Genomic DNA, 57,671 nt, shown 5'->3' with positions numbered 1-57,671 from the left:
ATTGGAGTTAGGCTTCCGTCATGTTGAAAGTAGCGCACTTGTAAGATCTTCTTACAAAGCTCAAAAACACATTAACTAAACATGATTCACATTGCAATAAATGGCTTTGGCAGGATAGGACGTCGTGTTTTTAGATTGCTTCAAAGTCATGACAATATAAAAGTTGTTGCCATAAATGATTTAGCCGATACTAAAACACTAAGTCATTTACTAAAATACGATAGTGTTCATGGGCGTTTTAATGGCACAGTTTCTTCAGATGAAAATCATATTATAGTAAATAACGAAAAGGTAGCGCTCTTAAACGAAAACCATCCGAAAAACATTAATTGGGAACCTTTTAATGTTGATTTCGTTATTGAATCTACCGGAAAGTTTAAAACAATTCCAGAATTAGAACTTCATATTAAAAACGGAGCAAAGCAAGTTATTTTAAGTGTTCCACCTATTGAAGATGATATAAAAACCATTGTACTCGGTGTTAATGGAGATAGTATTGATGGCACCGAAACTATAATATCAAATGCATCGTGTACAACAAATAATGCCGCACCAATGATTGATATTATCAATAAACTCTGCGGTATTGATCAGGCATATATTACAACAGTTCACTCCTACACCACCGACCAAAGTTTGCATGACCAACCACATCGTGATTTAAGGAGATCACGTGCTGCTAGCCAATCTATTGTTCCTACAACTACTGGAGCAGCAAAAGCATTAACTAAAATATTTCCAGAACTAGCCAACGTTATTGGTGGTTGCGGTATTCGGGTTCCAGTTATTAATGGATCGCTAACCGATATTACTTTAAATGTAAAACGAACAGTTACTATTGAAGAAATTAATTCTGCCTTTAAGGAAGCCGCTAACACAAATTATAAAGGGGTTTTAGAATATACAGAAGATCCTATTGTATCTATTGATATTGTAGGTAATACACACTCTTGTATTTTTGATTCGCAAATGACTTCCGTTATTGGCAATATGGTAAAAATAATTGGTTGGTATGATAATGAAACGGGCTACTCTTCAAGAATAATTGACTTAATATGTAATTTATCAGCAAAAAAGTGTACTTTGTCGGAGTAAAAAATTATATTTGTTAGTAACCGTATATTTATGTTCAAAATAAAACCCTCATTAATCGCTCTATTAGTGCTGTTTAGTGTTTTAGGCTGGTCTCAACAAACTATAGAGAACGACCCTGAACTTATTCAAAATAATATAGATCACTATATAAAACAAGCACAGTTAGCATTAGAGGCCGATGATAACTATGAAGCTCTGAGAAACCTAGACGATGCCTTAGCTTTAGCCCAAAAGACGGAAAAACAAGAAAGCAAAGGGCTTATTTATTCTTTTAAAGGTCGTTTACAACTTATTATAGACCAACCTGATAAAGCGATAGCTTCGCTTAACAAATCTATAGAAATACAGCGCTTAACAAAAGACGACGCGAACTTGGCACGCTCTTTTAAAACTTTAGGTGAAGTTTTTATTAGTAAGAAAGATTACTACCAAGCACTTGATTATTTTATTTCAGCAAAAACTTTATTTCAACAAGTAGAATTAGAAAATAAACTAGCAGAAACCTTACTTTTAGAGGGTAAAACTTATATGCTTTTAAATAATTATAAAAAAGCACGAACAACCCTTGAGCAAGCATTAGCCTTATCCAGAAAAAACAACTTTTTAAGCACAGAAAGTGAAAGCTTAATAAATCAAGGTATAGTTTATAGTGAGTTAAGAGATTATAAACATGGCTTACAAGCTACCGCAGAAGGGCTAAAAATAGCAAAAGCTAATAACTTTGTAAACCTTAAAAACTTAGCATACAAAGTACTTAGTGATATTTCTTATTCCTTAAATGATTTTAAAAAATCTCGAGATTATTTAATAGCACACACAGAACTTTCGGATTCCATTCGTGGTTTAAAAATTGATTTAGAAAAAAACCAATTCAATCTACCTTTACTCAATAATATGAGTGCAGAGCTAGAACAGGTTAATAAAAAACTAGAAAAAAAAGAAGCTGAAAGTACTATAAACACGTTAATTTCAGTTTTAAGTGTTGCTTTAATTACTATTCTTTCACTTCTAACCTTATCACTGTATAAAAACAATAATATTCGTTTAAAAACGAATAACATGCTACACAAAAAAAACGGAGAACTTATTCTTGCTAAAGAAAAAGCCGAGTTAGCATCCAAAACTAAAGCAAACTTCTTATCTACTGTAACGCACGAGCTTAGAACTCCACTATACGCCGTAACTGGTTTAAGTAACATGTTATTAGAAGAAAACCCAAAACCAGAACAAATACAGCATTTAAAATCGCTTAAATTCTCAGGAGATTACTTATTAACCTTTATAAACGACATCCTTCAAATTAATAAAATTGAAGCTAACAAAGTCGATTTAGAACCAGAACCATTCAACTTAAATAAAAAAATAAACAATATTGTTTTAGCATTAACAAACTCTGCCGAAGACAATAATGTTAATCTTCATTTTGAATACGATAAAGATTTACCAGAAAACTTTATTGCCGATCAATTAAAAATATCACAAATCCTTATTAACCTTGTAGGTAACTCTATAAAATTCACCAAAGATGGAGATATTTGGATTCGTGTTTATAAAATAGACCAGATCGATAAAATTTATACCCTACGCTTTGAAGTAGAAGATAATGGTATTGGAATTACTCAAGAAAAACAAGACCATATGTTCGAGAGTTTCTCACAAGGCTCTATTCAAATTAATAGAAAATATGGAGGAACAGGTTTAGGCTTATCTATTGTTAAAGGTTTAATTGAAATTTTAAAAGGACAAATCTATTTAAAAAGTGAAATAGGAAAAGGCACAACCTTTTATTTTGAAATCCCTATTGAATTTAGCGCTATAAAAGAAGCCCAGGAAGTAAAAGCCGACTATTTTGAAGGCAACAAGGAGGAACTCGATTTAAAAAATGTGAGAATATTGGTTGTTGAGGATAACAAAATTAACCAAATGATTACCAAAAAAATCCTTACTAAAATGGAGCTTCAATGTGAAATTACCGATAACGGCGAAGATGCTGTAGAAAAGATAAAAGCGAATGATTATAACATTATTTTAATGGATATTCACATGCCAGGTATTAGCGGTATTGAGGCTACCAAAAGAATAAGAATGTTTGATAAAGACTTAACTATTTTTGCACTTACAGCGGTTACTATTGAAGATAAAATGCATGAATTTGACGAAGCTGGCTTTACAGATATTATACCAAAACCTTTTAAGCAAGATGAGTTTGAGAAAAAACTCTACAATGCTTTAGCTTCTAAAAAGAACATTTCAACAACTTCTTAAACGTCTAAATATTTTTTTATTACACAACTAAATTCCTTTTCATTATCAATAGAAATTGTAATAGGTAAATAAAACAATTTGTTTTTTAAAACCTCATAATCTTTAAGACGCATAAAATCTTTTTCTGTAGTAACTATTAATTCTTTTTTACTTAATTCTGCAATATCATCAGATGTGAAATTATGATGATCACTAAAGTTTAAATGCTCAAACTTTAAGTTTTTAAGTTCAAGAAAATCAATTAAAGGTTTAGGATTTGCAATTCCTGTAACTAACGTAAACACCTCTAATTCTTTAATCTCTAGAGTTTTTTCCGAAGAAATTAATCTATTAGAATATGCAATAGAGCTAAAAAATACCTGCTGGTTTTCATTAGAATTAATAAGCTTTAAGAACTTAGCCTTATCACTATCCAATAGATTATCGGGACATTTAGTTACCACAACAATGTTTGCACGTTTGGCTCCAGATCTTGGCTCACGCAAATTCCCCGTTGGCAAAACTACATCATGAAAATACGGATTAGCGTAGGTTGTCAATAAAATATTAAATCCAGCTTTCACCTTCCTATGCTGGTAAGCATCATCCAACAAAATAACTTCAGGAGCATGTGCTAAACTTCTCAATTGATCGATACCATTTTGTCTATCGGCATCGACAGCAACTAAAACATCATCTTTAAATTTATTATAAAACTGAAAAGGCTCGTCTCCTATTGTTTCCACGGAAGCGTTTATATCACCCAATTGGAAACCTTCCGTTTTACGTTTATAACCACGACTTAGTGTAGCAACTTTATAATTCTTTTTCAATAACCCAATTAAATATTCAATCATTGGTGTTTTTCCAGTGCCACCTGTACTTAAATTACCCACACAAATAACAGGAAAAGCGTACGATTTAGATTTTTTAATACCTAAATCGAATAATTTATTACGCAACCAAGTCGCTAAATAATAAAAAGGCATTATAGGAAACAATATGTATCTCAAAATTTTCATTACCACGAAAGTAATTATTTTATCTTTGATGTAAAATTTATTTCATTATGATCATTCAAGACGTCATAAATCACTTAGAGCAATTGGCTCCGTTAGCTTATGCCGAAGATTTTGACAACGTAGGCCTTTTGGTTGGCGATAAAAACTCAAAATTAACAGGTGTTTTAGTAACTTTAGACACCTTAGAAACTGTGGTAGACGAAGCTATCGCAGAAAAATGCAACCTCATTATAAGCTTCCATCCCATTATTTTTAAAGGATTAAAAAAAATAACAGGGAAAAACTATGTGGAACGTGTGGTTTTAAAAGCCATTAAAAACGACATTGCTATTTACAGCATGCATACCGCTTTAGATAATGCCCAACAAGGTGTAAACTATATGATATGCGAGCAGTTACAACTTAAAAACCAACGCATTTTAATACCGCAAAGCGAAACTATAAAAAAATTAAGCACTTACGCTCCCAAAAACGAAGCTGAAGAACTACGCAGTGCCTTATTTAAAGCAGGAGCTGGCAGTATTGGTAATTACAACAACTGTAGTTTTAATGCAGAAGGCTTCGGTACCTTTAATGGTAACGAAAACTCAAATCCCACTATTGGAGAAAAAGGAAAAACTCATATTGAGGAAGAAACAAAAATCACAGTAACTTTTGCCAAACATTTGGAATCTAAAATAATTGAGACTCTTTTTAAAACTCACACATACGAAGAAGTAGCCTACGAAATAACCACTTTGGAAAACAAAAATCAGAATATTGGCATGGGCATGATTGGCGAATTCACTGAAGCCATGGACGAAACTATTTTTTTAAATCATCTTAAATCAAAAATGAATACCGGATTTATTCGTCATTCCGCATTTTTAAACAAAAAAATTAAAAAAGTAGCCGTTTTAGGTGGTTCTGGAAGCTTTGCTATTAACAACGCTAAAGCTGCTGGTGCTGATGCCTTTGTAACCGCTGATTTAAAATATCACGACTTTTTTATGGCCGAAAACAGTATTCTTTTGTCCGATATAGGTCATTATGAAAGTGAGCAATTCACAAAAAACCTTTTAGTAGCGTATCTTACAAAAAAAATCACTAATTTTGCCATCATTTTATCAAAGACAAATACCAATCCTGTTAAGTATTTTTAAAGTATGGCTAAAAAGAAAGAAGTAACTGTTGAAGACCGCTTAAGAGCTTTATACGATTTACAACTCATAGATTCTCGTATAGACGAAATAAGAAATGTTCGTGGAGAACTTCCTTTAGAAGTTCGTGATTTAGAAGATGAAGTTGCCGGATTAAATATAAGATTAGAAAAGCTTGTTTCAAGCTTAGAAGCTATAGACAACGACATCACTGGAAAGAAAAATTTAATGGAAGAAGCAAAATCTTTGATTAAAAAGTACAGCGAACAACAAAAAAACGTTAGAAATAACCGTGAATTTAACTCTTTAACAAAAGAAGTTGAATTTCAAGAATTAGAAATTGAATTGGCAGAAAAGCACATTAAAGAATTTAAAGTGCAAATCGAGCAAAAAAAACAAGTCATTTCTGAAACTAAAGATCGTTTAAAAGAGCGTCAAAATCACTTGAAGCACAAGAAAAATGAGCTAGATGCCATTTTAAGCGAAACAGAAAAAGAAGAGCAAGCTTTGTTCCAAAAATCTGAAGATTACAAAACGCAAATCGAATCTCGTTTGGTTGCTGCTTATAACCGTATTCGCCAAAATGTGAAAAATGGTTTAGCTGTTGTGCCAATTGAAAGAGGTGCATCTGGAGGATCGTTTTTTACAATTCCACCACAAGTACAAGTAGAAATTGCTGCCCGTAAAAAGGTGATTACTGATGAGCACAGTGGACGTATCTTAGTAGATGCTGCACTTGCCGAAGAACAAAAAGCAAAAATGGAAAAAATGTTTTCTAAACTTTAATTCATTTCCAATACATAAAAAAAGTCTTTAGTTAATCTAGAGGCTTTTTTTTATGCCTATATTTTTGGCGATCCCTTTGGGTCGGGCTTTCCACTAAAGTTTTGGCTCGATGCGCGCCTCACCAAAAGCTACCGTTGCAATCCCTATCGCGGGCCACTTTGCCAAAAACAGTATAACACGCTATCTAAATCTATATTTAAAATTAATCTGGTAGACTAATTTTATACAACTCCCTTTAAGTTTTCATAACTTTATACGTCTAAAGCCCAAGAACAAAATATATTTTATGAAACATATTATTCCAATATTAGCAATTACATTATTTTTTAGTTGCCAAAATACAGCACAAAACAAACAACAGCAGCTAGACGTTCAAACCGCAGACCCTATAGAGGTGTCTATTAAAAACGGAAAAGCACACGCCTACTTTGCAAGTGGATGTTTTTGGTGTGTAGAAGCCATTTACGAAAGCGTAAAAGGTGTAGACGAGTCTATTTCTGGCTATTCTGGAGGTTACACTACAAAACCCACATACGCAGCAAGTAATACCGGCAAAACAGGTCATGCTGAAGCCGTAGAAATTATTTACGACCCAGAAGTTGTTAGTTTTGAAACTTTAGTTGATGTTTATTTTGCATCACAGAATGTAACTCAGGTTAATGGCCAAGGAAACGATCGCGGTTCTCAATACCGATCTATTATTTTCTACCAAAACGATAAACAGAAACAAGTTATTTTAAATAAGAAAGCAGCTCTTGCCGAAAAGCTGAATGTAAAAATTGCAGCCGAAGTTTATCCATTCCAAAAATTTTGGATAGCCGAAGATTATCATCAAAATTACGAACGTTTGCATCCAGATCATCCTTACATTAAAAATGTATCAGTACCAAGATTAAACAGATTTAAAGCTAAATTTCCGAAGGAATTATTGAAATCATCACATTAAATTATTTTCAGTAAAAACCCAAAACTATAAAATGAGAATACATAAGTATATTTTAGTATTAGCATGCAGCATTACGTTTCTTGCTTGTAACGATAAAAAAAAAGAAATTGTAACGTCTTCTCTTCAAGAAGAGACAGCACCTCAAGTAAAACCAGCTTCAAAAGCAGAAGTTATTTTAAACCAAGCTATAGAAGCCCATGGTGGCGATCTATACAATTCTGCCAATTATAGCTTTGCTTTTAGAGACAATACCTATCATTTTAAAAATGATAACCAAAATTACGAGTACACCAAAATTTCAAAAAAGGACAACAACATAACTATCGATGTTCTTAAAAATGGTAAACTTTATAGAACCGTTAATGGAGATACCGTAAGCCTAAACGAAAAACAAATTAAAGGAGCAACTGGTGGTATAAATTCTGTTATTTACTTTGCCACATTACCACATAAACTAAATGATGCCTCTGTAAATAAAACTTATATTGGTGACATAACTATTAAAGGAAAAAACTATGCTGTTTTAGGTATAACATTTAATCAAGAAGGTGGTGGAGAAGATTTTGACGATCAATACCGCTACTGGATAAATACCGAAACAAAAAAAATAGATTACTTAGCTTATAACTATTCCGTTAATAATGGAGGTGTTCGTTTTAGAGCAGCTTACAACAAACGGGTTTTAGACGGTATTACTTTTCAAGACTACACAAATTACGAAGCCGAAGTAGGTACGCCATTAGACCAGCTTCCAGAACTTTTTGAAGCTGGAAAACTAAAGGAATTATCTAAAATTAAAACAGAGGATATTATTAATTTATCAACTAAATAATATTTTAAAACCGAAAAACAGACAGACTTGTCTATTTTTTGGTTTTTTTATCTATATTTGCACTATGAAACATTCTGAAGTAAAAAATAGAATCATTGAAACGGCTTCGTTCTTATTTTATAAGAACGGCTATAATTCCACGGGAATCAATGAAATTATTTCAGAAGCAGGTATTGCAAAAGCAACGCTTTACAATCATTTTAAATCTAAAGAAGAGATTTGCTTAGCTTATCTTAAATTTAAAAACACAAGTTTTATACAAGATGTAGAAGATTTTACAACATCGAAACCAAAAGGTAAAGCTCAAGTTTTAGCTATTTTCGATTTTCTCGAACTCTTTTTCAAAGATAAAGATTTCAACGGTTGTTGGTGTATTAAAACCGTTTCTGAAATTCCGAAAGACAACGAAATTATAAGAACAGAAATTCAATCGCAAAAACATAGTTTTATTGATTTAATATCAAAACTTATTACAAACAATTTAGAAAATGTAAAAGAAGCGCAAGTTAAATCTCTTGCCAGACAAATATACTTACTCTACGAAGGTGCTGTTGGCGAAAGTCATTTACACCAAGAAGATTGGCCAATAAAAGAAACAAAACAACTGTGTTCGCAGATCATATCTTAAAAAAATTTAAACAAACAAAGACAGACTTGTCTGTTCAATTTTAAACTTTAAAAAATAAATAACATGAAAGAATTCGAAAACAAAGTAGCCTTAGTAATTGGTGGAACAAGTGGTATTGGTAACGCAACAACAAATAGCTTATTAGAAGGCGGTGCAACTGTGCATATTGTAGGTAGAAATATTGACAAAGTAGCAGATGCTCCTAACTTAATTAAACATGCCGTAAATATTTCTAAAACAGAAGAAGTGGATGCATTAGTATCTAAAATTTCAGAATTAGAAAATTTAGATTTTCTAGTAAATGCTTCTGGTATTTTTGGCCCAAAACCATTTTTAGACCATACTATGGAAGATTACAACTCTTATTTAGATTTAAATAGAGGGTTCTTTTTCATTACACAAAGTGCTGCTAAAAAAATGAAAGCAACTCAAGGTGGGTCTATTGTTAACGTAGGTTCAATGTGGGCAAAACAAGCAGTAAAAGCAACACCATCTACAGCATATTCTATGCAAAAAGCAGGTTTACACTCTTTAACGCAACATTTAGCAATGGAATTAGCAGAAGATAACATTCGTGTTAATGCCGTATCTCCAGCTTTAGTAAACACACCTGTTTATCATGGCGTTTTTGGAGATAAAGAAGCTGCTGCAGAAGCATTGGTTGGCTTTAATGGTTTTCACCCTATTGGACGTTTTGGAGAATCTCAAGATGTAGCAAATAGTATTGTATTCTTACTTTCAGACAAAGCATCATGGGTTACAGGCGCCATTTGGGATACCGATGGTGGTGTTATGGCTGGTAGAAACTAAAAACATATCATGATAAAGCCATGGTTCACAAAACACAAAGTGCTATGGCTTTTTATTTCATTTTAATTTAAATCCATTTGATTAATAACATTAAAATGGAATAAACTTTTACATAATACATTATGAAAAATATAATTTACGCACTATCCATCCTACTCCTTTTTGCGTCTTGTAAAGACAACACCTCAACACAAACCAAAACAGTAGAAACAAAAATAGAAACCTCTATTCAGGATGAAAATGTAGCTTACGAATCCATCGAAGTCAATGGAATAAATATAGCTTACCGAGAAGCTGGTAATCCAGAAAACCCAAGTATCGTTTTACTCCACGGTTTTCCTGCATCATCACATCAATACAGAAAAGTATTAAATCAGTTATCAAACGAATATCACCTCATCGCTCCAGATTATCCTGGTTTTGGCAATAGTGATTTTCCAGATTCAAAAACATTTGAATACACTTTTGATAACCTAGCTATAACCATAAATGCATTTCTTGAAAAAAAGAACGTTAATACCTATGCCATAATGATTCAAGATTATGGCGCTCCAGTTGGTTTTAGACTTGCTACAGCAAACCCTGAAAGAATTACAGCCATAATTAATCAAAACGGAAACGCTTACGAAGCAGGTTTAGGTGATGCTTGGAAAGGCATAAGAGCACTTTGGAAAGACAGAAACGAAACTACCGAAACAGCGTTATTACCAGCGTTTTCTTTAGAAGGTTTAAAATGGCAATACACACATGGCGTTAGAAATATAGAGACCGTAAACCCAGATAACTGGAATTTAGATTACTTAAGACTTTCTAGACCAGGCGCTCATGCTGTAAATTTAGATTTATTTTACGATTACCAAAACAATGTAAAATTGTATCCAAAATGGCAACAGTATTTAAGAGATAACCAACCGCCTTTATTAATTGTTTGGGGTAAAAACGATGCTTTTTTTCCTGAAAGTGGTGCTATAGCCTTTAAAAAAGACGTTACAAATATCGATTATAACATTTATGATACAGGGCATTTTGCTTTGGAAGAAGATGGCGATGCTATTATTAAAAAAATGAGGAGCTTTATGCGCAAGTATACAAAATAAATACGTCTAATCTCTCAATCAGCAATTTTTAACCTGAAAACAAAAACAATGAAACACTTAATAATTATTTCAATTTTAAGTCTAGCATTATTTGGATGTAATAGAATTAAAGAAGATAACAAAAACAACTTCTTTTTACCTCCCGCAACCACATACAACTATGCCGAGATTGATAGTGTAAAATTGTTTTACAGAGCTGCTGGTGATAAAAAGAATCCGGTTATAGTTTTACTTCATGGTTATCCATCGTCTTCACATTCCTATAGAAATTTAATTCCTATGCTATCAACGCACTACTATGTCATTGCGCCAGATAATTTAGGCTCGGGTTATAGCTCTCACCTAGACCCGAAAACAACTAAATATACCTTTGATTTATTAGCCAATTATACTCAGAAGCTTTTAGAAACACTCCATATTGAAAACTATGTGATGTATATGCAAGATTTTGGAGCTCCTGTAGGTTATAGAATGATGATGGAAAACCCTAACCGTATTGATGCTTTAATTGTACAAAATGCAAACGCCTACCTAGATGGTTTAACCGAAAAAAGACAAAACTTTTTTAGAACAGCCCAAACCGACACCTCCAAAACAAAATACGATTTCCTATACAGTCTAACCGGAAAAGATGCCGTGATTAACAAGCAGTATTTATTTGATTTAGATGAAAGAAATATGAATATACAAAGTCCAGATGCATGGACACACGATTTAGCTTTTCTAAATTCTAAAAAAGACAGAGACATACAAGTGCAACTATTTCAGGATTACAACACCAATTTATTGAGCTATCCAAAATGGCAAAACATGTTAAAGGAAAATCAACCTAAAACATTAATTGTATGGGGTAAAAAGGATTTAAAATTTAATGCGAATGGCGCTAAAGCGTATTTAAAGGATTTGCCAAACGCGGAACTTCATCTTTTGGATGCAGGCCATTTTGCTGCTGAAGAAAAAACAAGAGAAATAGCTGAGTTAATCTTGAAATTTTTATACAAACATGACATAAAATAAAATAAAATAAAAAGTTACTTTTTAAATCTTAGTCGCCTTCAAAGTAAAAATTAAAGGATATAATTTGTCATTTGTAACAAACATACCATTATCAGTTTTAGTCAAATTTGGTAACACATTATAAGGACTCTCATTGTGCTCGGTTAAATAATCGATGCGCAATCCAGCTTCGGTAAGTGCAGAAATCACTTCGCCTAAACCATGGTTCCAGCCATATTCCTTACTTGTTATTGTAGATTCTTGGTTAGCGTAAGTCCCTTCGTACTCTTCATAAATTACCTCATCTTGCATATAGCCATATGTTATTATTGGTTTTTCATTTAAATAATCGAACATCCAAACTATCGGGTGAAATTCTGCCATAAAAAATGTACCACCTTGTTTTAGGCATTCGGCTATCATTTTTCCCCAAGGTTTTAAATCGGGCAACCACCCAATAACACCGTAACTTGTAAACACAATATCAAATTCTTCTTTTATATACTGAGATGTTTCCAAGACATTGCAACATAGAAACTCAGCATCTAACTTTAATTCTTTATTTAAAGATTTAGCAAGCTTTATACCTTCATCACTTAAATCCACACCAGTACATTTAGCACCTAGCCTACTCCAACTTAATGTATCTTGACCAAAATGGCATTGCAAATGCAGTAACAACTTTCCTTTTACATCTCCCAAAGCTTCCAACTCATAGGGCATTAAAGAAGATTTCCCTTCCTTGAAAGCTTCCATATTGTACATATCACTTTCGGCATGTACTTTTACTTTTTGATTCCAAGTGGCTTTGTTTGTTTTAAAATATTTACTATTATTTGTCATCTTCAAAGTATCTTTACAAAAAACTAAATTATGAAAAACTTCATCTACATAACTCTAATAACGCTATTAATTACAGCTTGTAAAGACAATACAAAATCAATTCCTGAAGCGAAATCATTAACCATTGCCCAAAAAATAGCCAATGCGCACGGTTTTGAAAACTGGGAAAATATAAATGAAATTGCTTTTACTTTTAATGTAGACAAAGATAGCACACACTTTGAAAGACGCTGGATTTGGAAACCTAAAACCAACGATATAAAATCTATAACGAATATGGATACCATTAGCTACAACCGCTCTGCATTAGATTCTATTAGCTTAAAAGTAGACCCTGGCTTTATAAACGATAAATTTTGGTTGCTTATACCGTTTCAATTAGTTTGGGATTCTGGCACAACTATTTCAGAATCGGTTAAAACAGAAGCTCCAATAAGCAAAACGGCTTTAAACAAAATAACGCTAACTTATTCTAACGATGGTGGCTATACACCTGGCGATGCTTACGATATTTTTTATGATAATAATTTTTTAATTAAAGAATGGATTTACAGAAAAGCGAATCAAAAAGAACCATCGATGATGACTACTTTTGAAAATTATAAAGACATTAATGGGTTGAAATTTGCTGTAGATCACAAAAAACCAGATGGTAATTGGAATTTGAATTTCACCAATATTTCTATAAGGTAAAACCGAAGGCTTTTAAGCTAAATTCACCTTCATTGTAAACAAAAACGAGGTACCTATATCTACTTCGCTTTTCAGGGATATACTACCACCAAGCATTTCAATGTAAGCTTTAGCGATGGCTAAACCAATACCAGAACCGTGCAAAGCGTTTTCGTTTTCAACATCAACTTGATAAAAGGTTTCGAATATATTTTCAAAATTATCCTCGTGAATCCCAATTCCTGTATCTTTTAAATTAAAGACTATATAGCTCTCATCTTGTCGCTCACATGTTAATTCAATAGTGCCTTCATCGGTATATTTTATAGCGTTTTTTATTAGATATTTCAACACCGATGTTACCTTATCACTATCCGAACTTATATAAGTATCTTGAACCGCTATAGTATTGTTCAGAATAAACTCCAAACCTTTTTCATGTGCTTCGGGCAAAAAAGCATTGTAAACCGTATTTATATTATCGGCAATATTAAACATTCTAATATTTGTAAACATTAAACCCGATTCTATAATAGAAATATTAATAATGTCGGTCATAATATCTAGTAATTGCTCTCCGCTAGTTTCAATAACCTCAATATATTCTTGATAGTTTTCATCATCTTCATTGTATTCTTTTAAAAACTGAGCGCAACCTAAAATACCATACATAGGCGTTCTAATTTCATGACTCATATTAGCCAAAAAAGCCGACTTTAATTTATCGGATTTCTCAACTCTATTTTTGGCTTCCAACACATTATTATGTTTTTCATAAAGTTCAGCTTGCAATTCATTCCCTTTCAATAAAGCGGTGTGCAGTTGGTTTATTAAAAATGAAACTGAAAAAACTAATAGTAGATTAAAAAGTAAGTTATTAACTATTATAATACCTAAGACCTGAAATCCAGATTGCTCGAATAGAGGCAGGTTAAAAAGCTCGAAATACAAACCAAATAACAAAATAGCATAAAAAATGGCAATAATTAAAATCGTAAATAGCCCATGCTTTTTGCCATTAAAAAGTGTTATTAAAATAGATAAAGCAAAAATTAGTACACTGCCATTACCCTCAAACCCAAGTACCGCAAACATTACAATGGACAGGACAAGAAAATTAATTGAAAATAATATTTTTTTGGTGTAAAAACTAAGCCCACGATAAAACACCGTAAATATTAAAACCAGCATAGTGCTTGTGTTTAACACTACAATTATGTTTTCGTTTCTAGAGACTGCAACATAAGTACTAGGCACATAGGAAAGTGACCCCAATACAAAAGTTAATAATAAAATAGAAATAAAAAGTTTATCTCTAAAATATGGCAAGCCTTCCTTCTCCTTTCTATCAGAAAATCCACTATAATGGATGTATCTTTGAAGATATGACTCCCAAATTTCACCTAGCATAAACTTCTATGTTTTATACGTTAATTCAATAAAGTTAAACAATTCCTACATGAGAAATAAGAATTCGGCTAAATTTTTATTTGATATAATTGTTTTATTTTTGCTAGAAACAGAAAAACCTTAAACTTTGCCTGAATTTAAATTAGGTCTAGAATTTGCAAAAGAGCAAGACCAAACCGACATATTAAAATCTTACCGCACTAAATTCCACTTGCCTAAAAACAAAAACGGGGAAGCACTTATTTACATGACGGGTAATTCACTTGGTCTACAACCAAAATCTACCAAAGAGTATATTAATCAAGAATTAGAAGATTGGGCGAACCTAGGTGTTGAAGGCCATTTTGAAGCTAAAACACCTTGGTTACCATATCACGAGTTTTTAACTGAAAGCATGGCGCATGTTGTGGGTGCAAAACCTATTGAGGTTATTATAATGAATACACTTACTGCGAACCTACATTTCATGATGGTTTCATTTTACAAACCAACAAAAAAACGCTATAAAATTTTAATTGAAAGTGATGCCTTTCCATCTGATAAATACGCTGTAGAATCGCAATTACGCCATCATGGATATAACGATAAAGATGGTGTTGTACTTTGGAAACCTAGAAAAGGCAAAGAACTTTTAAATTATGACGATTTAGAAGACATTCTAAAAACCCAAGGCGATGAAATTGCCTTAATTATGATTGGAGGCATAAACTATTATACTGGTCAATTTTTCGATTTAAAACGTATTGCTACTCTTGGACATAAATATGGCTGTAATGTAGGATTCGATTGTGCTCATGGCGCAGGAAATGTTCAATTAAACCTACACGATTCTGGTGCCGATTTTGCTGTTTGGTGTACTTATAAATACTTAAATGCAGGTCCTGGAAGTTTGGGTGGCTGTTTTGTTCATGAGCGTCATGCTCACAATAAAGAACTTAATAGATTTACAGGTTGGTGGAGTCATAATAAAAAAACGCGCTTTAACATGCGTAGTGAATTCGATCAGCTTCCTGGTGCAGAAGGTTGGCAATTAAGTAATCCTCCTATTTTATCTATGGCCGCCATAAAAGCATCTTTAGATATGTTTCAAGAAGTAGGTATCGGTAAACTCGTTGAAAAATCTAAAAAGCTAACAGGTTATTTCGAGTTTTTGCTTAAAGATTTAGGTGAAGATGCCATTAAAATTATTACACCATCAAACCCAGACGAACGTGGTTGTCAGCTTTCCATTCAGGTTAAAAATGCCAATAAATCATTGCATAACAAACTAACTGAAGCTGGAGTTATTAGCGACTGGAGAGAACCCGATGTAATTCGTTGTGCACCCGTTCCTTTGTACAATTCTTTTGAAGATATTTATAGATTAGTTGAAAAATTAAAAACCATTTTAAATGAGTAAACAACAAAACGTTATAATTATAGGCGCCGGACTTTGCGGAAGTTTATTAGCTTTACGCTTAGGGCAACGCGGTTACCTTGTTTCGGTTTACGAAATGCGTCCCGATTTACGAAAAATAGACATAAGCGCTGGCCGATCTATAAATCTTGCATTTTCCGATCGTGGCAACAAAGCTATGAAGTTAGTTGGCTTGGAAGATAAAGTAAAAGCGCTTTCCATTCCTATGCATGGCCGAATGATTCATGATAAAGAAGGTAACACATTTCAATCTAATTACAGCGGAAGGAAACATGAATACATCAACTCCATTTCTCGTGGCGATTTAAATGCTTTACTTTTAAATGAAGCAGAGCAACACAAAAATGTAAATATGTATTTCAATAAAAAATGCAAATCGGTAGATTTTGAAAACACCTCTGCATTATTTAAAGATTACGAAACCAAACTAGAATTCACAGAAAACGCCGATATTATAATAGCTACCGACGGTGCAGGCTCTGCTTTAAGAAAAAGCTACTTTTTAGGTAAAAAGTTTCTATTTAGTTTTTCTCAAGATTATTTATCTCATGGATATAAAGAGTTAAGCATTTTACCAACCAATACAGGAGATTACAAAACTCATAAAAACGCTCTCCATATTTGGCCTCGAGGTGATTTTATGCTTATTGCTTTACCTAATTTAGACGGAAGTTTTACAGTCACTTTATTTTTAAGTTACAGCGAAGGCAAATACAATTTCGATAATTTAACCACGCCAGAGCTAGTAGAAACGTTTTTCAAACAAGAATTTCCAGATGCTTTAGAATTGATGCCAAATTTAACCAAAGATTTCTTTGAAAACCCAACAGCAGCTTTAGGTACCGTAAAATGTTCGCCTTGGCATTATAAAGGGAATACGCTTTTAATGGGCGATGCCGCTCACGCTATTGTTCCATTTTATGGACAAGGAATGAATGCTGCTTTTGAGGACGTTGCTGAATTTGATGCTATTTTAGACAAACATGAAGGCGATTGGCAAACGGTTTTTACACGTTATGAAAATCACCGTAAAAAAGATACAGATGCTATTGCCGATTTAGCGCTCGATAACTTTTTAGAAATGCGCGATCATGTGGCGCATCCTATATTTCAAGAAAAGCGTAAAATAGAAATGGCTTTAGAAAAGGAATTTCCAACCAAATATTCTTCAAAATATAGCTTGGTAACTTTTAATGAAAACATAGGCTACCAAGAAGCTATGTTAAAAGGGCGTGCTCAAGATAAAGCTATACTGACTCTGCTAACCAATAAAAACATAACCCCATCGGATGATTTAGGTTCTATTCTAAAAAAAGTACAGCAAGAAACTGAGAAAATATTAAAGTCGAATTTTTCGATATAGATTGAAAATCCTACTTTGTTTTGAAGAATTACAGCTTCATAAATCAACTAATATTTAACATTTGGAATATGCCCAATTCATTATAAATTGTAACTTTATAAAAAGTTATTTCATATTCAAAAACTAATAAAACATGAGTAAACTAGTTTCTCCTTTAAATTTTAAAGCTTGGATTGAAGAAAACAGACATTTACTAAAACCACCCGTTGGCAACAAAGTGGTTTGGAAAGATGCCGATTTTATTGTTATGGTAGTTGGTGGTCCAAACAGTCGAAAAGATTATCATTACAATGAAACTCCAGAGTTTTTCTATCAAGTTGAAGGCGATATTATTTTAAAAATTATTGATAAAGGCACGCCAAAAGATGTACATATTAAAGAAGGTGATATTTATTTATTACCTGCAAAAGTACCACATTCTCCGCAGCGTGGCGCTAATACGGTAGGCTTAGTTATCGAATACAAACGTCCCGAAGGCATGAAAGATGCTTTGGTATGGTTTTGCGAAAACTGTGTAACCAAACTTTACGAAGAAGATTTTACATTAGAAAATATTGAAACCGATATGCCTAAAATTTTCGATAATTATTACAGTGACAAACACAAACGCACCTGCCCAAATTGCAGTGAAGTTATGCAACCTCCCAAAAAGGTTAAAATTGAATAGCATTTTTTAAAACTTTAGATATTTCTATTTAAAGTCGTAATATATAAACAACATAAAACTTTTTTCGCTTTCGCTGAAACAAAACACATGAAACGTAAACTTAGAATTAACGGACATTCGCACTTACTTCCCTATCCGGAAGAAATACCAGATTACATGCAAGAAAAAGGCATTTTCTGGGTGGATAAAGACCGAAAATTCATGCTTCAAAAAGATTGGAAACGCCCCGTAACCGACTCTAGTTTTTTTCTAGATGAAAAGTTAGAATGGATGGAGCGTAACAAACTAGATCATGCTGTGGTTTTAAATCTATCGCAACTTTACGGCAATGGTTTACGTGTTGAAGAAATGAAAAAGGCGTTACGTTTTCAAAATGATTTTAATGCACGTATACAGCGCGAACACCCCAGTAAATTTACCTGTGGCTTTGTGGTGCATCCTGGTTTTATTCGTAGTGCCTGTTGGGAAATTGAACGTTGCGTAGAAACCCATGGCATGCAATTGCTTTGCTTACCAACGCACTACATGGATACCATTGGCACATGGCGTTGCATTTTTGATGAAGAAAACGAACCTATTTTTGAGTTGGCTAACAAATACAACTTAGCTGTAGAAATCCATCCTTACGATGGTGAAAAATTTATAAAATTAGAAAATATCTCATGGCGATTTCATTTAATTTGGATGCTTGCACAATGTGGTGATGCTTATCATTTTTTAACGCTTAATGGTTACCAAGATAAATTCCCGAATATGCGAACCTGCTTTGCTCATGGTGGACAATTAGCACAAATTAATTTAGGAAGACGGATTCAAGGTTTTGATGGCAGACCCGATTTATTCGAAGGCAAACACCACCCAAGAGAGGCTGTTGGCCATAAAAACATATTCTTCGATACTTTGGTACACGATACTGGAGGTTTAGAATTACTCATTAAAAATCACGGTTCTAAACAAGTTATTATGGGACTCGACGATCCGTATCCTCTGGGCGAAATGGAAAGTGATAAACAATCATCATACCCAGGGAAAATTTTAGATTTAGCTGTGAAACGCGACATTATCACAACTACAGAATACGACGATATTTGGGAAAACAACGTGGTGCAATGGCTATGTGGCGATGATGAAGTAGCAAAACAAAAATTGATTGAAAGGATTTTAGGTTAGATGCTCATCCAAGTTTTAATTTTACCCGAATAACTCCGTCCGGAAGTCACGCTTAATACGCCTTTATTATTCAATTTAAAAATAAACCGACTGTTGAAGTATTTCTGAACTTCTTCAACATAATTTGTATTAATTACAAACGCCCGATGTACTCTTAAAAAATAATCGGGTAACTGAGTTTCAAGTTGGGTTAACGATTTTTCGGTTAAAAAAACGCCTTTATTTGTTACTATGCTCACGTATTTATCATTGGCTTCAAAGTATATGATATCTTCTAATTTTATGAAAATCAGTTTGTCATCTTTTTTTACGGTTATTGAAGTCATTACCTTTTGCTTCTTTTGAGCCGATAATTCTCGAACAACTTTTAAAATATCTTGTGAAGCATCTTTTTTATTGAATAATTCCAACTTAGCAATGGTTTTCTCCAAACGTTCCAAACGTACAGGTTTTACCAAATAATCCACGCTATTAGTTTCAAAAGCTTTTAAAGCATACTCGTCGTGTGCTGTGCAAAATACAATTAATGGTATTTTATCTAATGCTTCGATTAATTCAAACCCATCGATTACAGGCATTTCAATATCCAAAAAAATGAGGTCTGGTTTTAAAACCTCAATCTGCTGTTTAGCCTCTCTCCCATTTATTGAGAATCCTACAACATCAATACGCTCAGGGAAGTTTAAAAGTAACTTCTCTAAACGTGTTCTTGCTAATGGCTCGTCGTCAATTATTAAGGTTGAATAGGGTTTATTCATCTTAATCTATATTTTTTATTGTGATTACTATTTCTTTTTTTGGTGTATTTTTCCAACTTAAATCTGCGTTTTCGTCATAACTTAAGCGTAACAAATCAAAAACCGTTTGCAAACCATGACCACTAACCAATCCATCTGGAAAATCAGGACCGTTATCATGAACAGATATAACAATATCTGAATTGTTTCTAACAATTTTCAATTCAATCTCTCCGTTATTTTCTATTTTAGAAATGCCGTGCTTTACAGCGTTTTCAATAATTGGTTGAATAAGAAACATCGGGATTTCTATAGCTTCCAAACTTTCGTCAACACTAATGTTGAAAGATAAACGGTCTCCAAAACGAATTTGTTCTACTTCCAGATAGTTTTTAACCATCTCTACCTCATCGCCAATGGTGCTATTCTTTTTTCCTTTTCGGTTGATGGTGTATTTAAATAAATCGGATAAAGACAATGCCATTTTTTCAGTTTTAACTGCATCACTTTGTGCTAAACTTGCAATAGAGTTTAAGGCATTGTATAAAAAATGCGGATTTATTTGAGATTGTAATAATCTGACTTCGGCTTGAGCATTGGCTGCTTTTAGGGTACTTAATTCTATGTCTTTTTGTTTCACTAGGTTTTCTGAAAAGTGGTCTAGATATAATATAGCGCCTCGTCCTAATGAAAAAAGAAAAGCCCATGTAACAGGAGAGCGAAATCCTACCAAATAATCATAAGATTTAATCCAGTTAATATAATGAATTTTATTCCATTCAATATCGGATAATATGATTGGAACTAAAAAGGCTAGAGCTAGAAAGACGAACAATGTGAAACTTGTTTTTAAAACCAGTTGAGTGGTAAAACTCATGTCTTTTTTAGCAATACACTTATCAAATAGCCATAAAAAGAATGCTATAAAGACTACGATTATAAACAAAACCAACAAGTAAAACCAAAATTTTTCTTGATTAAAAGGTTTACCTGTCGGAAAAAAATAACTATTAACAAAATTCAATTCTATAAGACATAGGTAGGCTATTAAAATAGGAACAAAATAGCTTAAAAATTTAAATCGATATTGTCTTTTATACAAAAGACTAAAAGCTAGAAAAAAGAATACCACAGCAAAAATAGCACGCGTCCAATTGGCCAATAGCTTAGTATTTTCTTTATCTACAAGATTATCAGCAGACCACCTTGGATAAGTTTTAAACATATAATTCCTATAGTCTTCTAACAAAGTTGGTGAATAGAATTTTTGGAGTAAAAACTTATCGTACTTAGTAAAATCTAGATGCCATGAAGAAGCTTTGTTACTATTCAGCATCGCCCCTACAACTTCTGCTTCATGGTTAGTTCTTTCCTTAAATAGACTAGAACATGATAACATTCTAACTAAATAAAACCGTATCATTTCCATTCTTTCTTTTACTGTTTGGCTTTCATGAAACTTAAAAGTAAACTGTCGACTATTGGTAACCTTATATCTTTTATTGGATCTAGGACCTCTTGTTCGGCTATTTACCAATTTCGCTCCATAATAATTAATACTAGCCGTTTTCAAGAACCTTTCATCATATAATGTATAAGCTTCTTTTTTTGATTCTACTTCTGTAATCCAAAGAGTTAAAGCGCGTCCCTTCAATTTGGAAAACTTGATTCCGTTTACTTCCTTGGGATCATCACTTTGAGGAATTCTTAATGAACTAGCACCTGTGTAGTTTCTAAAATAATCAATTTCCTTATCGGGTAACACCTCTCTTAGTTCATCAAAAACTGATTCTAAAGCTGTACTGTCTGGAGAACGAGAATTTACTAATTCTATTAATATAGGACCTGAATGGCTGTGAAAATTTTGAGTTTCGCCTTCAAAAAGACGTTCTTTAACGTATTCCCATTTATCATCTTTTGGTAAATCTAAATAATTGTTACTAAGGTTTTGACTCCTGCTAGAACCTGAGATTACAATAACAGGAATACTTATAAGAATAAGAGCAAGTAAAATGAGTCTTTTCATGATTGTAAATTTAACTATTTATAAAGCTCAAAGAAACTTGTTAAGATTTAATATTGAAACTGATTTCTGACGAACTGCATATATAGTTTCTAAATTACATTGAAATAAAAAAACGGATCTATAAAAAAGTGATACTTTTGTTTTTAATTTAAAAAGGTCTCGACTGCGCTCGACCAGACAAAATATGCACTTTTTACCCGAAGAATTAGATAACTACGTTGTAAACCATTCTGAAGACGAACCTTCATTATTACAGCTACTTACGCGCGAAACGTATCAAAAAATTTTACAGCCCATTATGCTAAGCGGTCCCTACCAAGGGCGCGTTTTAAGCATGATCTCTAAACTTAAAAACCCAAAAAACATTTTGGAACTCGGCACTTTTACAGGTTATGCCTCTTTATGTTTAGCTGAAGGTTTACAAAAAGATGGTGAGTTACACACTATTGATGTGAATGAGGAACTGTTTGATTTTCAACGTAAATATTTCGATAAATCGGAATACGGAAACCAAATTTTTCAGCATCTCGGCAATGCTATTGATATTATCCCGACACTCGATAAAACCTTCGATTTAATATTTATTGATGCCGATAAACCCAACTACGTCAATTATTTTTATTTAATTATTGAAAAGCTAAATCCGGGTGGTATCATTATTTCCGATAATGTGTTGTGGCATGGCAAAGTGATTGAGCCGCTGGACCCTAAAGATAAATCGACTAAAGCTGTTTTGGATTACAACACACTTTTAAAAGAAGACCTAAGGATAGAAACTGTTGTTTTACCTATTCGTGACGGGCTGACGGTGAGTAGAAAACTGTAATTAGAGCAATAAATTAATGAGATTTCCGCCTTCGCGGAAATGAAAAAAAGTTCATTTTATGTTTAGTAAAGAAGAATCAAGAAAAATGAGAGAAGAATTCTGGACCAGTTTCGGTAAATCTTTCCCTCGAAAGTGGATTTTATACAACACAAAATTAAAGGGGTTAAGTTTTAAATTTCATTTTGATAACCGAAGTGCTTTAATCGCTTTAGATCTTGAAGACGATTTGGAACACCGTATTAATCATTGGGAAAAACTAGAGGCTTTAAAATCTATTTTATTAGATGAATACTTGCCTGACGCCATTTACAACGAAGCTTATTTTTTAGATAATGAAAAAGAAATTTCGAGAATTTATGTGCCTTTAGAACAAAAAGTATCTATCCACAACAAAAACACATGGCGCGATGTGATGGAGTTTTTTAATGTAAACATGAATTTATTTGAAGCTTTTTTCGAGGAATACAAAGATGTTATCGAAGGTTAACACCTCAGCTAAAACAACTTTTCCATTTCAAAATCGTCCATAACAAAGCCGTTTCCAATATCGGTAACAGATGCTTTTACGTTTTTAAAGCCTAATTTTTCGTAGGCTGCAATAGAAGCTGTATTATATTTATTCACCTTCAAACTAATGCCTAAAAGTTGTTGTTTTTTTGCTTCTTCATCTATAAAATTTAAAGCAACCCGACCAATACCATTTCCTCTAAAGCCTTCTGCAACGTATAATTTACTTAAAAACAAAAAATCCTCTTCCGGTTTTATAGCCATATAGCCAACCGGTGTTTCACCATAAGTTAAATAGTAAAATTGCGTTCCTAAACGCACCTGCTCTTCAATCGCTTTCGCGGAATTAAACTTGTTCAGCATATATTCCACCTGCTCTAAACCAATAATATCTAGATAATGCTGATGCCAAATTTGGCTCGCTAAGGTTTCTACTAATTTAAAATCTGCTGGAGTTTTTGCAATTGTAACTGTTATCATATCACGTAATTAAAAATCATAAAAAAATGAAAAACGGCGCCAGCTAAAACAAAAAGATGCCAAATAACATGATTGTACGGAATTTTATGAATGGCATAAAAAATGATTCCAACGGTATAAGATAAACCACCGGCGAACAAAAATAAGATACCATTACCAACACCTTCGGATAAATGAGCAAAATCGAAAACAATAAGCCAGCCCATCACCAAATAAAGCAATGTAGAAAACACCTCGAATCGCCCTGTAAAAAACAACTTTAAAACAACTCCAAAAACAGCAATGCCCCAAACCGTCCAAAAGAGTGGCCAACCCAAACTTTGGTCGAGAGTAATTAAACAAACAGGCGTGTAAGTACCAGCAATAAGGATATAAATACTAATATGATCTATAATCCGGAATATATGCTTATGCTTTTCTTTGGTAACCGAATGGTATAAGGTTGACGCGGTAAATAAAACGATAATAGATATGCCGTAAACAATAACGCTAAATAAACTCCAAGGCGTTTTATGAGTATTAAATACGATTAATAAAACTAACGCCACAATACCTAAAACAGCACCAATACCATGAGTTAAAGCGTTTAATTTTTCTTCAAAAGGGGTTTGAATTCGCATATTTTATGGTTTTTCGGGTTCGTGTCGCCACTTATCTACTAAGTTATAAAAATCAAACGGAATTGCCGATTTCTGACGTACCAATCGTCCGTTTTGAAAGTTACGTTGTAGAATATCTTCAATTAAATAATCTTCTTTTTCGTTTTCGGGATCAAATTCACGTTTCAACGAAATATCGAACATACTCGCAGTAGTATTATACCAAAAGGCACGCCAACCGTTACGTAATTCTTTCACTAAATCGAATGCCGTTCTCCCAGTTTGCCTGTGTATTAATTTTACAAGAATTTGCCCTTCTGTACGGCTCATCTTCTTTAATTTCTCAGAAAACTCCCCTTCAATATATTTCTGTATCTTTTTAGTGTATTTTCTTTTTTCACGGTTTTTAGTAAGTGTTGCTAAATGCCTTGTTAAAGAATCTAATCTATCTGCCGCCATTTTAGCATACGGATACACTTTTATCGTTTTTCGTCGCAAAATTAAATAGCGAATACGTTCTTTTCTATCGCCAAATTTAAGTTTAGGCAAAATCATTACTTCCGCTAAATCGATCGAAGTTCTTGGAATACTATCGCCTTTAATTATTAAATATTTCTTCATGACCGTATCCTGCTCAACATCACTAATTTGAGCAATGAGCAGTATAGGAAATAACACGAATATGTATTTTAAAAATGTCATCAAAATATCATAAGACAATTAGTCTGCCAAAATTAATAATTTACACCCTTTAAAACATTCTTTTTCTATTTATATTATTAATTTAGTGCAAAACTTTATAAAGATGGCAAAGAAGAGTATACTTAACGAAAAGTCTATGGACTTTCTTGAAAAATATTTAAATAATGCAGCCCCAACTGGCTACGAATGGGAAGGTCAAAAAATCTGGATGGATTATTTAAAACCTTATGTTGATGAGTTTATTACAGATACCTATGGTACGGCTGTTGGCGTTATTAATCCAGAAGCAAAATACAAAGTTGTTATTGAAGGACATGCCGATGAAATTTCGTGGTATGTTAATTATATTTCGGACGACGGATTAATTTACGTAATTAGAAACGGAGGTAGTGATCACCAAATTGCACCGAGTAAAATTGTAAATATTCATACAAAAAAGGGTATTGTAAAAGGTGTTTTTGGTTGGCCAGCAATACACACACGTAGCAAGGTAAAGGAAGAAGCGCCTAAACCTGACAATATTTTTATAGATTGTGGCTGCAAAACTAAAGAAGAAGTGGAAGCTCTTGGTGTTCATGTTGGTTGTGTAATTACATATCCAGATGAATTTCATATTCTAAATGGCGATAAATTTGTTTGTCGTGCATTAGATAACCGTATGGGTGGTTTTATGATTGCTGAAGTTGCACGTTTATTAAAAGAAAACAAAAAGAAATTACCTTTTGGACTTTATATTACCAACTCGGTACAAGAAGAAATTGGTTTACGTGGTGCCGAAATGATAACTCAAACCATTAAACCGAATGTGGCTATTGTTACCGATGTAACGCACGATACAACCACACCAATGATTGAAAAGAAAACACAAGGCGATTTACAACTTGGTAGTGGCCCTGTAATTGCTTATGCTCCTGCTGTACAACAAAAATTACGCGATTTAATTACAGAAACAGCCGAAGCTAAAGGGATTCCTTTTCAACGCTCTGCGCTTTCTAGAGCAACAGGAACAGATACAGATGCTTTTGCTTATAGCAATGGCGGCGTAGCTTCTGCTCTAATTTCTTTACCACTCCGTTATATGCATACTACAGTAGAAATGGTACACAGAGATGATGTTGAAAATGTTATTAAAATGATTTACGAAACGCTATTAAACATCAAAGATGGCGAAACATTTAGTTATTTTGAATAATTGAATAGAATACAAAAAACAAAAGCCTCATTCAATTGAGGCTTTTTTAATTCAAGTATATGGACGAATATATTGATATAGTAACCGACACTGGAGAGCCTACAGGAAAAGTTGCTTTAAAATCTGAAGCTCATAAAAACGGTTGGTTTCACAACACCATTCATCTTTGGTTATTTACCGGTAAAGGCGAAATTTTATTACAGCAACGCTCTCACAGAAAAGCAATCTACCCCTTACTTTGGGATGTATCTGCCGCTGGCCATATTGATGCTGGAGAATCTTTTGAAACTGCTGCCATTAGAGAAACTCATGAAGAGTTAGGTTTATTACTCGAGCCTGAAAATTTAATTAAGATAGGCGTAAATAAGCATAAAACGGCTTATATGAATGATACTATTTTAGATAATGAATTCCACCATGTTTTTATTGCTGAATTAAAAGTAGACATCACGGAACTCACTGCACAAGAAGAGGAAGTTGAAGATTTAAAACTAGTTACTTTCGCTCAATTTAAATCACTTCTAAAGGATAGTAATAACAATCATTTTGTAAAATCGAACAAAACATATTACGAGTTTGTGCTCGATAAGATAATGACTATTGTTTTATAAATTTAAAAGATTTCCTGTTTCCTAACTCATTTTGTAATTCAATAAAATACATACCACTCGTAAGTTTAGATACATCAATAATATTTGTATTATCTAAAGGTGATTTGAAAACTAATTGCCCTTGAATATCGAAAACTTGAAATTTAATCAAAACCTCTTTAGACTCCACATGTAATTTATCTGTTGTAGGGTTTGGATACACTATCAAACTGATATTATCTAAACTATTTACAGATAGAGAAAGCCCATTTAATTCCGCAACATAACTATCTACAGACTTTCCATCTTCATCACCACTCCAATCACTACCGAACAACAAACGAGTTCCTGTAGGACTAATAGTTACATGTGGTTCTCCCCAATAATCAATATCATTTTCATCACTTCTATGGTGTGCTACACGATAAACATCAGAATCGAATTCATTCACTTTTGCTATAAAAATTTCTTGATCTAATAGCTGTACGCCATCTTCCTGAAACCCAATACACGATACAGCAATCCAACCGCCTTGATTATTTTTATGTGCTAACGCAGAAATATGTGTTCCTGTTTTTGGATAACCATAATCACTAACAGGTGTTACAGAAATACAATGCCCTGTAATAGCATTATGAGCGACCAAAGTACCTTGGCAACCTCCATTTAAACCTTCTTCATAACCAACGGTAAAATAGGCGTCGTCACCATTACTTAACCTCCCTATGCATGAGTGTTCGGTTCCATTATTAAGATTAAACGATAATACATAATTTCCGCTCGCATCATAAACACCTCCTTTATGATAAAACAAATTCCCACTAGGAAAAGGCATTGGAGCAATATATTCTATATTTTCAATATTAAATTGAGTTAACGTTTCCGTAGAAATACGATAATAATATGCGGCCTCATTACCACAACGAAAACTTATTACATCAGAATCCCAAGACATCATTTGCACATCGTTACCTCCAGTAATGCCCGTATCACACCCAGACGCTAATCGAAAGTTTACTAATACATTTTTTACATTAGTTTTAACATTATAATTAACAAGATCAGTGGTTGTATTATCTATATAAAACAGCACATCGGGATCGAAAAAGTGCCAAAAAACAGTTTCTACATCATCTGGATTAATATCGGTTAAATCCCTAATAAACTTATAATTTTCACCATTTAAAAGTTTATGAGTACCACCACCGTAAACAATCATTAAACTTTCATCGGCATTCCATGCTTGAGTAGAATTGTACATAGGCGCAATAAAATCACCATTTGTTGCTTCGGAAATTCTTCTAATTTTAGTACTTGGGAATGAAGGATCTGTAACCGCACTTAAATACTCTGGCTTACTCAAAGCTTGCATAGGATGTTGCTCCAAATCATTAGCCTTATAGCCAATAGATAGATCTTGAGCTTGCATAAATTGAAACATCAACAATGCGAAAATAAAAAGGAATTTTGTATTCATTTTTATGTATTTAACTAATTAGTTCGTAATTATGTACGTCGCAAAACACTAAAAAGTTTAAAAATTAAATAATTATATAACATCCCCAATCAATTTAATGGCATTACTCCTATCTGCAATTGTACCCGTTTTTCTAGTTATTCTTTACATTTACATCAAGGATAAACACGAAAAAGAACCAAAACGATTAATGCTTATTGCATTTCTTTTAGGCGCTATAATTAGTATCATTATCACCTCATTAATGTATTATGTTTTCGATTGGGTTTTACCTTTAAACGACCATACAAGCGTAATACAGCAGTTTATAAAAGCCTTTTTTGTTGTTGGTTTAACCGAAGAATTTAGTAAATATATTATTGTCCGTTATTTTGCTCAAACTAGAAAAGCATTTAACGAACCTTTCGACGGTATCGTTTACGCCGTAATGGTTTCTATGGGTTTCGCCGCTACAGAAAACATAGTCTACGTTTTAGAAAGTGGTTTTGAAACTGCATTTTTACGTGCCATTACTGCTATTCCTGCACATGCAACTTTCGGAGTCCTCATGGGATATTTTATGGGAAAAGCAAAATTTTCAAATAACAAAGTAGTTTTAAATCTATCAGGTTTATTATTAGCTATTATTTTTCATGGTGCTTACGATTTCTTTTTGTTTATCGAGTCTATACCCGGAATTTGGATAGGAGCTTTCGTATCTCTATTCATTGGTATTTTACTTTCTAGAAAAGCGATAATCAAGCACCAAGAAAACTCTCATTTTAAAAACCAATAGTCTTTTAATTAAGAATTAAAAAGGAAGAAATTCTACTCTAAAAGCTATTCGATTATTCGGATAACTTTTTTTATTTATACCCAACGGCACTACTGTTTCAATTGATAAAAACAAAATTTAATCCTAAAATCCTTATATTTACTACAAACTAACCTGGACTTTATGAGTAAACATTTTATCACGAAAGTAAACGATAATCAGATTTTCGAAATTTCTCAAGACAATATATCTGCTTTAGATGCCATAAAAACATCTAAAAACAAACTGCATATCCTTCACCAAAACAAATCGTATAAAGCAGAAATCTCAGAATGTAATTTCCTTGAAAAATCTTATACTATCGAAGTAAATAACAACATCTACAAAGTCAATATTTCTGACGGATTAGATCTTCTTATAAAAGAAATGGGGTTTGAAAGCACTGCATCCAAACACATAAATGAATTAAAAGCTCCAATGCCTGGTTTAATTTTAGAAGTTTATGTTGAAATAGAACAAGACGTTAAAGAAGGTGATCCGCTTTTAATTTTAGAAGCTATGAAAATGGAAAATATTATCACTTCACCAAGAGATGGAAAAATTAAATCTATTTCCGCAGTAAAAGGTGATGCTGTCGAAAAAAACTATTTATTAATTGAATTTGAATAATTAATATAAAAGCATGAAAAAAATATTAATTGCAAATCGAGGTGAAATAGCCATTCGTGTCATGGAAACAGCACAAAAAATGGGAATAAAAACTGTTGCGGTGTTTTCTACCGTAGACAGAAACGCTCCACATGTAAAATTTGCAGACGAAGCTGTTTGTATTGGAGAACCGCCATCTAACCAATCCTATTTACGAGCAGACAAAATTATAGAAGTTGCGAAAAATTTAAATGTAGATGCCATACATCCAGGTTATGGTTTTTTAAGTGAAAATGCCGCTTTCGCGGAAGCTTGCGAAACTAATAACATTATTTTTATTGGTCCAAAATCTAAAGCCTTAAAAATAATGGGGAGTAAATTATCTGCTAAAGAAGCAGTAAAACAATATAACATCCCCATGGTTCCCGGAATTGATGAAGCTATTACAGATGTTAAGAAAGCAATAAGCATTGCAAAAAAAATAGGCTTTCCCATTTTAATAAAAGCTTCGGCAGGCGGCGGTGGAAAAGGCATGCGTGTTGTTGAAAAAGAAGCAGATTTGGAATCACAAATGAATCGCGCTATTAGCGAGGCTACATCGGCCTTTGGTGACGGTTCCGTTTTTATTGAAAAGTATGTAAATTCTCCTAGACATATTGAAATTCAGATTTTAGCAGATAGCCACGGAACTATTTTACACCTTTTTGAAAGAGAATGTAATATACAACGGCGCCATCAAAAAGTAATTGAAGAAGCACCTTCGTGTGTTTTAACTCCAGAGCTTCGTGAAGAAATGGGAGAAGCAGCCATAAGAGTAGCTAAATCCTGTGATTATTTAGGAGCAGGAACCGTGGAGTTTTTATTAGATGAAAATAATAATTTCTATTTCCTAGAAATGAATACCCGTTTACAAGTAGAACACCCTGTTACAGAGCTCATTTCTGGAGTCGATTTAGTAGAGCTTCAAATAAAAATAGCACAAGGTGAAGCACTTCAACTAAAACAAGCCGATTTAAAAATTAACGGCCATGCTATAGAGTTGAGAGTTTATGCCGAAGATTCTTTAAATAATTTTCTACCAAGTGTTGGTAATTTAGAAGTTTACAAACTCCCCGAAGGCGAAAATATTAGAGTAGATAATGGCTTCGAGCAAGGCATGGATATCCCGATTTATTACGACCCTATGCTAGCTAAATTAATCACCTACGGAAAAACAAGAGAAGAAGCCATTCAATTTATGTTGAAAGCTATTGATGGTTTTCAGATTGAAGGTGTACAAACCACATTAAATTTCGGAAAATTTGTATGCAATCATGAGGCTTTTAAATCTGGGAATTTCGATACGCATTTTATAAAAAATTATTACAACCCAGAAGTCATAAAAGCAGAATCGGAAACGGAAGCTAAAATAGCTGCACTAATTGCCGTTAAACAATATTTAGAAGACCAAAAGCTATTAAGATTACCTATTCGATAAGCCCAACTAAAATTTCTGAGCAACAATAAAAAACATGGATCCAAAAATAAACAAACTCAACGAACGTATTGACCAAGCCCATTTAGGAGGCGGACAAAAACGTATAGACAAACAGCACGCCAAAAAAAAACTAACAGCAAGAGAACGTGTTAGTTATATAATGGACGAAGGTTCTTTTGAAGAAACAGGCATGTTAGTTACCCACCGAACTACCGATTTTGGTATGGAAAACGAAGTCTATTATGGCGATGGTGTCATTACAGGTTATGGGACTATTAATGAAAGATTGGTTTATATTTACGCTCAAGATTTTACGGTTTTTGGTGGTGCCTTATCGGAAACACATGCAGAAAAAATATGTAAAATCATGGATTTAGCTGTAAAAGTTGGTGCTCCAATTATTGGTTTAAACGATTCTGGCGGTGCTCGAATTCAAGAAGGCGTGCGCTCACTTGGTGGTTATGCCGATATTTTTTTTAGAAACGTTCAGACTTCAGGAGTCATTCCTCAAATCTCAGCTATTATGGGCCCTTGCGCTGGTGGTGCCGTATATTCTCCAGCCATGACAGATTTCACATTAATGGTTGAGAACACGAGTTATATGTTTGTAACCGGACCAAATGTGGTAAAAACGGTTACCAATGAAGAAGTTAGTAGCGAAGATTTAGGAGGTGCACACACACATGCTACAAAATCGGGTGTTGCCCACAAAACCTCAGCAAACGATATTGAATGTCTAGAAGATTTAAAAAAACTATTAAGTTACATCCCGCAAAATAACACTGAAACTCCAAAACATTTAGAATTCAATTTAAAAGATGAGGTTCGTGATGTATTAACAAATATTATTCCCGACAATGCGAATAAACCTTACGATATGCACGCCGTAATTTCTGGAATTATTGATACTGATTCTTTTTACGAAATACATAAAGATTATGCTGAAAATATAATTGTTGGTTTTGCACGCTTAGGTGGACGAAGTATTGGTATTGTTGCCAACCAACCCCAATTTTTAGCAGGTGTTTTAGATGTTAATAGTTCTAAAAAAGCAGCAAGATTCACACGCTTTTGCGATTGTTTCAATATCCCCTTATTAGTTTTAGTTGATGTTCCTGGGTTTCTTCCCGGTACCGATCAAGAATGGAACGGTATTATTGTAAACGGCGCAAAACTACTTTATGCTTTAAGCGAAGCTACTGTGCCACGCATAACTGTAATTACTCGCAAAGCTTATGGTGGCGCTTACGATGTTATGAACTCTAAACACATAGGTGCCGATTTTAATTTTGCATGGCCAGGAGCCGAAATTGCTGTTATGGGAGCTAAAGGAGCAAGTGAAATTATATTCAAAAAAGAAATTTCAAGCGCAAAAAATCCTTCAGAGAAACTAGCAGAAAAAGAAGCTGAATATGCCGAAAAATTTGCAAACCCTTATCGTGCAGCCCAACGTGGTTTTATAGACGAAGTAATTCTTCCTAAAAATACTAGAAGAAAATTAATTAAAACATTTACTATGCTAGAAAATAAAGAGATTAACGTCCCAAAACGAAAACATGGAAATATTCCGATGTAAAATTAAACTTTAACAACATCTGCATTATACATAAAAGTATCTTGCCAGCGTTCATAACGCTCATCAGATTTCTTAGCAAACACCAAATATTGGCATTTACCAATACTTTCGGGAGTTCGGGTAACTTCAGCTAAATTATTATTTCTAAATAAAAATTCAGCATCATCTATAATACACATTTGAAGTCTATTTAAATTAACCGCATTTAAATAAAACAGTCTATTTAATCGTTTTGGAGTCGCAATTATAATATCGGTACCATAATAAATTTCATCACGTTGGTCATCAATATTTTTTTCATCGTAAGCGCAATAAATTCGTAAGTCCGTACCGCGTGTATAGCTCTTAAATTCTAATTCCAAATCTAATGCCGTTTGCTTGTCTTTTACAAAAATCAAGGCTCTTGGTGCATCTTCGTGAGCATTTTTCAATTTCTGAACAACACTTATTATGATACTCGATGTTTTCCCAGAACCTTCTGGTCCATAAACATACAAGCTTGAACCACCTTTTATTCTAGATAAAATTTTCTTTTGAAGTGGTAAAGGCGTTTCAATTCCTTTGTTTTTAAGCGTATCTTTTAATGGCTCAATTAATTTTTTAAATGACATAAAATGAAGTTTCTTTTAATAGATTTTCAAAGATAGGCTTTTCAACATCCAAAATAGAAACCTTAAAAACAAAAAAGACGTTCATTTCTGAACGCCTCCCTTTTAATCTTAAAATATCAGGTTGTTATTAAAACTCTAAATCTGCAACTAAATCGAATTCATCGTAAATCGCCTTGTCTTTTAAACCATCAAAAAAGCTTGCAGAACCATATTTTACATCATATTTTGTTCTATCAACTTTTAAACTTGCTGTTGCTTTATTTCCATAGATAGAAATGGCGAAGTTTACCGGGTTTGTTTTTCCTTTTATGGTTAGATTTCCAATAACGTTATACGAGTTTTTACCCGATGCTTTTACTTCTGTAAACTCTAAAGTTGATGTACTATGTGTTTCTACTCCAAAGAAATCATCAGACTTTAAATGTCCTTCAAGCTTTCCTTTATACTCACCTTCTAAATCGGTCGAAGCAATAGTAGCCATATTTATTACAATGTTTCCACCAGTTAACTTATCACCTTCAAAAATTAATGAACCAGATTGAATATCTATTGTTCCTTCATGAGAACCTGTAACTTTATAGCCTTTCCAAACTAATTTACTGTTTTCTGTTTTAATCTCTTTTTGTTCTTTTTCGATAGCTGTAAAAGAAAATGTAAACAAGGCTACAAAAGCAACAAGTGCTAAATTTTTAATTGAATTTCTCATTTTAATATAAATTATTTTTCTGTTTAATTATTACACCACAAAGATGCGATGCTTTTAATTCTTAAAAATTGAAGTAGTTTATCAAATCATGTTAATCTAGATTAACATTTAACTTCAATATTGAATTAACACAGATATATAAATGTAGATTTAACTAATTCTCTATGGCTAATTGACTTTTAATTTTACTCAAAAACTCTTTCGTTATACCAAGAAATGATGCCACCAAATACTGTGGAATACGTTCTTCTATTTGAGGGTATTGATTTTTAAAATATAAATAACGTTCTTTTGCGGTAAGACTAAAGTTTCTAACAATTCGTTTTTGAGAAGCTACAAAGGCACGCTCAACAATTTGCCTAAACAAGCGTTCTAATTTTGGAATTTCGGCATACAATTCCTCCAACTCATCATAAGCAAACAGAATAAGCTCAGTATTTTCAAGACATTGCACATTATAATCGGCAGGAGTTTGGGATATAAAACTTCCCATATCTGCAGTCCACCAATTTTCAATAGCGAACATAACCATGTGTTCTTGCCCTTCTTGATCTAAATAAAATGTTTTTGTACAGCCAGAAATCACAAAACATTCATACTTACAAATATCGCCTTGTTGTATAACATATTGCCCTTTTAAATATTTTCTATAAGTTACTTTAGACTCTAAAAAAGCTTCCTCTTTTGGTGTTAAATCAATTAGACTTTTTATGTAATCTAAAAGTGGTTGTATGTTCATTTATATCAATTTATTCGAATCAAATTTAACAATAATAATATAACGTTAATAAATGTTAATTGAATATATCTAGATTTATAATATTTTACCTTTGCGCGATGGAAAACATCAAAAAGGTAAAATTTGAATTTGTGGCTTTAATGGCATCTTTAATGTCTATTGTGGCACTATCGATTGATGCATTATTACCAGCTTTACCAGAAATAGGAGAATCCTTAGGTGCAACAACCGCAAGTAACAATCAGCTTTTAATCACCATGATTTTTTTAGGAATAGGATTTGGCCAGCTTATTTTTGGTCCTATTTCCGATAGTTTTGGCAGAAAACCCATTGTTTATGTTGGTTTTCTAGTTTTCATTATTGCTAGTCTTATATGTGTAACCACCAAAAATTACGAAATGATGCTTTTTGGTCGTATACTCCAAGGCATCGGGCTTTCATCCCCAAGAAGTTTAAGCACCTCCATGATTCGTGATGAATTTAGTGGAGATTATATGGCTAAAATATTATCGTTTGTAGTCATGTTTTTTATTTTAGTTCCTGTTATAGCTCCTATGTTTGGGCAGTTTTTAATTCACCTTTTTAATTGGCAAGCTATATTTTATTTCAACCTCCTTTTTGGATTAGCTATTATGGTTTGGTTCTGGTTTCGCCAACCTGAAACGCTCCCAAAAGAAAAACGCTTAAAATTCACCTCGCATTTATTTATAAACGGAGCAAAAGAATTCTTTAAATATAAAGAAGCTGTAGCTTTTACTTTAGTTTCTGGCTTTATAACCGGATCTTTTATGGTGTATTTAAGTACCTCCCAACAAATTTTCCAAGAGCAATATAACTTAGTCGAAATGTTTCCATATATCTTTGCTAGTCTAGCAATTTCAATAGGTTTCGCTACTTTTCTAAACAGCCAATTAGTTGAAAAATATGGTATGATGAAAATTGCTTACTACTCTACGCTTGCTTATGCTTTTATTTCAATTTTGTACGTTATTTTATTTTCTTCTGGACAAAACCCTAGTATTTATACTTTAATTTCTTTTTTAGCATTGCAGTTTTTTGCCGTTGGTTTCTTGTTTGGAAATTTACGAGCATTAGCTATGCAGCCACTTGGACATATTGCAGGAATTGGAGCAGCAATTAATGGGTTTTTCTCAACAGTTTTAGCTGTACCTATTGCACATTTTATTGGTAGTTTTGTAAAAACTTCAGTTTTACCTCTTTTTATAGGATTTTCTGTTTTTGGAGTATTATCTGTTCTTATTTTTATTGTTTTAAAACGAAAAATGAGATTGCTAGAGGCCTAAAAACTCACTTTTAACCCCCTTAAAACAACACAATACATATTGTTTTATATAGTATTAAAAACATTAACACTTTCACATTTTTAACTAATAGCGTTTTTCAATATAAATTTATCACTAATTTCACTAATTACCTGCATTATCATAGGGTATTTCATCAATAAAACAGCATTATAACTTTACATTACATAAGCTTCCGCACCAATAAAAACTTTCGTAATTTTGCTAGCTTATAAGTTTCACTTAGTAACAAAAAATTAAGACATGAGTAAAATTATGACCGTCGACATTTTGTCGAGTATTAAAGGTGCGCAACCCTCCGAGGCTGTCAACAAATTATTTGATGTGATTAAAAATGCACAGCCAACAAATAATAACACCTTTAATAATAATCATAATAATAGCGTGTTGGTAAGCGATTTAAGAGACGATGTGGTTATTGAAAGTTCAGCACTCGAAAAGCAAATCATTATCGAAAACTTTCCGAAGGAAAAAAACGGATATTTAGTAGTTTCTAAAGTGATAGAAGAATAAATATGGATTCTCAAATACATAAAATTCACCAACAATTGGTGGATAAAAAGATAACTTGTACAGCATTAGTACAAGACAAATTATCCCAATTAAAACAGAACACACATAACACGGTTAATGCCTTGTTGGATACTATAGCGCTAGATTTAGCTTCTAAAGTAGATGTTAAAATTGCCAACGGAGAAACCATTGGTTTGCTCGAAGGTATTCCATTTGGAATTAAGGATGTTTATATGGTTCAAGGAACGTTAGCAACAGCGAGTTCTAACCTTTTAAAAAACTACAAATCGGCATACACAGCAACAGCCATTCAAAATTTATTGAATGCAGGAGCTATCCCTTTAGTAAAAGAAAATTGCGATAGTTTTGGTCATGGGTCCTCTAGTGAAAATACCATTTTTGGCGCTGTAAAAAACGCCATAAACCCAGATTTAGTAAGTGGTGGCTCTAGTGGTGGTTCTGCAGTAAATGTGGCTAAAGATTACACCGTTTTTTCAATTGGAGGAGATACCGGAGGTTCTGTTCGCCAGCCCGCAGGTTACAATAATATATATGGTTTAAAACCAAGTTACGGCCGCATTTCACGCTACGGTTTAATGGCCTACGCATCGTCTACCGATTGTGTTGGACCCATTGCAAAATCCATCGAAGATATCCGTATTGTGCTAAACGTAATGAGTGGTAAAGATATTAAAGATCAAACCTCTTACGCTTCCGCGGAAATAACTCAGGCTCAAATTTTAAATTCCGAAGGCATTAAAACCGTAGGATATTTTAAAAACTTTATTGAAAGCAAAGCGATTGACCCTAAAATAAAAGCTGATTTTTTACAAGCTATTGAAAAAATAAAAGCCAAAGGCATTGAAGTGAAAGCTTTAGATTTCTTTGAATCTGAAACATTAGTTTCAACATACTATACGCTAGCCATGGCAGAAACGGCATCCAACCTTTCTAGGTTAGATGGTACAAATTATGGTAATCGTATTGAAGGAGATTCTTTAAAAGAAACGTATTCGGTAACACGTTCTGAAAATTTTTCTGAAGAAACAAAACGTCGTATAGTTGGTGGAAACCAAGTATTATCACAAGGGTTTTCAGACGAAATTTATTTGAAAGGTCTAGCCTTACGCGACACTATTTCTACTAATTTTGAAAACGATTTTAAGGATGTCGATATCATTCTTTCTCCTGTTACACCAAATACGCCACCAAAAATTGGTGATAGTTTAAAGGATCCGCACGCCATGTATTTATCCGATGCTTACACCGTAGGTTTTAGTTTAGGTCAATTACCGACTTTAACAGTTCCTCAAGGCACAGCAACAGGTTTACAAATTACGGCAGCAAAACATAATGACGAACTCGTTTTGAAGTTTGCTAACTTCTTAAAAGACACGATATAATGGAACTAGAGCAATTAAACGAGCTTCTTAAAAAGCACGAATTAGAGTTAGTAATCGGACTAGAAACTCATGTACGATTAAATACAAAATCAAAATTATTTTGTTCTTGTCCTAATGAAGAAATCGATACTCCTAATCAAAATATTTGTTCCGTATGCACAGGGCAAATGGGCGTTTTACCTTCTATAAATAAAGAAGCAATTACAAAAGCAATTTACTTTGGGAAAGCTGTAAAATCTTCGTTTGAAAACGAAGTGATTTCTTGGGATAGAAAACATTACGAATATCCAGACAACCCGAAAAACATACAAATCACACAGTTTCATAACCCTGTAATTCCTGACGGACAAGTATCATGCTTTAGAAATGATGGTTCGCAATTTACAGTGAATTTAACGCAAGTTCATATTGAGGAAGATGCTGCAAAACTAGTACACGAGAAGAAAATTTCGTTAGTAGATTTCAATAAAGCTGGTGTACCTCTTATTGAAATTGTTACAGAACCTTGCATTCGCCATATTGAAGATGCATCAACCTATGCGCAGTACATACAACGTATTGTTCAGAATTTAAAAATAAGTGAAGCTAACCTTGAAAAAGGGGAATTTAAATCGGATGTTTCTGTATCACTTCGTGAAAAACAGAGTTACGCATTAAACCCAAGAACAGAGATTAAAAACTTGAACTCGTTTAAGTTTATGGTCGATGCTTTAAAGGAAGAAATTGAAAAACAGCTTAACTATTATATAGAAAATAAAGCATTTAGACCCGACCAAACTACCGTGCTTTGGGATGCCGATTTAAAGCAAACCAAAACCATGCGTAAAAAGGAATTCGAGGCGGATTACCGTTTTATCTCGGAGCCCGATTTACCTTTTGTAAGCATAAAAAATGTAGTAGAATCTATCGATGTAGATTTAAGCACATTACCTTTTGCTGTAGAATCTATTTTGATAAAAGGAGGTGTTTTGCCGCAAGATGCTAAGTTTTTTACAGCCGATTCTTTACGTTCGGAAACTTTTGTTGCCATTAATAATGAATTGAAAGATCCATCGTTCGTTGCAAAAACGTTAACTAATAATGTTAAAGCTGAAGATTATACAAGTATTGAAAATATTTCAGACTTTATAGAGATCTTCGGTTTATTCAAAAATGATAAAATAACATCTGTATTAGCTCAAAACGCTATTAAGTCGTTGTTAGAAAATTCAAAATTCGACTATAAAACTTATTTTGAAACCAATACCATTTCCGAAGAAAAAATCCATGATGCCATTGCAAAAGTAATTTCAGAAAATGAAGCTGTTGCCAATGATATTAAATCTGGAAATCAAGGAAAAGCCGGTATTTTAGTTGGAAAAGTTATTGCTATTATTGGTAAAGGTGCTTCTGGAAAAGTAATTCGCGAAGGTATTTTAAGTCAAGTTCAAGATTCTGGAGAAACAGCTCTAGAACAAACAAGAACAAATAGCGAGCAACCAACTACCAATACTCCACAGCCAATAACCAAACAAGAAGAGGTTTTACCAGAAATCCCTTTAATTATAAAAGACGAATACCGAACACATGTAATTTCGGATGTTTCTGAAGAAAACATTTCGGAAAAAGTAACCTTTTCTGGATGGGTTTCTAGTGTTCGTGATCATGGCGAATTAATGTTTATTGATTTACGCGATTCAAGTACACAAATTTTTCAAGTACGTTTAAGCCGTGAATCTTTTGCGAATTTAGATGAATTAGTAAAACTAAAACCCGAGTCGGTAATTACCGTTACAGGTACTATTGTTCAACGTAAAGAAGATGATTATAATGCGTCTTTAAAAACAGGAACTATAGAATTAGAAGCGACAGATCTAGATATTTTAAACTTATCTAAAACGCTTCCTTTTGAAATAAAAAGAGCAACAAAAACCAATGAAAACGTTCGTTTTCAATATAAATATTTAGATCACAGAAACGATGATGTTCGTCGTGTAATCGTTAATCGCCATAAAGTGATTAAGATGATGCGTGACGTTTTAGACGATCAAGATTTCTTAGAAATTGAAACGCCTATTTTAAGTGCCGGAACCGATGAAGGTGCCCGTGAATTTATTGTACCAACTCGTAAACAAGCTGGTTTATTTTACACACTTCCACAGGCTCCTCAGCAGTTCAAGCAAATGCTAATGGTTAGTGGCTACGAAAAATATTTTCAAATTGCACGTTGTTTTAGAGACGAAGATTCTCGTGGTGATCGCCAACCAGAATTTACGCAACTCGATATTGAAATGGCGTATGCTAGCATGCAACAAATTATCGATTTAAACACGAATATGTTTAACGCTATCGTGAAGAAAATTTACGGTAAAAAATGGATTTTAAAACCATTTGAAGTAATTACATATAAAGAAGCAATGGATTTTTACGGTTGCGACCGTCCTGATTTACGCTTCGGGTTGAAATTACAAGACATTACAGATATTGTAAAAGATACAAGCTTCCAAGTATTTAGTAAACCTATTGATGAAGGAGGTATTGTGAAATGCATAAAAGTTTCGGCTGAAGAACAGGGTAAAAAACGTTTGTCTAAAGGCCAAATTGAAAAACTTACTAGTATTGCTCAACAGCATGGCTTAGGTGGATTGGCTTATATTATTGTAAATGAAAATGATTTACAATCACCAATAATTAAATTTTTAGGTGAAGATATTGCCGCTGGAATTATAAAAAAGACAAATGCACAAGTTGGAGATATTGTGTTTTTCTCGGCTGCAGATTATGCTACAGCTAATAAAGCTTTAGATGCGGTAAGACAAGAATTGGGAAGCATGTTACGCTTAATCAACCCGAAAGAATTACGACCTGCTTGGGTTGTAGATTTCCCAATGTTTGAAAAAACAGATGAAGGGCGTTGGACGTTTACACACAACCCATTCTCCATGCCTGCGATTTACGATATAGACAAGCACATGAATGGTAATGAAGATGAAATAGGAAGTATTATTGCGCAACAATACGATTTAATATTAAACGGTTACGAAATTGGCGGTGGCTCTGTGCGTGCGCACAAACCAGAAATTTTGGAAGCTACCTATAAAAATATGGGTTACAATAAAGCCGAAATGATGAAAAGTGTTGGAACCATGTATAAAGCGTTCCATTATGGTGCTCCACCACACGGCGGGATTGCTTGGGGTGTAGATCGATTAATGATGATTTTAGAGAAAAAAGCGTCGATTAGAGAAGTGATGGCTTTCCCAAAAACGGGAACTAGTGAAGATTTACTTTTTGGTGCACCTTCTTTATTATCTGATAAAAAAGTTGAAGAAATGAATGTTAAAGTGATGCGTAAGTAAACTTTAATTTTCTTTTAAAATAAATCTAAAAGCTTCAGTTAACTCTGGAGCTTTTTTTATTTAAAATTCATATAAAACCTATTTACTTTCATTATTTTCCGACATATAATGCAAACGTTTCAAACTTCTTTTAAGTAAAGAAAACCGATAAATCCCTATCACAAAAAACAATGCACTAAAAACTAAACCTATAATAGTAAGATATCTAAAGTTTGGAAATTCTTTTATTTCGTACATAGCAAGACTTCCTAAAAGCAAATAAAGGGACGAGCGAATGTAGGATAACAAGGTACGCTCGTTTGCTAAGCGTGTACGCTCGATAGCAAGGTAATCTCTTAAAATAATTTGTTCGTCTGGTTTAAAATCACGCCCGAAATGTAAAAGTTTCATTTTATCAATTTAAATATAAAAGTACATTTTTTTAGTAAGAAAAGGGATTTACGATAAAATTTCAACTAAAAAAATATTAAAAATTCTGTAAACTTTAACTTTACAAACCGACTTTACATTAATATAAGCGCTTTTAAGCTTAACTTTAAACCATTAAAAATAATAGAATCTTCAATTATGAAAAAAACAACTTTATTAACAACAATCACATTTGCATTCTTAATGCTTTTATCTACAGGCGTAAATGCTCAAAAATTCAGTAAATTAGACAAAAGCCCAATGGATGCTGCTGCCTTTCCAACATCTTACAAAGATGCCAACAAGCTAATTAAAATAGTTTACAGTCGTCCGCAATTAAAAGATAGAGAACTAAGTGCACTTGCTCCAAATGGAGAAGTATGGCGTACTGGAGCTAACGAAGCTGCAGAACTTACATTATTTACAGACATGAAATTTGGTGATACTACTATTAAAACTGGAACTTATACATTTTACTTAATTCCGAATGAAAAGGAATGGACTGCTATTATCAGTAAAGATTTAAATGTTTGGGGTTCTTACTTTTATAAGGAAGAAAACGATGTTGCAAGATTATCTGTACCAGTAACAACTGGAGATAGCTTAGATGCTTTTTCTATCGTTTTTGATGAAGCTGATGGTGCAATAAACATGCATTTAGGTTGGGGAACTGCTAGAGTTGCTGTGCCCTTCGTTAAATAAAACGGAATTTTATTAAAAATAAAAAATCCCGTAAACATAAGTTTACGGGATTTTTTTATAGCAGCACTTAAGCTTGTGTTAAACGAAATAATGTGTAGTTAAAATTTATTACCTTTGTGTAAATTATGAAAAAAGTATCCCATAAAATAATGTCTTTCGTGATGACTATTGTAGTGTTATGCTCTACCATGTCTTTCACAATGAACATGCATTATTGTGGAGATTCTTTAGTAGAGACTGCTCTGTTTCATAAAGCAAAAGGTTGCGGCATGGATATGCAAAAACCTGCAACCAAAGATTGTAAGATTACAGAAAAGAATTGTTGTAGCGATAAACAATTAGTTGTTGATGGTCAAGACGAGTTACAGCTACAAGTAGATGCTATTTCTTTTGAACAACAACTTTTTATAGCTTCATTTGTTTACACGTATACCAACCTTTTTGAAGGTTCAGACCATACTGATTCAACCTTAGAAGCCTACAAACCACCACTCGTTAACAAGCAACTCTTTAAGCTTGACGAGACTTATTTAATCTGATTTTTAAAACAATAGACTGTATTATCCAATGATTCACTTCATTTGGATGATGTCGCTGTATTCGGTGTTTTTCTAACATCACTTTTTAATTGTTTTAAATATCAGGCTTTATGCTAAATAAGATTATTAAATATTTAATAGAACATAAAATCGTATCGGTTTTATTATTGGTCCTTTTTATTGGATGGGGAACTGTAAACGCTCCTTTTAATTGGGATACTGGCTTTTTACCAAGTAATCCCGTAGCTGTAGATGCCATTCCAGATATTGGCGAAAATCAACAAATTGTATTTACAAAGTGGGATGGTCGGTCTCCACAAGATATTGAAGACCAAATTACCTATCCTTTAACAACCACTTTACTCGGTATTCCTGGAGTCAAAACCATTCGTAGTTCTTCGATGTTTGGCTTCTCCAGTATTTATATCATTTTTGAAGAAGACATTGAATTTTACTGGAGCAGAAGCCGAATTTTAGAAAAACTTAACTCCTTACCGAGTAATCTATTACCAGAAGGAATAAATCCTGCTTTAGGACCAGATGCTACAGGTTTAGGACAGATTTATTGGTACACTTTAGAAGGTAGAGATAAAGACGGAAACGTAACTGGTGGTTGGGATTTACAAGAATTACGAAGCATACAAGATTACTATGTAAAATATGGTTTGTCTTCTGCAAGTGGGGTTTCAGAAGTGGCTTCTATTGGTGGGTATGTGCAAGAATATCAAATTGATGTGAACCCAGAATTAATGCGTCAATACAATATTGGGTTAAACCAAGTTGTAAAAGCAGTTAAGGACAGTAATAAAGATATTGGAGCACAGACTTTAGAAATTAATAAAGTTGAATATTTAGTTCGTGGTTTAGGCTATGTAAAATCTATTGAAGATATAGAAAATGCAGTCGTAACTTCTAAAGATTTTACGGCTATTAAAATTAAAGACATTGCTAAAGTTTCTTTAGGACCTGCCGCTAGACGCGGGATATTAGACAAAGAAGGAGCAGAAGTTGTTGGTGGTGTTGTAGTGGCAAGATATGGCGCAAACCCAATGGAAGTGATTACGAATGTAAAAGCCCAAATAGAAGAATTAAAAGGTGGTTTACCTTCTAAAGTTTTAGCAGACGGACGTACATCGCAATTAACAATCGTGCCTTTTTATGATCGTTCTGAACTGATTGTAGAAACCTTAGACACGCTTAGTGAAGCTTTAACCTTAGAAATATTAATTACTATTTTGGTGATTATTGTAATGGTCTTTAATTTAAGAGCTTCTCTTTTAATTTCTGGCTTATTACCTGTGGCTATTTTAATGGTATTTGTGACCATGAAACTCTTTAATGTGGATGCCAATATTGTGGCATTATCTGGTATTGCCATCGCTATTGGAACCATGGTTGATGTTGGCGTCATACTCGCCGAAAATATGATTCGCCATCTCGATGAGGAAAGTGAAAAGTGGAAAGTGAAGAGTGAAAAGGTAAAAGAGGAAGGTAAAAATGAAAGCGATAATGTTATTCCGACAGAGCAAGGCAAGAGCGACGAAGCATCTCATAACAACAAACTATCCATAAACGAAGTTATTTACAATGCTACAGCAGAAGTTTCTGGCGCTATTTTAACAGCGGTTTTAACCACTATTATCAGTTTTGTGCCTGTATTCACAATGATTGGTGCAGAAGGTAAATTGTTTAGACCTTTAGCGTTTACAAAAACAATGGCATTATCAGCTTCTTTAGTGATTGCTTTGTTTATCATTCCTCCATTTGCTGCTTTTTTATTCCGTAAAACAACCCTAAAAAACGCATTTAAATACATTGTAAGTGGTGCTTTATTTCTTGCAGGAATTGTAATTGTGATCAGCGGATTTTGGTTAGGAACTATTTTAATCGCCTTCGGAATTTTGTATTTATGGAGTTTGTATTTTAATAAAACTGAAATTAAATTTTCCTTTTTCACTTTTCATTTTTCGCTTTCTAAAAACTTTGTAAATATCATTATCTCATCAATTGCCATTGTATTTCTATTGGCAGAATATTGGAGACCTTTAGGTTTTAATCGCAGCATCTTTATCAACCTTATTTTTGTGTCTATTATTTGCTTCGGAATTTTAGGAATATTCTCTGTTTTGAGAAAATATTACGGCCGAATATTACAATGGGCTTTGGCGAACAAAATGTTGTTTTTAGTGATTCCGATAATGGTTCTTATTTCTGGAATATACATTATGAAAAACACAGGAAAAGAGTTTATGCCTTCTTTAAATGAAGGTTCTTTTCTACTCATGCCTACTTCTCTTCCGCATGCTGGAGTTGAAGAAAATAAACGTGTGTTGCAGCAATTGGATATGGCGGTTGCGACCATTCCAGAAATTGAAACAGTGGTTGGAAAAGCGGGTAGAACAGAATCGCCTTTAGATCCTGCGCCTTTATCGATGTACGAAAACATGATTCAGTATAAACCGGAATATATGCGTAATTCCGAAGGAAAAAGACAACGTTATAGAGTAAATGCTGATGGTTTGTTTGAGTTAAAAACGAATGTCATTCCGACAGAGCGAGGAACGAGCGACGAGGAATCTCATAATCCTGCTAATAATAACAAAACAAAACGTTTTATTACTTCAGGAACATCCGTTGAAAGCTCTCAATTAATAGAAGACAACGACGGAGAATTCTTTAGAAACTGGCGACCAGAAATTAAAAATCCAGATGATATTTGGAAAGAAATTATTAAAGTTACCAAATTACCAGGTGTTACTTCTGCCCCAAAATTACAACCTATAGAAACCAGATTGGTGATGCTACAAACAGGTATGCGAGCGCCCATGGGAATTAAAGTAAAAGGACAAGATTTAAAACAAATTGAAGCTTTTGGGTTGCAATTAGAAAGTCTTTTAAAACAAGCTGAAGGTGTTAAAGTAGAAGCTGTTTTTGCGGATAGAATTGTTGGTAAGCCTTATTTATTAATCGATATTGATAGGGAAAAAATAGCACGTTATGGCATTTCTATAGAGGATGTACAAAGTGTGCTAAAAGTTGCCATTGGTGGTATGGCTTTAACTCAAACGGTTGAAGGTAGAGAACGCTATGGAGTTCGTGTACGTTACCCAAGAGAATTACGTGGCAATCCAGAAGATATCAAAGACATTTATATTCCTGTAGAAAAAGGGAATCCTGTGCCATTAAGTGAATTAGCAACTATTAAATATGAACAAGGTCCGCAAGTGATTAAAAGTGAAGATACTTTTTTAGTGGGTTATGTTTTGTTTGATAAAATAGATGGTTTTGCAGAAGTAGATGTGGTAGAAAATGCGCAAGCTTTATTTCAACAAAAAATAGATTCCGGAGAATTAACGGTTCCTAAAGGCATCAGTTATAAATTTACGGGTACTTATGAGAACCAATTGCGAGCAGAAAAAACACTAGCAGTTGTGGTGCCTTTAGCATTGGCTATTATTTTCTTGATACTGTATTTTCAGTTTAAATCGGTAACCACATCGTTAATGGTATTTACCGGAATTGCAGTAGCATTTGCAGGTGGTTTTATTATGATTTGGTTATACGGACAAGATTGGTTTTTCAATTTTAGCTTCTTTGGCGAGAATATGCGAGATCTTTTCAATATGAAAACTATCAATTTAAGTGTGGCTGTTTGGGTTGGTTTTATTGCCTTATTTGGTATTGCAACAGACGACGGCGTTGTCATGGCAACTTACTTAACTCAGACTTTTGATCGTGAAAAACCATCAGATAAAATGAGCATTCGAGTTGCTGCTTTAGAAGCAGCTAAGAAACGTATTCGTCCGTGTTTAATGACAACAGTAACTACTATTTTGGCATTATTACCCGTTTTAACATCCACAGGAAAAGGAAGCGATATTATGATTCCGATGGCGATTCCAATCTTTGGAGGAATGGTAATTGACATTACCTCCTACTTTATCGTTCCGGTTTTATATAGTTGGAGAGAGGAAATTAAGTTGAAAAGATTAGGGAGAAAAGAGCTTAGAAAATAGATATAAAAATATACAATGAAAAACTATAAAAATCATATCGTACAGAAAACAGTCTTGTTTCTTTGTTTTTGCTTCTTGAGTCTTTTTACAAGTGCACAAGAGCTAGAAAACTACATTAACGTGGCTTTAGAAAACAACCCTGAAATTCAAAAATTCGAGTTGCAATATAGCATTGCTTCCGAAAAAGTGAATGAAGTAAACACCTTGCCTAACACAGAATTTGCTGTTGGTTATTTTATAAGTGAACCAGAAACCCGAACTGGAGCACAGCGTTTTAAGGTATCTGCTAAACAAATGTTGCCTTGGTTTGGTAATATTTCAGCTAGAGAAAATTATGTAAATGCATTGGCAGATGCAAAATATGAAGACATTGTTATTGCTAAAAGAAAATTGATGGCTTCGGTTTCGCAATCCTATTACAATCTGTATGCTAATAAAGCAAAACAAACTGTTTTAGTTAAAAATATAAAACTATTAGATACCTATGAAACATTAGCGTTAACTTCTGTTGAAGTTGGCAAAGCATCTGCTGTAGATGTCTTGCGTTTACAAATGAGACAGAATGAAATGCAACAATTATTAGAAGTATTAGGCCAACAATTTCTTGCAGAACAAACAAATTTTAACAAGCTTTTAAATCGTGATAAAGAGATTGCGGTTTCCATAGTAAATGAATTGAATTTACCTTCGGAAGATTTTGAAATAAACACTAAAAACTTAGCATTACATCCTGAATTGTTAAAATATGATAAACTGTATCAATCTGTAGAAAAATCAGAATTATTAAATCAAAAAGAAAGCAGTCCTTTAATTGGTTTTGGATTAGATTATATCAATGTTGATAAAAGACCAGACATGAGTTTTATTGATAACGGAAAGGATATTGTAATGCCAATGCTTTCGGTTTCTATTCCAATTTTTAATAAGAAATATAAATCACAAACCAAACAAAACGAGTTGCAGCAACAAGAGATTGAAGCGCAAAAACAAGACCGCTTAAACAGCTTAGAAACGCTTTTAGACAAGGCTGTAAACGACCGAGTTTCTGCAAGAATTAGTTATAATACGCAAGTTAAAAATCTACAACAAGCCAAAGATGCAGAAGACATTTTAATTAGAAGTTATGAAACAGGAACGATTGATTTTAATGATGTTTTAGATATTCAGGAATTGCAATTAAAGTTTCAAATTAATCTAATTGACTCGGTGAAATCTTATTACGTTCAATCTACAATTATTAACTATTTAATAACAAAATAATATGAAAGCTAATATAATATTACTCTTTTTAATAGCTTTAACAACAGGTGTTTTTGCACAAAAAGAATTGACGCACGAGAGGAATATAAATCATCTTCCTGTTAGAGAGCACACAATTACATTACGTAAAGCTACTGTTAATAAAGCAGGAAAAGAAGTTATGGGAATGACCGTAAACGGGACAATCCCAGGTCCTACTTTAGAGTTTACGGAAGGCGAATATGCTGTTATCTATGTAAAAAACGAAATGGATGTAGAAACTTCTGTGCATTGGCATGGACTTCTATTACCTAATTTTTACGATGGCGTTCCTTATTTAACAACACCCCCAATTGAGCCTGGACATACACAGAAGTATGAGTTTCCTATAAAACAATCTGGAACTTATTGGTACCATTCTCACACCATGTTACAAGAACAAAGTGGTGTATTTGGTTCTATTGTAATAAAATCCAAAGTACAGACTTTAGATTATGATAAAGAATTAGTCTTAATGTTGTCTGACTGGACCAATGAAAAACCAGTGAATGTGCTTCGTAATTTAAAACGAGGAAATGAGTGGTACAATATTAAAAAAGGAACAGCTACACCCTTAAATAAGGTTATTGCTCGTGGCGCTTTTGGAGCACAATTAAATTTTTGGAGACAACGAATGGAAGGTGCAGATATAGCCGATATATATTATCCTGCATTTCTTATCAATGGAGAACAAAGTATCGAGTATCCAGAATTTAAAGCTGGAGAAAAAGTACGATTGAGAATCATTGATGGAGGTGCTTCTACATCTTTTTGGATGACTTTTGGTGGTGAGGAACCATTGTTAATTTCTGCTGATGGTCTAGATGTTGTTCCTGTTAAAAAGAACAAAACTTTTATCGCAATTGCTGAAGCGTACGATTTTATTGTTAAGATTCCCAAAGAAGGGAAAATAGAATTTAAAATTACGGCACAAGACGGTTCTGGCACTGCTTCTGCTTTTATAGGAAACGGAAAAGTGTTACCTGCCATGAATATTCCAAAACCAGATAAGATTGGAATGATGCAAAAAATGGCGAAAATGGATATGAAAATGGGAGCGCACGCTTTAAAGTTTCAACCTAAAAAAGATGAGCGTTTTAAAATAAAGGAGGAATACGGAATGCAGATGAAGAATATGCAAGGTATGGATATGAATCATTCTGAAAAGAAAGAGGATTCTATGGCAAGCATGAATACTTCTAAAATGGATGGAATCAATATGAAGAGTGAAACTATACAAATGGATCATTCTAAAATGAAGGAAATGAACATGAAGAGTGATGGTTCCACGCAAGGAATGGAAGGCATGGATATGTTTTCTGAGTATAGTTACGATTACTTAAAATCACCAGAAAAAACAACGTATGACACTTCTGTACCTGTCAATGATATCTTGTTAAACCTTACAGGAAATATGAATCGCTATATATGGAGTATGAATGGCGTACCACTTTCTGAAGCGGATAATATTAAAATAAAAGCCAACCAAGTAACTAGAATTACTTTTAATAATTTAACCATGATGCATCATCCGATGCATTTACATGGTCACTTCTTTAGAGTACTGAATAAAAATGGAGCGTATTCACCTTTAAAGCATACAGTCAATGTTCCACCAATGCAAAAAGTAACCTTAGAGTTTTATGGAAATAAGGGAGATGAAAATGGAGACTGGTTTTTTCATTGTCATATTTTATATCATATGATGGGTGGTATGGCACGAGTCGTATCATATGATACACCAAGAGACCCAAGAATGGATGAATTCCCAGCTTCTAAAATTATTGCAGAAACAGATAAATGGTATTCTTGGGGAATGGTAGATGTTGCCTCACATACAACAGGTTTTAATCTCGTTACTTCAAATATTAGAAATCAGTTTAATGCTTCTTTTGAATATGGCTGGAACAAAAACATAGAAGGAGAATTTACCTATGAGCGCTATTTACATGATTATCTAAGAGTCTTTGGGGGTGTTAATATAGAAAATGAAACACCAGAAAGTTTGGGTGATTTTAAAACAACCGCAGTAGTTGGTATTCGGTATTTAACACCTTACTTATTCAACCTTGATGCCCGTATTGATAATGAATTAAGACCCAGAATTGGCTTAGGAAGAAGTATAATGCTATTCCCTAAATTATCTGTTTTTGGCTATTATGAATATCAGATAGATTTAGGTATCGTAAATGATTTACCTATAAATAAAGACTTTACTTCAGAAACTGTATGGAGTGCAGGAGCAGAATATATGCTTTCTAGAAACGTATCACTAATGGCAAGTTACGATAACCGTTATGGTGCTGGAGGTGGTTTATCTGTAAGTTTTTAACATAGAAAAACAATTAATAATAACATTTAAATAAATAAAAAATGAAACATTTAAAATTAACAACAATTTTGGCAATGGCCATTTTAAGCTTAATAGTAATGTCTTGCAAAGACGGTAAGAAAGAGCAGGCTAAAACAGAAAAGCATTCAGAAATGAATCATGACGCGAATGATGGTCATCACGATAGTGAAAAGAAAGGAATGGTGATGAGTAGTGATCAAAATGGGAATTCAGAAATGGTACTAAAAGGTTACTTCAATCTAAAAGATGCTTTAGTGGCAGATGATAATGCAAAAGCAAAAGAATTAGGAGCAACATTAGTAAAAAGTCTAAAAGGTTTAGATATTTCTAAATACACAGATGCAGAACAAGAAGAATTAAATGAAATTATTGAAGATGCTGCGGAACATGCAGAACATATTTCTGAAAGCCCAATGGCACACCAAAGAGAACATTTTAAAGTATTAAGTAAAGATGTTACAGATATGGTTACTATTACAGGAACAACAAACACTTTATATGAGCAATTTTGCCCAATGTACGATAAAGGTTCTGCTTGGTTAAGTATGAGTAAAGACATTAAAAACCCTTACTACGGAAGCAAAATGTTGAAATGTGGAAAATTGCAAAAAGAGATTAACTAAATGAAAATTGTTAAAATCATAGCAATTATTGTATTGGTCGTTTTTGTGGGTATACAATTTATATCCACAGAACGTAACCAAAGTAACGTTGTACCAATAACCGATTTTATGCTGGTTAATAATGTGCCTAATGTTCTTAAAAGTAAGTTGCAAATATCTTGTTATGATTGTCATAGTAACAATACGGCATATCCTTGGTACAATAAAATACAACCTATTGCTTGGTTTTTAGAAGATCATGTTAAAGAAGGAAAGTCAGAGTTAAACTTTAGTGAATGGGATGTTTTATCAAACCGAAGAAAAGGAAGTAAATTACGATCAATAATCAAACAAATAGAAAGTGATAAAATGCCTTTAGAATCGTATACTTTGATTCATAAAAAAGCAAAATTTTCAGAAGAAGATAAAACGACCATCGTTAAATGGATAACTAAATTAAAGGACAGTCTCTAAAAATGAAAGAAACTATTTATATAAAAAATATGGTATGTAATCGTTGTATCTCTTCAGTTTTATCCATTTTTATTGCTGAAAATTATACGGTTGAATCTGTAGAATTAGGTAAAGTAATGGCCATAAAAGGAATAAATAGTAATCGCCAAGATTTAAATAATGCACTCATAAATATCGGTTTTGAAATTATTAAAAACGAAACAGAAACTTTGGTAGAACAAATAAAAGTAATGCTTATTCATAAAATTGAATTAGCAAAAACTGACGATTTATTTAAAACTTTAGGAAAAAAATTTAATAAAACGGAAACGGCTATAAGCAAACTTTTTAGCAAGTCTGAAGGTATTACACTAGAAAAATATACCATCAACTTAAAAATTGAAAAAGTAAAAGAACTTATACAGCTAGGTCAATTAAATTTTTCTGAAATAGCATATACCTTAAATTATAAAACAAGCAGTCATTTGGCAAGACAATTTAAAGCAATTACAGGAATGTCCATGTCAGACTATAAAAATTTACAAGATTGGGATAGAAAATCTTTAGACCAAATTGTATAAATAAGAATCAGAATTGTGAAAACAAAACAAATAACATCTGTTTAATTTTGATGTATAAAAATCAGATAAAATGAAACATACATATCACATACACGGAATGACTTGTAACGGTTGTCGTGGACACGTTGAAAAAACACTTTCTAAAGTAAAAGGTGTTTCTAAAGTTGCAGTAGATTTAGACAAAGCAGAAGCGACTATAGAAATGGAATCTCATATTTCTTTGGAAACCTTTCAAGACGCATTAAAAAAGGATGGTGACAGGTATAGCATTCATAAATTAGGAGATCATAAACATACCGAGAAGGACATTTCCATTTCCGAAGAAACCGGAATGAAACACAGCTATCACATACACGGAATGACTTGTAATGGCTGTCGCGGTCATGTTGAAGACATCCTTTCAAAAGTAAAAGGTGTTATAAAAGCAACCGTAGATTTAGAAAAAGCAGAAGCTACCATAGAAATGGAATCTCATATTTCTATTGAAAAATTTCAAGAAGCGTTAAAAAAGGATGGTGACAGGTATCGTATTCATAAGTTAGAAGAGCATCATCATATTAAAGAGGTTAAAAAAGAGCTTCCAAAAGGAAAAGGAACCGGTGTATTTTATTGTCCGATGCATTGCGAAGACGATAAAACGTATGACAAAGCGGGAGATTGTCCTGTTTGTGGAATGGATTTAGTTGAAGAGCAAAATTTATCCATTAACACAGCAGAACAATGGACTTGCCCAATGCACCCGGAAATTGTAAAAGATGAAGCAGGTTCTTGTCCTATTTGCGGAATGGATTTAGTGCCAATGCAGCCAGATATTTCAGCGGAAGATAAAACCTACAAAAAGCTCTTAAAAAAGTTTTGGATTGCAGTGGCATTCACATTACCAATATTTTTTATTGCAATGAGTGAAATGATTCCGAACAATCCATTATACACTATTTTAGAGCAAAAACAATGGAATTGGATTCAGTTTGCATTGTCTATTCCTGTGGTTTTTTATGCCACTTGGATGTTTTTTGAACGTGCTTACAGAAGTATCAAAACTTGGAACCTGAATATGTTTACACTTATCGGAATTGGTGCAGGGATATCTTGGCTATTTTCGGTATTCGGTATGTTCTTTCCTGATGTTTTTCCTGCGCAATTTAAAACAGAATCAGGTGCTGTACATGTTTATTTTGAAGCAGCAACGGTTATTTTAACATTGGTGCTTTTAGGTCAATTATTAGAAGCGCGTGCGCATAGCAAAACAAATTCAGCAGTAAAAGAATTGCTAAAACTAGCGCCTAATAAGGCGATAAAAATAGTAGATGGAGAAGATGTAGCAGTCAGTATTGATAAAATTGAATTACACGATATTCTAAAAGTAAAACCAGGAGATAAAATTCCTGTAGATGGAATTATAACTGAAGGAAATACCACTATCGACGAATCTATGATTTCTGGAGAACCGATTCCTGTAGATCGCTCAGTAGGCGATAAAGTAAGTTGCGGAACCATTAATGGAAATCAAGTTTTTTTAATGAAAGCAGAGAAAATTGGTAGCGACACCCTACTCTCTCAAATTATTAAAATGGTAAATGATGCAAGTAGAAGTCGTGCACCCATTCAGAATTTAGCAGATAAAGTGTCTGGTTATTTTGTACCAGTTGTGGTTTTTATTTCTGTAATCACTTTTGGAGTTTGGGCTATTTGGGGACCAGAACCTGTTTATGTGTATGCATTTGTAAATGCTATTGCCGTATTAATTATTGCCTGTCCTTGTGCATTGGGTTTAGCAACGCCAATGTCTATAATGGTTGGTGTTGGTAAAGGCGCACAAAATGGTGTATTGGTTAAAAATGCAGAAGCACTAGAAAGAATGGCAAAAGTAGACACCTTAATTATTGATAAAACAGGAACTATTACCGAAGGAAAACCAACAGTAGAAAAAGCAGCTGCATTTAATAACGTTTTAAGTGATAAAGAAGTGCTGCAATATATTGTGTCTTTAAATTCTAATAGCGAGCATCCTTTAGCGGAAGCTACCGTAAAATATGGTAAAACCCAAAATACTGAAATTCTAAAATCGGAAGAATTTAGTGCCATTACAGGAAAAGGTGTTGAAGCCACTATTAGCAGTAAAAAAGTAGCCTTAGGAAACCCTAAAATGATGGTTTATGCCAATGCGGAAATCACTTTTAAAATGGAAGAAGAAGCTAAAACCTATCAAAAACAAGGTAAAACGGTTTCTTATTTATCAGTAGATAAAAAAGTTGTTGGTTATGTGGTTATTGGTGATAAAATAAAAGCAACAAGTGCAAAAGCAATTAAAGCGCTTCAAGATAGAGGTGTTGCAGTAATCATGCTTACTGGTGATAATTTCGATACGGCACAAGCAGTAGCGTCAGAACTTCATCTTGCCGATTTTAAAGCAAGTATGTTACCAGAAAACAAATTACAAGAAGTAACCAAATTACAAGAACAAGGAAAAGTAGTTGCGATGGCCGGAGACGGAATTAATGACGCACCAGCATTGGCAAAAAGTGATGTTGGTATAGCTATGGGAACAGGAACAGATGTAGCCATTGAAAGTGCAATGATTACTTTGGTTAAAGGTGATTTACATGGTATTGTAAAAGCACAACATTTAAGTGAAGCGGTTATGAAAAACATCAAACAAAACTTGTTTTTCGCCTTGTTTTATAACACTATTGGAATACCAATTGCAGCAGGTGTTTTGTTTCCATTTTTCGGTATTTTATTATCACCAATGATTGCAGCTTTAGCCATGAGTTTTAGTTCGGTTTCTGTAATTGCAAATGCCTTACGTTTAAAAAATATTAAAATATAAAATTATGAAAAAATATATCATTTATATAGCAGTGTTAGCTGTTGGTTTACTTTTAGGTTGGATGTTTTTTGGAGGAAACACTACATCTACAGAGACAGTGCACAAACATAATGAAGCTACAGAAACAAATCAAATGTGGACTTGCTCTATGCATCCTCAAATTATGCAACCAGAGGCTGGAGACTGCCCTATTTGCGGAATGGATTTAATTCCTGCTGCAAGCAGTGCAAAAGGATTATTAGCAGATCAATTTAAGCTTTCTAAAAACGCGATGGCTTTGGCCAATATTCAAACATCAATAGTAGGAGAAAGTATTTCCAATGAAAATTCAGGTTTTGTTTTATCAGGAAAAATTACCGAGAATGAGGATGAAACAGCAACAATGCCTGCCCATTTTAACGGTAGAGTTGAAAAACTGTTTGTAAATTCTTTAGGAGAACGTGTTGAAAAAGGACAAACAGTTGCTCAAATTTATTCACCAGCATTAATTGCAGCACAGCAAGAATTAATTACAGCTTATAAATTAAAAGCATCGCAACCACAATTGTATAATGCCGTTAAAAACAAGTTTAAAAATTGGATGATCCATGGTAAGCAATTAGAGGAGGTAGAACAAACCGGACAAGTAAAAAATAGTTTCACCATTTATTCGCATGTTTCTGGAGTAGTTACCGAAATCGCTATAAATGTAGGTTCTCATATTATGGACGGAAAACCGATATTTAAAGTATCTAATTTAAATACTGTTTGGGCAAATTTTGATGTATATGAAAATCAAATTAGTCAATTTAAAAAAGGTCAGGATATTGTGGTAACCACTAAGGCATATTCTAATAAAGAATTTAAAGGGAAGGTCGATTTTATTGATCCTATTTTAGATAGTAAAACAAGAACGGTAAAATTAAGAGTGGTATTGAATAATAAAAACGAACTTTTTAAACCAGGCATGTTTGTAGAAGGTAGAATTAACGGCGTTAGTTCTTCAAGTAAAGCACCGGTTTTATTAATTCCTGATTCAGCTGTTTTATGGACGGGAAAACGTTCTGTAGTGTACATAAAAACAAATCCAAATGAACCTGTTTTTCAAATGCAAGACATTACATTAGGACACCAATTTGGAGATAATTATCAGGTTTTAGAAGGTCTAAATAATGGAGATGTAATTGTCACCAATGGAACCTTTACTGTAGATGCGGCTGCCCAATTACAAGGCAAAAAATCTATGATGAATAAAAAAGGAGGCAAAGTAATGACGGGGCATGAAGGACATCTTGGAATGGAAATGACTCCTTCAGTAAAAACAGAACCTTTAGATAAAAATACAAGAATAAAAGTGCCTGAAGAATTTCAGAATCAATTAAAAGTAGTCTTTAATGATTATATAATATTGAAAAATGCTTTGGTAAAAGACGATCTAAACAGCTCCAAAGCTGAATCAAAACAAGTATTGAATGATTTAAACAAAGTAGATAAGACGTTATTAAAAAATAAAGAAATTTATAAGCATTGGGTATCAATTGAAAAAGAAATAAAAACAGTCGCTACTTCAATTTCAAACACCTATACAATTGAAGAACAAAGGAAATATTTTAAAAACCTTTCTTCACATTTAACAGAAGCAGTTGAAGTATTTGGAATAAACGAAAAAGTGTATCGTCAATTTTGCCCAATGGGAGATAATAACAAAGGTGCTTATTGGTTGAGTAAAGAAGAGAAAATAATCAATCCATATTTTGGAAGTAAAATGCTTACTTGCGGAGAAGTAAAACAAATAATAGACTAATTAATAATTTCATACAATAATAATAATCTTAAGTTTAGCCATTATAGCTACAATTAGTTTAGTAAGTTGTAAAACGATGATATAAAAACAACAGAAATAGTAAAAACACAAACTTCTAAACAAATGGCCAATGCAAATATTTATTTTTGAGTAAGAGAGAATTATGATATGTGTAAAAGAACAATCGAAAAAGCAGTAAATTAAATTATAAGGTGTCGAAAGTGTTGTTCAGAATGTTGATAAAAAGAAAATAGATATCTCTTTTGATGATACTGAAATAAATGCAATATCAATACATAACGCCATTATACCTTCTGGTTATGATACCGATAAAATTATAGGAAGTAAAAAAACATATCAAAACTTATCTACTTGTTATAAATATGATTAGGGAATGGTAATGAACTAACAGAAGTACAAATGCATCAGCAGAATATGTCAATGCAAAAATAAAAGTAATAAGAATGCAGTTCAGAGGGTTAACAAATATAAAGTTCTTCCTTTTTAGATTAACTAATATTTTACCTAGACCTAAATCTCACTACTATTTTGACCTAATCCCAACTTAGCTTGAAGTAAATAAAAAAAGCAATCAAAATATATAACCTAAGTTAGACTTTGTCTTAAAAAACTATAACTTACTCATATAAAGAGTCTTATAATTCAGTTTTTCATTTAAGTTTATAACAAAAAAAATCCTCAACAATTTCTTGTTGAGGATTAAAAAAGGCAACGACCTACTCTCCCACAAATGCAGTACCATCGG

General features: G+C 33.2%; 51 protein-coding genes (1 of these 51 running past the window's edge). 38 read left to right on the top strand and 13 right to left on the bottom strand.

Annotated elements, in window-relative coordinates:
- The 3 genes in view from lipA to M4I23_RS18410 are tightly spaced (at most 30 nt apart) and all read left to right on the top strand, a layout consistent with a single transcriptional unit that may run on beyond the window.
- Window positions 1–79, top strand: the end of a protein-coding gene (lipA, locus tag M4I23_RS18420) for a lipoyl synthase (RefSeq protein WP_158847429.1). Its footprint begins 800 nt before the window's first position; 79 of the gene's 879 nt are visible here — the last part of the coding sequence; its start codon lies beyond the left edge, outside the window; its stop codon occupies window positions 77–79.
- Window positions 80–81: 2 nt separating this feature from the next.
- Complete coding sequence (gene gap / locus M4I23_RS18415) at window positions 82–1,095, top strand: type I glyceraldehyde-3-phosphate dehydrogenase (RefSeq protein WP_158847427.1); 1,014 nt, start codon at window positions 82–84, stop codon at window positions 1,093–1,095.
- 30 nt (window positions 1,096–1,125) lie between these two features.
- Window positions 1,126–3,360: an ATP-binding protein gene (locus tag M4I23_RS18410; protein WP_249755375.1), complete on the top strand. Its 2,235-nt coding sequence runs from the start codon at window positions 1,126–1,128 to the stop codon at window positions 3,358–3,360.
- On the opposite strand, the gene lpxK is transcribed toward M4I23_RS18410, so the two are convergent.
- Window positions 3,357–4,361: a tetraacyldisaccharide 4'-kinase gene (gene lpxK / locus M4I23_RS18405; protein WP_249755374.1), complete on the bottom strand. Its 1,005-nt coding sequence runs from the start codon at window positions 4,359–4,361 to the stop codon at window positions 3,357–3,359. The genes M4I23_RS18410 and lpxK overlap by 4 nt on opposite strands.
- A gap of 47 nt (window positions 4,362–4,408) precedes the next feature.
- Here lpxK and M4I23_RS18400 point away from each other — a divergent pair, with 47 nt between their 5' ends.
- The 8 genes from M4I23_RS18400 to M4I23_RS18365 all read left to right on the top strand — a co-directional run bounded on the left by M4I23_RS18400 (window position 4,409) and on the right by M4I23_RS18365 (window position 11,616).
- Window positions 4,409–5,503: a Nif3-like dinuclear metal center hexameric protein gene (locus M4I23_RS18400; protein ID WP_249755373.1), complete on the top strand. Its 1,095-nt coding sequence runs from the start codon at window positions 4,409–4,411 to the stop codon at window positions 5,501–5,503.
- 3 nt (window positions 5,504–5,506) lie between these two features.
- Entirely contained in the window at window positions 5,507–6,286 is a 780-nt protein-coding gene (locus M4I23_RS18395) for a zinc ribbon domain-containing protein (RefSeq protein ID WP_158847419.1), read from the top strand.
- 286 nt (window positions 6,287–6,572) lie between these two features.
- Window positions 6,573–7,232: a peptide-methionine (S)-S-oxide reductase MsrA gene (gene msrA / locus M4I23_RS18390; RefSeq protein WP_249755372.1), complete on the top strand. Its 660-nt coding sequence runs from the start codon at window positions 6,573–6,575 to the stop codon at window positions 7,230–7,232.
- A 31-nt stretch (window positions 7,233–7,263) separates the two neighbouring features.
- Window positions 7,264–8,064 carry a DUF6503 family protein gene (locus tag M4I23_RS18385; RefSeq protein WP_249755371.1) on the top strand — a complete coding sequence of 267 codons (801 nt, stop codon included), beginning with the start codon at window positions 7,264–7,266 and terminating at the stop codon, window positions 8,062–8,064.
- Between the two features lie 64 nt (window positions 8,065–8,128).
- Window positions 8,129–8,692: a TetR/AcrR family transcriptional regulator gene (locus M4I23_RS18380; RefSeq protein WP_249755370.1), complete on the top strand. Its 564-nt coding sequence runs from the start codon at window positions 8,129–8,131 to the stop codon at window positions 8,690–8,692.
- 63 nt (window positions 8,693–8,755) lie between these two features.
- Window positions 8,756–9,502: an SDR family NAD(P)-dependent oxidoreductase gene (locus tag M4I23_RS18375; RefSeq protein WP_249755369.1), complete on the top strand. Its 747-nt coding sequence runs from the start codon at window positions 8,756–8,758 to the stop codon at window positions 9,500–9,502.
- Between the two features lie 122 nt (window positions 9,503–9,624).
- On the top strand, window positions 9,625–10,599 hold the full coding sequence (locus M4I23_RS18370; protein ID WP_249755368.1) for an alpha/beta fold hydrolase: 975 nt from the start codon (window positions 9,625–9,627) through the stop codon (window positions 10,597–10,599).
- Between the two features lie 48 nt (window positions 10,600–10,647).
- Window positions 10,648–11,616, top strand: coding sequence for an alpha/beta fold hydrolase (locus tag M4I23_RS18365; RefSeq protein ID WP_249755367.1), 969 nt, complete (start codon window positions 10,648–10,650; stop codon window positions 11,614–11,616).
- 21 nt (window positions 11,617–11,637) lie between these two features.
- On the opposite strand, the gene M4I23_RS18360 is transcribed toward M4I23_RS18365, so the two are convergent.
- Window positions 11,638–12,438 carry a bifunctional 2-polyprenyl-6-hydroxyphenol methylase/3-demethylubiquinol 3-O-methyltransferase UbiG gene (locus M4I23_RS18360; protein WP_249755366.1) on the bottom strand — a complete coding sequence of 267 codons (801 nt, stop codon included), beginning with the start codon at window positions 12,436–12,438 and terminating at the stop codon, window positions 11,638–11,640.
- Between the two features lie 30 nt (window positions 12,439–12,468).
- On the opposite strand from M4I23_RS18360, the gene M4I23_RS18355 reads away from it, so the two are divergent.
- A complete protein-coding gene (locus M4I23_RS18355) occupies window positions 12,469–13,131 on the top strand; it encodes a hypothetical protein (RefSeq protein WP_249755365.1) in 663 nt (220 codons plus the stop codon).
- A 12-nt stretch (window positions 13,132–13,143) separates the two neighbouring features.
- Here the strand turns inward: M4I23_RS18355 and M4I23_RS18350 are convergent, their stop codons facing one another.
- Window positions 13,144–14,520, bottom strand: coding sequence for a HAMP domain-containing sensor histidine kinase (locus tag M4I23_RS18350; RefSeq protein ID WP_158847401.1), 1,377 nt, complete (start codon window positions 14,518–14,520; stop codon window positions 13,144–13,146).
- A gap of 127 nt (window positions 14,521–14,647) precedes the next feature.
- Here M4I23_RS18350 and kynU point away from each other — a divergent pair, with 127 nt between their 5' ends.
- From kynU to M4I23_RS18330, 4 genes are all read left to right on the top strand, one after another.
- Complete coding sequence (gene kynU / locus M4I23_RS18345) at window positions 14,648–15,919, top strand: kynureninase (RefSeq protein ID WP_249755364.1); 1,272 nt, start codon at window positions 14,648–14,650, stop codon at window positions 15,917–15,919.
- Window positions 15,912–17,300 (top strand): NAD(P)/FAD-dependent oxidoreductase, encoded by a 1,389-nt coding sequence (locus M4I23_RS18340; protein WP_249755363.1) that lies wholly within the window; start codon window positions 15,912–15,914, stop codon window positions 17,298–17,300. Before kynU ends, M4I23_RS18340 begins: the two co-directional genes overlap by 8 nt.
- 133 nt (window positions 17,301–17,433) lie before the next feature.
- Window positions 17,434–17,967, top strand: a complete 534-nt coding sequence (locus tag M4I23_RS18335; RefSeq protein WP_249755362.1) for a 3-hydroxyanthranilate 3,4-dioxygenase — start codon at window positions 17,434–17,436, stop codon at window positions 17,965–17,967.
- An 87-nt stretch (window positions 17,968–18,054) separates the two neighbouring features.
- Window positions 18,055–19,137, top strand: a complete 1,083-nt coding sequence (locus M4I23_RS18330) for an amidohydrolase family protein (protein WP_249755361.1) — start codon at window positions 18,055–18,057, stop codon at window positions 19,135–19,137.
- Here M4I23_RS18330 and M4I23_RS18325 read toward each other — a convergent pair.
- Window positions 19,134–19,895, bottom strand: coding sequence for a LytTR family DNA-binding domain-containing protein (locus M4I23_RS18325; RefSeq protein WP_249755360.1), 762 nt, complete (start codon window positions 19,893–19,895; stop codon window positions 19,134–19,136). The genes M4I23_RS18330 and M4I23_RS18325 overlap by 4 nt on opposite strands.
- A gap of 1 nt (window position 19,896) precedes the next feature.
- Window positions 19,897–21,900 carry a sensor histidine kinase gene (locus M4I23_RS18320; protein WP_249755359.1) on the bottom strand — a complete coding sequence of 668 codons (2,004 nt, stop codon included), beginning with the start codon at window positions 21,898–21,900 and terminating at the stop codon, window positions 19,897–19,899.
- Between the two features lie 184 nt (window positions 21,901–22,084).
- Between M4I23_RS18320 and M4I23_RS18315 the strand changes: the two genes are divergently transcribed.
- Both M4I23_RS18315 and M4I23_RS18310 read left to right on the top strand, forming a co-directional pair.
- Window positions 22,085–22,726, top strand: coding sequence for an O-methyltransferase (locus tag M4I23_RS18315; RefSeq protein WP_249755358.1), 642 nt, complete (start codon window positions 22,085–22,087; stop codon window positions 22,724–22,726).
- 58 nt (window positions 22,727–22,784) lie between these two features.
- Window positions 22,785–23,213, top strand: coding sequence for a DUF4268 domain-containing protein (locus tag M4I23_RS18310; RefSeq protein ID WP_074939635.1), 429 nt, complete (start codon window positions 22,785–22,787; stop codon window positions 23,211–23,213).
- 8 nt (window positions 23,214–23,221) lie between these two features.
- Here the strand turns inward: M4I23_RS18310 and M4I23_RS18305 are convergent, their stop codons facing one another.
- From M4I23_RS18305 to M4I23_RS18295, 3 genes are read right to left on the bottom strand one after another with little or no spacing between them, the layout of a single operon-like run.
- Window positions 23,222–23,713, bottom strand: a complete 492-nt coding sequence (locus M4I23_RS18305) for a GNAT family N-acetyltransferase (RefSeq protein ID WP_249755357.1) — start codon at window positions 23,711–23,713, stop codon at window positions 23,222–23,224.
- The gene (locus M4I23_RS18300) at window positions 23,710–24,333 is read right to left on the bottom strand and encodes a hemolysin III family protein (RefSeq protein WP_158847381.1); all 624 of its coding nucleotides are present in this window, start codon (window positions 24,331–24,333) and stop codon (window positions 23,710–23,712) included. The genes M4I23_RS18305 and M4I23_RS18300 overlap by 4 nt, the downstream gene beginning before the upstream one ends.
- A gap of 3 nt (window positions 24,334–24,336) precedes the next feature.
- Complete coding sequence (locus M4I23_RS18295; RefSeq protein WP_158847379.1) at window positions 24,337–25,014, bottom strand: DUF4294 domain-containing protein; 678 nt, start codon at window positions 25,012–25,014, stop codon at window positions 24,337–24,339.
- A 103-nt stretch (window positions 25,015–25,117) separates the two neighbouring features.
- Here M4I23_RS18295 and M4I23_RS18290 point away from each other — a divergent pair, with 103 nt between their 5' ends.
- Window positions 25,118–26,206 carry a M42 family metallopeptidase gene (locus tag M4I23_RS18290; RefSeq protein WP_249755356.1) on the top strand — a complete coding sequence of 363 codons (1,089 nt, stop codon included), beginning with the start codon at window positions 25,118–25,120 and terminating at the stop codon, window positions 26,204–26,206.
- A 59-nt stretch (window positions 26,207–26,265) separates the two neighbouring features.
- On the top strand, window positions 26,266–26,817 hold the full coding sequence (locus tag M4I23_RS18285; RefSeq protein ID WP_249755355.1) for an NUDIX domain-containing protein: 552 nt from the start codon (window positions 26,266–26,268) through the stop codon (window positions 26,815–26,817).
- Here M4I23_RS18285 and M4I23_RS18280 read toward each other — a convergent pair.
- A complete protein-coding gene (locus M4I23_RS18280) occupies window positions 26,804–28,273 on the bottom strand; it encodes a T9SS type A sorting domain-containing protein (protein ID WP_249755354.1) in 1,470 nt (489 codons plus the stop codon). The two genes, M4I23_RS18285 and M4I23_RS18280, sit on opposite strands and share 14 nt — an antisense overlap.
- A 97-nt stretch (window positions 28,274–28,370) precedes the next feature.
- On the opposite strand from M4I23_RS18280, the gene M4I23_RS18275 reads away from it, so the two are divergent.
- The 4 genes from M4I23_RS18275 to M4I23_RS18260 all read left to right on the top strand — a co-directional run bounded on the left by M4I23_RS18275 (window position 28,371) and on the right by M4I23_RS18260 (window position 32,728).
- Complete coding sequence (locus M4I23_RS18275; protein WP_158847371.1) at window positions 28,371–29,048, top strand: PrsW family intramembrane metalloprotease; 678 nt, start codon at window positions 28,371–28,373, stop codon at window positions 29,046–29,048.
- 162 nt (window positions 29,049–29,210) lie between these two features.
- Window positions 29,211–29,696, top strand: coding sequence for an acetyl-CoA carboxylase biotin carboxyl carrier protein subunit (locus tag M4I23_RS18270; RefSeq protein WP_249755353.1), 486 nt, complete (start codon window positions 29,211–29,213; stop codon window positions 29,694–29,696).
- 13 nt (window positions 29,697–29,709) lie between these two features.
- On the top strand, window positions 29,710–31,152 hold the full coding sequence (gene accC, locus M4I23_RS18265; protein WP_249755352.1) for an acetyl-CoA carboxylase biotin carboxylase subunit: 1,443 nt from the start codon (window positions 29,710–29,712) through the stop codon (window positions 31,150–31,152).
- Between the two features lie 34 nt (window positions 31,153–31,186).
- Window positions 31,187–32,728 (top strand): acyl-CoA carboxylase subunit beta, encoded by a 1,542-nt coding sequence (locus tag M4I23_RS18260; RefSeq protein WP_249755351.1) that lies wholly within the window; start codon window positions 31,187–31,189, stop codon window positions 32,726–32,728.
- A 2-nt stretch (window positions 32,729–32,730) separates the two neighbouring features.
- On the opposite strand, the gene M4I23_RS18255 is transcribed toward M4I23_RS18260, so the two are convergent.
- From M4I23_RS18255 to M4I23_RS18245, 3 genes are all read right to left on the bottom strand, one after another.
- Window positions 32,731–33,339, bottom strand: a complete 609-nt coding sequence (locus tag M4I23_RS18255) for a DEAD/DEAH box helicase (RefSeq protein ID WP_158847363.1) — start codon at window positions 33,337–33,339, stop codon at window positions 32,731–32,733.
- 127 nt (window positions 33,340–33,466) lie between these two features.
- Window positions 33,467–34,045: a YceI family protein gene (locus tag M4I23_RS18250; RefSeq protein WP_158847361.1), complete on the bottom strand. Its 579-nt coding sequence runs from the start codon at window positions 34,043–34,045 to the stop codon at window positions 33,467–33,469.
- A 154-nt stretch (window positions 34,046–34,199) separates the two neighbouring features.
- Window positions 34,200–34,784, bottom strand: a complete 585-nt coding sequence (locus M4I23_RS18245; protein WP_249755350.1) for a Crp/Fnr family transcriptional regulator — start codon at window positions 34,782–34,784, stop codon at window positions 34,200–34,202.
- A gap of 98 nt (window positions 34,785–34,882) precedes the next feature.
- Between M4I23_RS18245 and M4I23_RS18240 the strand changes: the two genes are divergently transcribed.
- The 4 genes from M4I23_RS18240 (at window position 34,883) to gatB/aspS (ending at window position 41,360) form a co-directional block, all read left to right on the top strand.
- Window positions 34,883–36,088 (top strand): multidrug effflux MFS transporter, encoded by a 1,206-nt coding sequence (locus M4I23_RS18240; protein ID WP_249755349.1) that lies wholly within the window; start codon window positions 34,883–34,885, stop codon window positions 36,086–36,088.
- Window positions 36,089–36,349: 261 nt separating this feature from the next.
- Window positions 36,350–36,619: a hypothetical protein gene (locus tag M4I23_RS18235; protein WP_199269917.1), complete on the top strand. Its 270-nt coding sequence runs from the start codon at window positions 36,350–36,352 to the stop codon at window positions 36,617–36,619.
- 2 nt (window positions 36,620–36,621) lie between these two features.
- On the top strand, window positions 36,622–38,022 hold the full coding sequence (locus M4I23_RS18230; RefSeq protein ID WP_249755348.1) for an amidase family protein: 1,401 nt from the start codon (window positions 36,622–36,624) through the stop codon (window positions 38,020–38,022).
- Window positions 38,022–41,360, top strand: coding sequence for a bifunctional amidotransferase subunit GatB/aspartate--tRNA ligase AspS (gene gatB/aspS, locus M4I23_RS18225; RefSeq protein ID WP_249755347.1), 3,339 nt, complete (start codon window positions 38,022–38,024; stop codon window positions 41,358–41,360). Before M4I23_RS18230 ends, gatB/aspS begins: the two co-directional genes overlap by 1 nt.
- Before the next feature lie 78 nt (window positions 41,361–41,438).
- On the opposite strand, the gene M4I23_RS18220 is transcribed toward gatB/aspS, so the two are convergent.
- Complete coding sequence (locus M4I23_RS18220; protein WP_158847351.1) at window positions 41,439–41,750, bottom strand: DUF202 domain-containing protein; 312 nt, start codon at window positions 41,748–41,750, stop codon at window positions 41,439–41,441.
- Between the two features lie 177 nt (window positions 41,751–41,927).
- Here M4I23_RS18220 and M4I23_RS18215 point away from each other — a divergent pair, with 177 nt between their 5' ends.
- From M4I23_RS18215 to M4I23_RS18170, 10 genes are all read left to right on the top strand, one after another.
- Window positions 41,928–42,470: a DUF2911 domain-containing protein gene (locus M4I23_RS18215; RefSeq protein WP_249755346.1), complete on the top strand. Its 543-nt coding sequence runs from the start codon at window positions 41,928–41,930 to the stop codon at window positions 42,468–42,470.
- A gap of 125 nt (window positions 42,471–42,595) precedes the next feature.
- Window positions 42,596–43,009 (top strand): hypothetical protein, encoded by a 414-nt coding sequence (locus tag M4I23_RS18210; RefSeq protein WP_249755345.1) that lies wholly within the window; start codon window positions 42,596–42,598, stop codon window positions 43,007–43,009.
- A 110-nt stretch (window positions 43,010–43,119) separates the two neighbouring features.
- On the top strand, window positions 43,120–47,025 hold the full coding sequence (locus M4I23_RS18205) for an efflux RND transporter permease subunit (protein ID WP_249755344.1): 3,906 nt from the start codon (window positions 43,120–43,122) through the stop codon (window positions 47,023–47,025).
- A gap of 15 nt (window positions 47,026–47,040) precedes the next feature.
- Window positions 47,041–48,285, top strand: coding sequence for a TolC family protein (locus M4I23_RS18200; RefSeq protein ID WP_249755343.1), 1,245 nt, complete (start codon window positions 47,041–47,043; stop codon window positions 48,283–48,285).
- 1 nt (window position 48,286) lies between these two features.
- A complete protein-coding gene (locus tag M4I23_RS18195) occupies window positions 48,287–50,635 on the top strand; it encodes a multicopper oxidase domain-containing protein (RefSeq protein ID WP_249755342.1) in 2,349 nt (782 codons plus the stop codon).
- A 41-nt stretch (window positions 50,636–50,676) separates the two neighbouring features.
- Complete coding sequence (locus tag M4I23_RS18190; RefSeq protein ID WP_249755341.1) at window positions 50,677–51,279, top strand: DUF3347 domain-containing protein; 603 nt, start codon at window positions 50,677–50,679, stop codon at window positions 51,277–51,279.
- On the top strand, window positions 51,280–51,732 hold the full coding sequence (locus M4I23_RS18185; protein ID WP_158847339.1) for a heme-binding domain-containing protein: 453 nt from the start codon (window positions 51,280–51,282) through the stop codon (window positions 51,730–51,732).
- 2 nt (window positions 51,733–51,734) lie between these two features.
- Window positions 51,735–52,292 (top strand): AraC family transcriptional regulator, encoded by a 558-nt coding sequence (locus tag M4I23_RS18180; RefSeq protein ID WP_158847337.1) that lies wholly within the window; start codon window positions 51,735–51,737, stop codon window positions 52,290–52,292.
- A gap of 70 nt (window positions 52,293–52,362) precedes the next feature.
- Window positions 52,363–55,122: a heavy metal translocating P-type ATPase gene (locus M4I23_RS18175; protein ID WP_249755340.1), complete on the top strand. Its 2,760-nt coding sequence runs from the start codon at window positions 52,363–52,365 to the stop codon at window positions 55,120–55,122.
- 4 nt (window positions 55,123–55,126) lie between these two features.
- Window positions 55,127–56,905 (top strand): efflux RND transporter periplasmic adaptor subunit, encoded by a 1,779-nt coding sequence (locus M4I23_RS18170; protein ID WP_249755339.1) that lies wholly within the window; start codon window positions 55,127–55,129, stop codon window positions 56,903–56,905.
- The last annotated feature ends 766 nt before the right edge of the window (window positions 56,906–57,671 follow it).

Origin of the sequence: Algibacter sp. L4_22 (assembly GCF_023473045.1) — a bacterium.
Taxonomy (GTDB): domain Bacteria; phylum Bacteroidota; class Bacteroidia; order Flavobacteriales; family Flavobacteriaceae; genus Algibacter.
Note: the sequence above shows the minus strand (reverse complement) of the source record. Positions and strands in the feature narration are given on the sequence as shown.

What these genes read in the sequence shown, in the direction of transcription:
- gap (WP_158847427.1), top strand. Translation starts at nt 82, where the DNA reads ATGATTCACATTGCAATAAATGGCTTTGGCAGGATAGGACGTCGTGTT.
- M4I23_RS18410 (WP_249755375.1), top strand. Translation starts at nt 1,126, where the DNA reads ATGTTCAAAATAAAACCCTCATTAATCGCTCTATTAGTGCTGTTTAGT.
- lpxK (WP_249755374.1), bottom strand. Translation starts at nt 4,361, where the DNA reads ATGAAAATTTTGAGATACATATTGTTTCCTATAATGCCTTTTTATTAT.
- M4I23_RS18400 (WP_249755373.1), top strand. Translation starts at nt 4,409, where the DNA reads ATGATCATTCAAGACGTCATAAATCACTTAGAGCAATTGGCTCCGTTA.
- M4I23_RS18395 (WP_158847419.1), top strand. Translation starts at nt 5,507, where the DNA reads ATGGCTAAAAAGAAAGAAGTAACTGTTGAAGACCGCTTAAGAGCTTTA.
- msrA (WP_249755372.1), top strand. Translation starts at nt 6,573, where the DNA reads ATGAAACATATTATTCCAATATTAGCAATTACATTATTTTTTAGTTGC.
- M4I23_RS18385 (WP_249755371.1), top strand. Translation starts at nt 7,264, where the DNA reads ATGAGAATACATAAGTATATTTTAGTATTAGCATGCAGCATTACGTTT.
- M4I23_RS18380 (WP_249755370.1), top strand. Translation starts at nt 8,129, where the DNA reads ATGAAACATTCTGAAGTAAAAAATAGAATCATTGAAACGGCTTCGTTC.
- M4I23_RS18375 (WP_249755369.1), top strand. Translation starts at nt 8,756, where the DNA reads ATGAAAGAATTCGAAAACAAAGTAGCCTTAGTAATTGGTGGAACAAGT.
- M4I23_RS18370 (WP_249755368.1), top strand. Translation starts at nt 9,625, where the DNA reads ATGAAAAATATAATTTACGCACTATCCATCCTACTCCTTTTTGCGTCT.
- M4I23_RS18365 (WP_249755367.1), top strand. Translation starts at nt 10,648, where the DNA reads ATGAAACACTTAATAATTATTTCAATTTTAAGTCTAGCATTATTTGGA.
- M4I23_RS18360 (WP_249755366.1), bottom strand. Translation starts at nt 12,438, where the DNA reads ATGACAAATAATAGTAAATATTTTAAAACAAACAAAGCCACTTGGAAT.
- M4I23_RS18355 (WP_249755365.1), top strand. Translation starts at nt 12,469, where the DNA reads ATGAAAAACTTCATCTACATAACTCTAATAACGCTATTAATTACAGCT.
- M4I23_RS18350 (WP_158847401.1), bottom strand. Translation starts at nt 14,520, where the DNA reads ATGCTAGGTGAAATTTGGGAGTCATATCTTCAAAGATACATCCATTAT.
- M4I23_RS18340 (WP_249755363.1), top strand. Translation starts at nt 15,912, where the DNA reads ATGAGTAAACAACAAAACGTTATAATTATAGGCGCCGGACTTTGCGGA.
- M4I23_RS18335 (WP_249755362.1), top strand. Translation starts at nt 17,434, where the DNA reads ATGAGTAAACTAGTTTCTCCTTTAAATTTTAAAGCTTGGATTGAAGAA.
- M4I23_RS18330 (WP_249755361.1), top strand. Translation starts at nt 18,055, where the DNA reads ATGAAACGTAAACTTAGAATTAACGGACATTCGCACTTACTTCCCTAT.
- M4I23_RS18325 (WP_249755360.1), bottom strand. Translation starts at nt 19,895, where the DNA reads ATGAATAAACCCTATTCAACCTTAATAATTGACGACGAGCCATTAGCA.
- M4I23_RS18320 (WP_249755359.1), bottom strand. Translation starts at nt 21,900, where the DNA reads ATGAAAAGACTCATTTTACTTGCTCTTATTCTTATAAGTATTCCTGTT.
- M4I23_RS18315 (WP_249755358.1), top strand. Translation starts at nt 22,085, where the DNA reads ATGCACTTTTTACCCGAAGAATTAGATAACTACGTTGTAAACCATTCT.
- M4I23_RS18310 (WP_074939635.1), top strand. Translation starts at nt 22,785, where the DNA reads ATGTTTAGTAAAGAAGAATCAAGAAAAATGAGAGAAGAATTCTGGACC.
- M4I23_RS18305 (WP_249755357.1), bottom strand. Translation starts at nt 23,713, where the DNA reads ATGATAACAGTTACAATTGCAAAAACTCCAGCAGATTTTAAATTAGTA.
- M4I23_RS18300 (WP_158847381.1), bottom strand. Translation starts at nt 24,333, where the DNA reads ATGCGAATTCAAACCCCTTTTGAAGAAAAATTAAACGCTTTAACTCAT.
- M4I23_RS18295 (WP_158847379.1), bottom strand. Translation starts at nt 25,014, where the DNA reads ATGACATTTTTAAAATACATATTCGTGTTATTTCCTATACTGCTCATT.
- M4I23_RS18290 (WP_249755356.1), top strand. Translation starts at nt 25,118, where the DNA reads ATGGCAAAGAAGAGTATACTTAACGAAAAGTCTATGGACTTTCTTGAA.
- M4I23_RS18285 (WP_249755355.1), top strand. Translation starts at nt 26,266, where the DNA reads ATGGACGAATATATTGATATAGTAACCGACACTGGAGAGCCTACAGGA.
- M4I23_RS18280 (WP_249755354.1), bottom strand. Translation starts at nt 28,273, where the DNA reads ATGAATACAAAATTCCTTTTTATTTTCGCATTGTTGATGTTTCAATTT.
- M4I23_RS18275 (WP_158847371.1), top strand. Translation starts at nt 28,371, where the DNA reads ATGGCATTACTCCTATCTGCAATTGTACCCGTTTTTCTAGTTATTCTT.
- M4I23_RS18270 (WP_249755353.1), top strand. Translation starts at nt 29,211, where the DNA reads ATGAGTAAACATTTTATCACGAAAGTAAACGATAATCAGATTTTCGAA.
- accC (WP_249755352.1), top strand. Translation starts at nt 29,710, where the DNA reads ATGAAAAAAATATTAATTGCAAATCGAGGTGAAATAGCCATTCGTGTC.
- M4I23_RS18260 (WP_249755351.1), top strand. Translation starts at nt 31,187, where the DNA reads ATGGATCCAAAAATAAACAAACTCAACGAACGTATTGACCAAGCCCAT.
- M4I23_RS18255 (WP_158847363.1), bottom strand. Translation starts at nt 33,339, where the DNA reads ATGTCATTTAAAAAATTAATTGAGCCATTAAAAGATACGCTTAAAAAC.
- M4I23_RS18250 (WP_158847361.1), bottom strand. Translation starts at nt 34,045, where the DNA reads ATGAGAAATTCAATTAAAAATTTAGCACTTGTTGCTTTTGTAGCCTTG.
- M4I23_RS18245 (WP_249755350.1), bottom strand. Translation starts at nt 34,784, where the DNA reads ATGAACATACAACCACTTTTAGATTACATAAAAAGTCTAATTGATTTA.
- M4I23_RS18240 (WP_249755349.1), top strand. Translation starts at nt 34,883, where the DNA reads ATGGAAAACATCAAAAAGGTAAAATTTGAATTTGTGGCTTTAATGGCA.
- M4I23_RS18235 (WP_199269917.1), top strand. Translation starts at nt 36,350, where the DNA reads ATGAGTAAAATTATGACCGTCGACATTTTGTCGAGTATTAAAGGTGCG.
- M4I23_RS18230 (WP_249755348.1), top strand. Translation starts at nt 36,622, where the DNA reads ATGGATTCTCAAATACATAAAATTCACCAACAATTGGTGGATAAAAAG.
- gatB/aspS (WP_249755347.1), top strand. Translation starts at nt 38,022, where the DNA reads ATGGAACTAGAGCAATTAAACGAGCTTCTTAAAAAGCACGAATTAGAG.
- M4I23_RS18220 (WP_158847351.1), bottom strand. Translation starts at nt 41,750, where the DNA reads ATGAAACTTTTACATTTCGGGCGTGATTTTAAACCAGACGAACAAATT.
- M4I23_RS18215 (WP_249755346.1), top strand. Translation starts at nt 41,928, where the DNA reads ATGAAAAAAACAACTTTATTAACAACAATCACATTTGCATTCTTAATG.
- M4I23_RS18210 (WP_249755345.1), top strand. Translation starts at nt 42,596, where the DNA reads ATGAAAAAAGTATCCCATAAAATAATGTCTTTCGTGATGACTATTGTA.
- M4I23_RS18205 (WP_249755344.1), top strand. Translation starts at nt 43,120, where the DNA reads ATGCTAAATAAGATTATTAAATATTTAATAGAACATAAAATCGTATCG.
- M4I23_RS18200 (WP_249755343.1), top strand. Translation starts at nt 47,041, where the DNA reads ATGAAAAACTATAAAAATCATATCGTACAGAAAACAGTCTTGTTTCTT.
- M4I23_RS18195 (WP_249755342.1), top strand. Translation starts at nt 48,287, where the DNA reads ATGAAAGCTAATATAATATTACTCTTTTTAATAGCTTTAACAACAGGT.
- M4I23_RS18190 (WP_249755341.1), top strand. Translation starts at nt 50,677, where the DNA reads ATGAAACATTTAAAATTAACAACAATTTTGGCAATGGCCATTTTAAGC.
- M4I23_RS18185 (WP_158847339.1), top strand. Translation starts at nt 51,280, where the DNA reads ATGAAAATTGTTAAAATCATAGCAATTATTGTATTGGTCGTTTTTGTG.
- M4I23_RS18180 (WP_158847337.1), top strand. Translation starts at nt 51,735, where the DNA reads ATGAAAGAAACTATTTATATAAAAAATATGGTATGTAATCGTTGTATC.
- M4I23_RS18175 (WP_249755340.1), top strand. Translation starts at nt 52,363, where the DNA reads ATGAAACATACATATCACATACACGGAATGACTTGTAACGGTTGTCGT.
- M4I23_RS18170 (WP_249755339.1), top strand. Translation starts at nt 55,127, where the DNA reads ATGAAAAAATATATCATTTATATAGCAGTGTTAGCTGTTGGTTTACTT.